Genomic DNA, 57,218 nt, shown 5'->3' with positions numbered 1-57,218 from the left:
GCCGGACCGCCCGTCCGGGCCAACCGGGAGGGGGCGGCCCGCCCGCCGCCCCCGCCCGGGCCGCCTCCGGCCGGCGGCCGTCACCCCGCCACCCGCAGCAGCAGCACCGTCCGCGCCGGCACCGTGATCGCCGTGCCCGCCGGGTGCTCCACGCCCGGCGCCCCGGCCTGCTCCTCCCGGCCGGTGTCGACGACCACCTCGTACCGCTCCGCCCACGGCGGTCCCGGCAGCACGAACTCCACCGGCCGCTCCCCGGCGTGCAGCACGGCCAGGAAGCTGTCATCGACGATCGCCTCGCCGCGCTCGTCCCGGCCCGGGATGTCCCGCCCGGACAGGTACATGCCGAGTGTGGCGGCGGGCGCGTACCAGTCCCCCTGCGTCATCTCCGTGCCCCGGGAGGTGAACCAGGCCAGGTCGCGCAGGCCGTCCGCGGAGTGCGCCCGGCCGGAGAAGAAGGCGCGGCGGCGCAGCACCGGGTGCCGGTGGCGCAGCCCGATCAGCCGGGAGGTCAGGTCGAACAGGGCCCGCCAGCCGGGGTCGTCCAGCAGGCTCCAGTCCACCCAGCCGATCTCGTTGTCCTGGCAGTAGGCGTTGTTGTTGCCGCGCTGGGTCCGCCCCAGCTCGTCGCCCGCGACCAGCATCGGCACGCCCGTCGACAGCAGCAGCGTGGTCAGCAGGTTCCGCAGCTGCCGCCGCCGGAGCGCGCGTATCCCCTCGTCGTCCGTCTCCCCCTCGGCGCCGCAGTTGAAGGCGCGGTTGTCGTCGCTGCCGTCCCGGTTGCCCTCGCCGTTGGCCTCGTTGTGCTTGCGCTCGTAGCTGACCAGGTCCCGCAGGGTGAACCCGTCGTGCGCGGTGACGAAGTTGACCGAGGCGTACGGGCGCCGCCCGCCCCAGGCGTACAGGTCGCTGGAGCCCGACAGCCGGTAGCCCATCTCCCGCACGTCCGGCAGCGCGTGCCGCCAGAAGTCCCGCACGGTGTTGCGGTAGCGGTCGTTCCACTCCGTCCACAGCGGCGGGAACGCGCCCACCTGGTAGCCGCCCGACCCCACGTCCCACGGCTCGGCGATCAGTTTCGCCCGCCGCAGCACCGGGTCCTGGGCGATCACCGCGAGGAACGGGGAGAGCATGTCGACGTCGTGCATCGAGCGGGCCAGCGCCGCCGCCAGGTCGAAGCGGAAGCCGTCCACGCCCATCTCCGTCACCCAGTAGCGCAGCGAGTCGGTGATCAGGCGCAGCACGTGCGGCTGGACCACGTGCAGGGTGTTGCCGCAGCCGGTGTAGTCGGCGTACCGGCGGGCGTCGGGCTGGAGGCGGTAGTAGCGGCGGTTGTCGATGCCCTTCAGGGACAGGGTGGGGCCGTACTCGCCGGCCTCCGCGGTGTGGTTGTAGACCACGTCGAGGATGACCTCGATGCCCGCCGCGTGCAGCGCGCGCACCATCCGCTTGAACTCGCCGACCTGCTGGCCGGCGGTGCCGGACGCCGCGTAGGCGGCGTGCGGGGCGAAGTAGCCGATGGAGTTGTAGCCCCAGTAGTTGCGCAGGCCCCGCCGCAGCAGGTGGTCCTCGTGCGCGAACTGGTGCACCGGCAGCAGCTCCACCGCCGTCACGCCCAGCTTCACCAGGTGCTCGACCGCCGCCGGGTGCGCCAGGCCCGCGTAGGTGCCGCGCAGCTCCTCGGGGACGCCGGGGTGCAGCCGGGTGAAGCCCTTGACGTGCAGCTCGTAGATGACCGAGTCCGCCCACGGCGTCCTGGGGCGGCGGTCGTCCGACCAGTCGTCGTCGTCGTGGACGACGACGCCCTTGGGCACGTACGGCGCCGAGTCCCGGTCGTCGCGCACGGTGTCCGCGACGTGCTGCTCCGGCCAGTCCCGCACGTGCCCGTACAGCTCCGGCGCCAGCCCGGACGGGGCGTAGTCGCCGTCCACCGCGCGCGCGTACGGGTCGAGCAGCAGCTTCGCCGGGTTCCAGCGGGCGCCGGTCCACGGGTCCCAGCGGCCGTGCACCCGGTAGCCGTAGCGCTGGCCCGGCAGCGCGCCCGGCACGAAGCCGTGCCAGATCTCGTGCGTCAGCTCGGTCAGCCGCACCCGGCTCTCCACCCCGCGGGCGTCGAACAGGCACAGGTCGACCGCCTCCGCCCCGCCCGCCCACAACGCGAAGTTGGTCCCCGCCACGCCGTCCGGGCCGGTCCGGAACCGGGCGCCCAGCGGCGTCGGCGCCCCCGGCCACACAGGCACGTCCGGCGCCCTGCGCGGCGTGCCGTTCACGACGGCGGCGGGACGCGGGTCCCCGGCGGGGCCCCGGCCGGCCACCGCCTCCTGCTCGGCTGCGCTGGACACCTGTCAGCCTCCCACGGCTCATGGGACGACGTGGGAAGGATGCCGTACGGCGTCCGTCCGCGGCACCCCCTCGCGCCGTCCTCCCCCCTGTTCTGCCCAGAGCTTGCCTCGCACTCACGTTTCCCCGGGGCGGGCCCGATCGTTGGGGTGGACGTGAGGCACGTACAAGGGCGCGCGCGGCGCGCGGGGGCCGCGCTGGCCGCCGTACTGACATGGGCAGGACTGCTGGCGGGGACCGCCGGCTGCACTTCGGAACGCGTGGACGGGCGCGGCGCGCCCCCGGCGCCCGAGGAGGTCATCCGCATCACGCCGGACGACGGCAGCAGGGGGGTGGGGCGGGACGAACGGCTCTCGGTGCGGGTGTCCGGCGGGCGGCTGGAGTCGGTGAGGGTCGTCAGGTCCCAGGACGCCCAGGAGACGCCGGTCCCCGGACGGATCACCGCCGACGGCCGGCGCTGGGAGCCCGCCGACGGGCGGCTGGCGCCGGCCGCCGCGTACACGGTCGACGCGGTGGCCGTGGACCGGCACGGCCACCGCTCCGCCCGGCACGCCACCTTCACCACCCAGGTCCCCCGGGAGCGCTTCATTGGGTACGTCACCCCCGAGAACCGCGCCACGGTCGGCACCGGAATGATCGTCTCCGTGGAGTTCAACCGGAGGATCACCCGCCGCGCCGCCGTCGAGCGCGCCGTCCGCGTGACGGCGGACCCGGCCGTCGAGATCCGCCCCCACTGGTTCGGCGACGACCGCCTCGACTTCCGCCCCGAGAAGTACTGGAAGCCCGGCACCAGGGTCACCGTCCGCCTGCGCCTCCGCGACGTCGAGGGGGCGCCCGGGGTGTACGGGCTGCAGTACCGGACGTACTCCTTCACCGTCGGCCGCAGCCAGGTCTCCGTGGTCGACGCGGCCGAGCACACCATGCGGGTCCACCGGGACGGCGAGCTGCTCGCCACGGTGCCGATCACCGCCGGCGCCCCGGGGACCGCGACCTACAACGGCAAGATGGTGGTCACCGAGATGCTCGAACTGACCCGGATGAACGGCGCCACGGTCGGCTTCAAGAAGGCCGACGGCAAGGGCGAGTACGACATCCCGGACGTCCCGCACGCCATGCGCCTGACCACCTCCGGCACCTTCCTGCACGGCAACTACTGGGCGCCCGCCGACGTCTTCGGCCGGTCCAACGTCAGCCACGGCTGCGTGGGCCTGCGCGATGTGAAGGGCGGCGGCTCGGACACCCCGGCGGGCTGGTTCTTCGACCGCAGCCTCGTCGGGGACGTCGTCGAGGTCGTCCGCAGCAAGGACGGGAAGGTCGCTCCCGACAACGGGCTCGGAGGCTGGAACATGAGCTGGAAGGCGTGGAAGGCGGGCAGCGCGGTGAAGTGACCCGCCCGGGGGGCGGGACGGCCCGCCCCCCGGCGCAGCCGGTACGGAACGGTGACAGTCGTGGACCGCCGACCCTCCTGATCTTGTGGTTACTATGCGCCGGGGCGCGCGGGACGCGCCGGGGCGCGGGCCCGGTCAGGGCCGGGGAGGGGAGACGACTTGAAGGTGCGACCGATATCGGGGACGTCGGCCGGTACGCGGGGGCGGGGCCGCACGGGACCGCTGGCGCTGGTGCTCGGCGTCCTGCTGCTGGCCGGCACCGCCTGCGGCGGGGGGAACCCGGAGCCCGGTCCGGGATCCGGCGCCGGCAGGGACAGGGACCCGGGCGCGGTGCGGAGCAAGCAGTCCGAGGCCGTCGTCAGCATCGCCCCGAAGGACGGCGCCCGTTCCGTCGACACCAGCGGCGCCCTTGAGGTCGGCGCCGCCAGGGGCAGGCTGACCGAGGTGGAGGTCAGGGACGGCGAGGGCCGCGAGGTCGCCGGGAGGATATCCGGCGACGGCGCCACCTGGACGCCGTCCACCCACCTGGCCGCCTCCACCACGTACACGGTGCACGCGGTCGCCGAGGACTCCGAGGGCCGTAAGGCCGCCGAGGACTCCCGTTTCACGACGCTCACCCCGAAGAACACCTTCGTCGGCACCTTCACCCCCGAGGACGGCTCCACCGTCGGGGTGGGCATGCCGTTCTCCCTCCGCTTCAGCCGGGGCATCACCCGCCCCGAGGAGGTCGAGAAGGCCATCACCGTCAGGACCGAGCCGGCCGTCGAGGTCGAGGGCCACTGGTTCGGCAACGACCGCCTCGACTTCCGCCCCGAGAAGTACTGGAAGCCCGGCACCAAGGTCACCGTCGACCTCGCCCTCGACGGCGTCGAGGGCCGCGACGGCGTCTACGGCAAGCAGTCGAAGACCGTCTCCTTCACCGTCGGCCGCAGCCAGGTCTCCGTGGTCGACGCCGAGAAGCTCACGATGAAGGTCACGCGGAACGGCAAGGTGATCAGGACCGTCCCCGTCACCACCGGCAAGCCCGGCATGGAGACCTGGAACGGCCAGATGGTCATCAGCGAGAAGCTCGCGGTGACCCGGATGAACGGCGAGACGGTCGGCTACGGCGGCGAGTACGACATCAAGGACGTCCCGCACGCCATGCGCCTGACCACCTCCGGCACCTTCCTGCACGGCAACTACTGGGGCGGCGGCGCCTTCGGCAACTACAACGCCAGCCACGGCTGCATCGGACTGCGCGACGTGCGCGGCGGCTACGACGAGAGCGCGCCGGGCGCCTGGTTCTTCGACAACTCCATGATCGGCGACGTGGTGATCGTCAAGAACTCGAACGACCGGACCGTCGACCCGGACAACGGGCTCAACGGCTGGAACATGTCCTGGGAGAAGTGGAAGGCGTAGGCCGTCCGGCGCGGGCGCGATCCCCCGCGTGACGTACGGGCCCGGTGTGATCCACCACACCGGGCCCGTTGCCGTTAGTGCCCGTTAACCTGCCTGCATGACCGTGAATCTCGAAGTCGCGGACGGCGTCGGCACCCTGCGTCTGGACCGCCCGCCCATGAACGCGCTGGACATCGCCACGCAGGACCGGCTCAAGGAGCTCGCCGAGGAGGCCGCGCGCCGCGCGGACGTGCGCGCCGTGGTGATCTACGGCGGCGAGAAGGTGTTCGCCGCGGGCGCGGACATCAAGGAGATGCAGACCATGGACCACACGGCCATGGTGCTGCGCGCCCGCGCCCTGCAGGACGCGTTCACGGCGGTCGCCCGCATCCCCAAGCCGGTCGCGGCAGCCGTCACCGGCTACGCCCTCGGCGGCGGCTGCGAACTCGCCCTGTGCGCCGACTACCGCATCGCCGCCGACAACGCCAGGCTGGGCCAGCCGGAGATCCTGCTCGGTCTGATCCCGGGCGCGGGCGGCACCCAGCGCCTGGCCCGCCTGATCGGCCCCTCCAAGGCCAAGGACCTGATCTTCACGGGCCGTCAGGTGAAGGCCGACGAGGCGCTGGCGCTGGGCCTGGTGGACCGGGTCGTCCCGGCCGCCGAGGTATACGCCGAGGCGCACGCCTGGGCCGCGAGACTCGCGCGGGGACCGGCGATCGCGCTGCGCGCGGCGAAGGAGGCCGTCGACACCGGGCTGGAGACGGACATCGACACCGGTCTCGCCGTCGAACGGAACTGGTTCGCCGGACTGTTCGCCACGGAGGACCGCGAGCGCGGCATGCGCAGCTTCGTGACGGAGGGGCCGGGGAAGGCCGAATTCCTCTGACCGCCCCGTCCGGTTCCCCCTGATCCCCGCGCGGACTTCCTCCACGGGTCCCGGCGGGTCGCTCGCGGCCGCCGCGGTGTCCGCTCCGGGTCCCTCGAAGGGGCGGTTCGCGGCAGCGTCGAGCGGCCCCGGGCCCGTCTTGCCGAGGGGATCCGCCGGTTGCCGCCGGGCGGGTCGTTCCGGCAGGTGGGGGCAGCGTCCGGCCGGTGCCGCGCCGCCGGCGGGACGCGCCGCCGGCGGCGCGGGAGGAGGCGGCCGCCCCGGAGGTATTCCCCGGGAACGGCCCCGGAGGACGGGCCGGACGGCCATGATGGGGGGCATGGCGGGGCTGGAGGGTAGGGAACAGCCGCGGGGACACGGCCGTGCCACCACGGCGCGCTGGTCGCCGGCGATCGAGGACGAATGCGCCCTGGAAGCGCTGGAGTTGTTCGGCAACCCGACGGAAGGCGAAGTTCCGCTGCCGTCCCGCCCGGAGTCCGCGGCCGTCGCCCGCAGACTGGCCCAGATGGTGGTCCTGCGCCAGTGGGGGCTCGGCCCCAGGATCACGGAGGACGTCGTCCTCCTCGTCTCCGAGCTGGTGGGCAACGCCGTACGCCACACCGGCGCCCGTGTCTTCGGCCTCCGTATGCGCCGCTTCCGCGGCCGGGTCCGGGTCGAGGTCCGCGACCCCTCCCGGGGACTGCCCTGTCTGATGCCGGTGCAGGAGACGGACCTCAGCGGGCGGGGGCTCTTCCTCGTCGACCGGCTGTCCGACCGGTGGGGGGTCGACCTGCTGCCGCGGGGCAAGACCACCTGGTTCGAGATAAAGGTGACGGACCGTTAGGACTCCTCGGACGGATCTCCGGGGCGGCGCGGCGCCCGGCGCGCACGCCCGGCGGCCGGAACCGGCGCCGCACCGCGAGGAGTCCGCCCGGGTGGCCGCCGCATCGGAGCCCTGGGCGGGCAGTTAATCTGACCTGCGTCAGAGCGCAACGCACAGCACGACACGAGGGGCGGACCGGTGGCGGACATCGAGGAAGCACGCAAGCAGTTCGAGCGGATCGACACGGACGGGGACGGATTCGTCACCGCCGCCGAGTTCAAGGCCGCCCTGGCCCAGGGCGGCGACTGGAACGTCACCGAGGCGGTGGCCGAGGCGATCATCGCCAGCCGCGACCTCGACGGCGACAAGCTGCTGTCGTTCGACGAGTTCTGGACGTACCTGAACAAGTGACGTGACTCCGCCTCGCGTGGCTCGGCCACGTGACGCGCGCGGAAGGGGCGCCCGGCCGGCCGGGCGCCCCTTCCGTCACGTCCGGCGCCGGACCCGCACGCTCCAGCGGCCGTCGTGCCGGTCCAGGACCAGCGGGAGGTCGAAGCACTTGCCGACCTGGTCGCTGGTGAGCACGTCGGCCACCGGGCCCTGCGCGAGGGGGAGGCCGTCGCGCAGCAGCAGGGCGTGGGTGGTGCCGGCGGGCAGTTCCTCCAGGTGATGGGTGACCAGGACCGTCGCCAGGTGCGGATGGTCCCGGCACAGCTCCTCCAGCGCGCCGAGCAGCTGTTCCCGGCCCGGCAGATCGAGCCCGGTGGCCGGTTCGTCGAGCAGCAGCAGCCGGGGCTCGGGCATGAGGGCGCGCGCGATCAGGGTCCGGCCGCGCTGGCCCTGGGAGAGCGTGGGCCAGCGCGCCTCGGCCAGCCCGGCGAGCCCCAGGGTGCCGATCAGCCGCTCGGCCCGCTCCCGCTGCCCGGGGGTCGGCCGCCAGCGGGGAAGCGGCTCCACGGAGTTGGTCAGCCCGGTCAGGACGACGTCCCGGACCCGCAGCGGCGAGGCGAGCGGATGGCGGGGGTCGACATGGCCGACGTACGCGCGCAGCTCGCGCAGGTCGACGCGGCCCAGGCGGCGGCCGAGCACCTCCACCGTGCCGCGGGTGGGATGGACCAGGGCGCCGAGCAGGCTGAGCAGCGTGGACTTGCCCGCGCCGTTGGCGCCGAGCAGCGCCCAGTGCTCGCCGGCGCGCACGGTGAGGGAGACCTCCCGCAGGATCGGCCGGCCGTCGCGGACGACGTGCACGTCCTCGGCGCGCAGGACCTCGGTCACCGCCGTGCCGCCGGAAGGGGAGCGTGGGGCATCATGCCCGGTACGCTATCCACCCCTCAGGTCCTCAGACAAGTGAGCTCCTCCCGGCGAGCCCGCAGCAGCCCCCGTCGACAGGTGACCCCATGCCCCTCGGTGCCGTCCGCCCCAGCCCCCTGGTCGAACAGGCCGCCGCCCGGCTGCGCGAGCAGATCACCGGCGGCCACTGGCCGGTCGGCACCCGGCTGCCCGGCGAGACCACCCTGGCCAAGGAGCTCGGAGTGGGCCGCTCCACCGTCCGGGAGGCGCTGCGCGCCCTCGCGGGCGCCGGCCTGGTGCGGGCCCGCCAGGGCGCCGGCGTCTTCGTCGTCGCCACCGAGCCCGCCGAGGACTGGCCCGCCCGGCTGCGGCGGGCCGCGGTGACCGACGTCTACGAGGTCCGCATGGCGGTCGAGGTGCACGCGGGCCGGCTGGCCGCGCTGCGCCGCACCGACGAGGACGTCGCCGCGATACGGGCCGCCCTGGCGGGCCGCCGCGCCGCCGCCGCCCTGGACGACGCGGCCTTCGTCGACGCCGACATCGCCTTCCACACGGCCGTGGTCGCCGCCGCCCACAACCCCGTGCTCGCCGACCTGTTCACCGGGTTCGTCCCCGTGCTGCGCGAGGGCCTGATCGAGCTGCTGGCCCTGACCGGCCTGCGCGCCGCCGACCCCGACGTCGCCGACGCCGCCCACGAGGCCCTGGCCCGGGCCGTCGAGGACGGGGACGCGGAGGCGGCGGCGCAGGTGCTGCGCCGGGAACTGGAGGATCCGTTCGGCGGCCGGGAGGGAAGCCCGCCGGGGTCTTCGGCACCCTCGGCCGCACCCGGGACGCCCCCGCCTGACGGGGGCCGGCCGGCGCGTCCCGCGGGCCCCGAGGGCGCCGTCACCCGTTCGCCGGGCGCCGGAATAGCCCGCCCGGCCCCCGGGTTGGCCCCTGGCAGAGACGGAGCCTCCGGCTCCGCCGTACACCGGACCCGGAAAGGCCAGGTAAGCGGGACATGAGGATCGGCATCATCGGAGCGGGCAACATCGGCGGCAACCTCACCCGGCGGCTCACCGCCCTCGGCCACGACGTCTTCGTCGCCAACTCCCGCGGTCCGCACACGCTCACGGCGCTGGCCGAGGAGACCGGCGCGCGGCCCGTGCCGGTCGAGGAGGCGGCGCGCGGCGCCGAGGTGGTGGTCGTCGCGATCCCCGTGAAGGCGGTCCCGGACCTGCCCGCCGGGCTGCTCGACGAGGCCGCGGACGGCGTCGCCGTCATCGACACCGGCAACTACTACCCCAGGGAGCGGGACGGCAGGATCGCGGAGATCGAGGACGAGGGCCTCACCGAGAGCCGCTGGACCGAACGCCGGATCGGCCACCCCGTGATCAAGGCGTTCAACGGCACCTACGCCCAGGACATCCTGGACCGCCCCCGCCCGGCCGGCGCCCCCGACCGCCTGGCCCTCCCGGTCGCGGGCGACGACGAGGCGGCCAAGGCGAAGGTCCGCGCCCTGATCGACGAGCTCGGCTTCGACACCGTGGACGCGGGCGGCCTGGACGACTCCTGGCGCCAGCAGCCGGGCACCCCGGTCTACGGCCTGCGGGGCGGTGTCGCGGAGGTCGGCAAGGCCCTGACGGAGGCCTCCCCCGAGCGTCCGGCGGACTTCAGGGCGTAGCCCAGTCCCGCAGCGCCGCCTCGCTGGCGAAGTCGGCGACGTTCCGGTCCAGTGGATCGTCGGTGTACTGGTGGAAGCGCCACCTGGCCTTGATCCGGGGCTTGCCGGCGGTGACGTAGTCGGCGATCCACAGGCCGTCGCCGGCGTAGGACGTGGTGTCGACGTTGAGCCAGTAGTTCCGGTTGCAGTACAGGATCACCCGGTTGTCCGGCCGCAGCTCCTTCACCTTGCGGATGAAGCGGTCCTTCTCGGCATTGGTCGCGTGGGTCCCGTCGCCGGTGGTCTCCCAGTCGACGGCGAGGATGTCCCCGGCCCGCTCGGGGGCCCTGCCGACGAAGTACTCGGCCTGGGCCGTCAGGTTGCCCGGCCACAGGAAGTGGTAGAAGCCGACCACGAGTCCGGCCGCGCGGGCCCGCTCGGTCTGGGCGGCGAGCTTGGGATTGACGTACGAACGGCCCTCCGTCGCCTTGATGAAGACGAAGGAGAGGCCGTCCGTGTCGTAGGCGGAGGACTGGTACGAGCTGACATCGATGCCGCGCAGCATGCGGGGCCTCCCTGAAGCGGCTGCGAGGGAACAGGAGTTGTTTATTCCCCGCATCCGGCGAGGCGATTCGGCGCCGGCTCAGCACTCGATGATGTTGACGGCCAGTCCGCCCCGCGCGGTCTCCTTGTACTTCACCGACATGTCGGCGCCGGTGTCCTTCATCGTCTTGATGACCTTGTCCAGGGACACCTTGTGCGAGCCGTCGCCGCGCATGGCCATGCGGGCGGCGGTGACCGCCTTGACCGCGGCCATGCCGTTGCGCTCGATGCACGGGATCTGGACGAGGCCGCCGACCGGGTCGCAGGTCAGGCCGAGGTTGTGCTCCATGCCGATCTCCGCGGCGTTCTCGACCTGCTCGGGCGTGCCGCCCAGCACCTCGGCGAGCGCGCCCGCCGCCATCGAGCAGGCGGAGCCGACCTCGCCCTGGCAGCCGACCTCGGCGCCGGAGATGGAGGCGTTCTCCTTGAAGAGCATGCCGATGGCGCCCGCGGCGAGCAGGAAGCGGACCACGCCGTCCTCGTCGGCGCCGGGCACGAAGTTCATGTAGTAGTGCAGGACGGCCGGGATGATGCCGGCCGCGCCGTTGGTGGGGGCGGTGACGACCCGGCCGCCGGCCGCGTTCTCCTCGTTCACCGCCATCGCGTAGAGCGTGATCCACTCCATCGCGCGGGCCGCCGGGTCGCCCTCCGCGCGCAGCTGGCGGGCGGTGACGGCGGCGCGGCGGCGCACCCGCAGGCCGCCCGGCAGGATGCCCTCGCGGGACATGCCGCGCGCCACGCAGGCCTGCATCACCCGCCAGATCTCCAGCAGGCCCGCGCGGATCTCCTCCTCGGTGCGCCAGGCCCGCTCGTTCTCCAGCATCAGCGAGGAGATGGACAGGCCGGTCTCCTTCGTCAGGCGCAGCAGCTCGTCGCCGGTGCGGAAGGGGTACTTCAGGACCGTGTCGTCGAGCCGGATGCGGTCGGCGCCCACCGCGTCCTCGTCGACGACGAAGCCGCCGCCCACCGAGTAGTACGTCTTCGACAGCAGTTCCGTGCCCGAGGCGTCGTACGCCCCCAGGGTCATGCCGTTCGCGTGGTAGGGGAGGGCCTTGCGGCGGTGCAGCACCAGGTCGGCGTCGAAGTCGAACGCGATCTCGTGTTCGCCGAGGAGCCGCAGACGGCCCCGGGCCTTGATCGCCTCCACCCGCTCGTCCGCCGTCTCCACGTCCACCGTGCGCGGCGAGTCCCCCTCCAGGCCGAGCAGGACGGCCTTGGGGGTGCCGTGGCCGTGGCCGGTCGCGCCGAGGGATCCGTACAGCTCGGACCGCACCGAGGCGACGGAGTCCAGGAGCCCCGCACCCCGCAGCCGGCGGGCGAACATGCGGGCCGCCCGCATCGGGCCCACCGTGTGGGAGCTGGACGGGCCGATGCCGATCGAGAACAGGTCGAAGACCGAGAGGGCCACGGTGAACTCCTGGGGACGGGGGGTGGCGGGGCGCCCGGCCGGAACGCGGGCCGGGCGCCCCGCCGGGGACTTACTTGGACAGGCCGGGGTACAGCGGGTGCCGGTCGGCCAGCGCCTTCACCCGGGCCCCGAGCGCCTCGGCGTCGTAGGACGGCTTCAGCGCCTCGGCGATGACGTCCGCGACCTCGGCGAAGTCCTCGGCGGTGAAGCCGCGGGTCGCCAGGGCGGGCGTGCCGATCCTGAGGCCCGACGTCACCATCGGCGGCCGCGGGTCGTTCGGAACGGCGTTGCGGTTGACGGTGATGCCGACCTCGTGCAGGCGGTCCTCGGCCTGCTGCCCGTCCAGTTCGGAGCGGCGCAGGTCGACCAGGACCAGGTGGACGTCCGTGCCGCCGGACAGGACGGACACGCCGTGCCCGGCGACGTCGTCGCGCACCAGGCGCTCGGCGAGGATGCGCGCGCCCTCCAGGGTACGGCGCTGCCGCTCCTTGAAGTCCTCGCCCGCCGCGACCTTGAAGGCGACCGCCTTGGCGGCGATCACGTGCTCCAGCGGGCCGCCCTGCTGGCCGGGGAAGACCGCGGAGTTGATCTTCTTGGCCAGGTCGGCCGTGGACAGGATCACCCCGCCGCGCGGGCCGCCCAGCGTCTTGTGGGTGGTCGTGGTGACCACATGGGCGTGCGGGACCGGGTTCGGGTGCAGCCCGGCCGCCACCAGGCCCGCGAAGTGCGCCATGTCGACCATGAGGTACGCGCCGACCTCGTCCGCGATCCGGCGGAACGCGGCGAAGTCCAGCCGGCGCGGGTAGGCCGACCAGCCGGCGACGATCAGCTTCGGCTTGTTCTCCTTCGCCAGCCGCTCGACCTCGGCCATGTCGACCAGGCCGTCCTCGCCCACGTGGTAGGCGACGACGTCGTACAGCCTGCCGGAGAAGTTGATCCTCATGCCGTGGGTCAGGTGCCCGCCGTGCGCGAGGTCCAGACCCATGATCGTGTCGCCGGGCTTCAGCAGCGCGAACATCGCGGCCGCGTTGGCCTGGGCGCCCGAGTGCGGCTGGACGTTGGCGTGCTCGGCGCCGAAGAGCTCCTTGACCCGGTCGACGGCGATCTGCTCGACCACGTCGACGTGCTCGCAGCCGCCGTAGTAGCGGCGGCCCGGGTAGCCCTCGGCGTACTTGTTGGTCAGGACCGAGCCCTGCGCCTGCATGACCGCGACCGGGGCGAAGTTCTCCGAGGCGATCATCTCCAGGGTGGACTGCTGGCGGCGCAGCTCGGCGCCGACGGCGGCGGCGACCTCCGGGTCGAGCTCGTGCAGGGGCGTGTCGAGGACAGTCATCGGGGCGGGCTCCTCAGCCGGCGGTGTGGGCGGCGTACTCGTCGGCGGAGAGCAGGTCGGCCGGCTCGTCGGTGACGCGCACCTTGAACAGCCAGCCGCCCTCGAAGGGCGCCGAGTTCACCAGCGACGGGTCGTCGACCACGGCCTCGTTGATCTCGGTGACCTCGCCGGAGACGGGGGAGTACAGGTCGGAGACGGACTTGGTCGACTCCAGCTCGCCGCAGGTCTCGCCCGCGGTCACGGTGTCGCCGACCTCCGGGAGCTGGACGAAGACGACGTCACCGAGCGCGTTGGCCGCGTGCTCCGTGATGCCGACCGTCGCGACGCCGTCCTCGGCGGCCGACAGCCACTCGTGCTCCTTGCTGTAGCGCAGCTGCTGGGGGTTGCTCATGGCCTGAATTCTCCTGTACGCGAGGGAGTGGTGGTGAATGGAGGGCTGCAAAAAGCGCACGTGAACAGGCACGATGTGCCCGACATCACCTCCGGGACGGTGTCCCGGGCGCTTACGGCGGTGTCACCGGCGCGTCACGCGCGCCGCTTGTAGAACGGCAGCGCCACGACCTCGTACGGCTCGTGGGTGCCCCGGATGTCCACGCCGACGCCGGGCGTGCCGGGGACCGCGTGCGCCGCGTCGACGTAGGCCATCGCGATCGGCCTGCCGAGGGTGGGGGAGGGGGCGCCCGAGGTGACCTCGCCGATCACCTCGCCGCCGGCGACCACCGGGTACCCGGCGCGCGGGACGCGGCGGCCCTCGGCGACCAGGCCGACCAGGACGCGCGGGGGGTTCTCCCGGGAGCGGGCGGCGGCCCGCTCCAGCGCCGCCCGCCCCACGAAGTCGCCCTCCTTGCCGAACTTCACCACCCGGCCGAGCCCGGCGTCGAAGGGCGTCAGCGAGGCGGTCAGCTCGTGCCCGTACAGCGGCATGCCCGCCTCCAGGCGCAGGGTGTCCCGGCAGGACAGCCCGCAGGGCACGAGTCCGGCGCCCGCGCCCGCCTCGGTCAGCGCCCGCCACAGCCGCACGGCGTGCTCCGGGCCCACGAACAGCTCGAAGCCGTCCTCGCCGGTGTAGCCGGTGCGCGCGATCAGCGCCGGGACGCCGGCGACGGTGCCCGGCAGGCCGGCGTAGTACTTCAGGCCGTCGAGGTCGGCGTCGGTGAGGGCCTTGAGGATCCCCGGGGACTCGGGGCCCTGCACGGCGATCAGCGCGTAGGCGTCGCGGTCGTCGCGCACCTCGGCGTCGAAGCCGGCCGAACGCTCCGTGAGCGCGTCCAGCACCACCTGGGCGTTGGCGGCGTTGGCGACGACCAGGTACTCCGCCTCGGCCCGCCGGTAGACGATCAGGTCGTCGATGATGCCGCCGTCCTCCTGGCAGATCATGGTGTAGCGGGCGCGGCCGGCCCCGACGCCCCCGAGGTCGCCCACCAGGGCGTAGTCCAGCAGCGCGGCCGCCTGCGGGCCGGTGACGGTGATCTCGCCCATGTGGGACAGGTCGAACAGGCCGGCCCGGGTGCGCACGGCCTGGTGCTCGTCGCGCTCGGAGCCGTAGCGCAGGGGCATGTCCCAGCCGGCGAAGTCGGTCATCGTCGCGCCGAGCTCGCGGTGCACGGCGTCGAGCGCGGTACGGCGGGGGGATTCGGTACTGCTCATCGGACGGTCGTCTCCCAGGGCGATGGGCCCCCGCGCGCGGGCGGCGCCGGGCGCGGGAAAGGGCGAGGAAAGGTCCTCCCCATCTGTCATCGGAACCTGAGAGGTTCGCCCTGACCCCGCGGGGTCCTGGCTTGCACCTTGGGTGGGGCCGCCGCGGCGGCCCGCTTTTCAGATGTGCCTCGCCCGCGCGGTAACGGGGCCTGAGAGATTCAAGGGAGGGACTTGCTCCTTCGGCGCCCCGGCATTCGCGGTGCCGGGAACTCTCCCGCGCGGATTCAAACGGCCGGTATGCAGTTGGCGCGCACATCATTGCACGCATCGGACCGGCACGGCAGGGGGACCTTTCCCAGGGGGCGCGCCGTGTCCGCGGGCGGACACAGCACCCTGTAGCAGGCTTGTTGCGGGAAACGCACGAAAACGCGAGACATCCGGCATTACCTTCTCTTTACACTCGGCGGGGATGGGGACTCCGTACCCGGCCCCAGGGGAGGACGATCACGGTGAACAGGACCACGGCGTACGCCACCATCTCGGGCAGCGTGCGGGCCGGGCGGCACGCCGCCCTGGCCGGGGAGGCGTGCGGCCCGTCGCCGGCACCCGTCGTCCGCGATCTGCGCGACCGCGCCGGCCGCAGCCCGCACGCCCTGCTGTTCGGGCCCCGCGACATCGTCGCGGTCACCGGTCTGCCCGGCAGCGGCAAGTCGACGCTGATGCGGCGCACGGTGCGCGGCCCGCGCGTCGACTCCCAGGACACCCGCGACCGCTGGGAGCGCCGCATGCCCCGCTTCCTGCCGTACGCGGTCTACCGCCCCCTGGTCCGCCTCGCCCACTACGCCGGACTGCGCCGGGCGCTGCGCTCCGGCGAGGGCGTCGTCGTCCACGACTGCGGTACGCAGGCCTGGGTGCGCGGCTGGCTGGCCCGCGCGGCCCGGCGCCGGGGCGGCGCGCTGCACCTGCTGCTGCTCGACGTCACGCCCGAGCAGGCGCTGGCCGGCCAGCGCGACCGCGGCCGCGGCGTGTCGCGGTACGCGTTCCGGCGTCACCGCACGGCCACCGCCCGACTGCTGCGCGCCGCCCAGGAGGGCCGGCTGCCCGCCGGCTGCGCCTCGGCCATTCTCGCCGACCGGGACGCGGCGGACACGCTGCGCCGCATCGGGTTCACGGGCTGAGCCGGCCGCGCGGCCGCACGGGTAGCCTTTTCAGCCCCAGCAGTGGTTCCAGGCAGGCGGTGGCAGATGGACTTCCCGGCGGGCTTCTCCGCGGACTTCCCGGCGCAGGCGCACCCTCACCCGCACGGGGGATGGCCCGGCAACGAGCTGGAGGAGGTGCTGTCGGCCTCCCTCGGCGCCGGCCCGGCGGCGGGCGGCCGGATCATCGAGGTGCTGGGCCGGAGCTTCGTGTGGGTTCCGCTGCCCAACGGCGGCGGCCCGCACAGCGGCCCCCTCGACCTGCCGGCGCTGGAGATCGAGGGCCAGGCGTACGTGCCGGTCTTCAGCTCCGAGGAGCAGTTCCGCCAGGTCGTCGGCGCCCACATGGCGTACACCATCGCCCCGGCCGTGGAGTTCGCCCGCGGCCTGCCCCCGCAGGCCGGCATCGCCGTCAACCCGGACGGCGTCGTCGGCGTGCCGCTGCCGCCGCCCGCCGTGGCGGAGCTGTGCCGGGCCGGCCGCGGCCCGCTGGAGGGCCCGGCGAGCGGTGGCCGGGTCCGGCTGTTCGAGCCCGACTGGCAGGACGACCCGGTGGACTTCCTCTCCGCCGCCTCCGCCGAGTTCGACGGGGCCGGCGTGGTGCTGACCGCCCGCCGCTGCCTGGCCGCGATCGAGACCGCCGATCCGGTGATGTTCGTGGGCGTGGAGCTCTCCGACTGGCAGGGCGACCTGCGGGAGCGCCCCCTGGACGCGCTCGGCCGCGCCCTGGGCCGGGTGCCGGTCCGGTGGCAGGTCAACCTGATCCTCATGGACATCGCCCAGGACCCGGTGGCCGACTGGCTGCGCGAGCGGGTGCGGCCCTTCTACACGCGGGCCCGGTGAGCCGCCAAAGGGGCGCGGGGACCGCACGCCCGGCCACGGCAAGTCCCCGGCTCCCGGCCGGGCTTAAGCTGGACGTCCACAGGCACGTTTCGCGAAGGGGCGGTAAGAGGTGAGCGCGAGCGGCACCGCCGCGACCGGGCAGGTCGAGCACATGCTGCGCCAGGTCACGCCCGGGCGCTACGACGCCTACGAGGCGCTCCTGCGCGCCCTCGCGACCCCGTCCTCCGGCCAGGTGTGGATGCTGCTGTGGCACGGCCAGGCCGGCTCCCCGGACGCCCAGTACGGGACGATGGAGGTCGACGGCCACGGCTACGCCCCCTGCGTCACCTCCGCCCAGGAACTCTCGGCCAGCGGCTGGAACCGGTCGTACGAGGTGGTCGACGGCCTGGAGGTGGCCCGCGCCCTGTACCCCGACCACTACGGACTCTGGCTCAACCCGCACGCCCCCGGCGGCGGCGTCGGCATCCCCTGGCTCGACCTGCGGCGCATCGCCACCGGCCTCGACCGCCAGCCCGCGGGGCCGCTCCGGCTGTCCGAACCGGCCATCGAGATCCCGCAGTTCTACGCCCTGCTCACGCAGAACGCCCACCGCACGCCGGCCGTCCGCTCCCTGCGCCGCGCCTGGGTGCAGCCCGCGCTCGGGGCGCCGTACCTCGCCATCGGCCTCGACGTGTACGACACCTCCCCGCCCGCCGTCGACTCGGTGCGCGCGATGATGCAGCAGTCCGTCGGCGCGGTCCCGGACGGCCTGCCGGTGTCGACCGTGGCGATGTCCGACGAGCACGACCCGGTCGCCATGTGGCTGCGCGCCAACGCCCGCCCCTTCTACGACCGCGAGGCCCACGCCGCCCCCGCCCAGGCTCCCGGGGCCGGGTACGGCTTCCCTCCGGCGGCGTCCGGCCGGTATTGACGGCGTCTCAGGGATCCGTCGTCCGCCGTCCGTCCGGGCGGTTCTTCGCGCGTAGAGAGGGCCGGATGGTCCTGATGCGCCCTCAATGCCCCAACTCGCCTGCGTCCGGACCCTGTTACCCGCTGTCCGGATAACGGATCTCCCCAGACAGCATCACGTTTACGCATCCTTTCTCCATGAAGTCTGGCAACAGATCGCCGAAGCGTTGAAGACTCCCGCAGCAGGGGTGGTTCGCCCCTGTGTACGACGGACGGATCACGCCGCCACAGCGGCAAGTGCGGGCCGGCGACCGCCGGTTGAGAGGGGTCTCTGCCAGATGACGGCACCATTGCACGAGCCGACCGCGGAGACGGCCCCCAGTGCGGCCGAGGAAGCGGCGGTCATCGGAGCCGAGGCGAAGGCCGTCCAGGGCCGTTCCCTGGGGCGCATCGCCTGGGAGCGCCTGAAACGGGACAAGCTCGCCCTGGCGGGCGGTGTCGTGGTGCTCTTCCTCATCCTGGTCGCGGTGCTCGCACCGGTGATCACGAAGCTGTACGGGCAGGACCCCAACGCCTACCACGAGGACCTGATCGACCCGCTGTTCGGCACGCCCACGGGCTCCCTGGGCGGCGTGAGCGGCGAGCACTGGCTGGGCGTGGAACCGGTCAACGGCCGCGACATCTTCGCCCGCATCGTCTACGGCGCCCAGATCTCCCTGCTGGTCGGTTTCCTCTCCGCGGTGGTCGCCGTCGTCCTCGGGACCGTCCTGGGCATCCTGGCCGGCTTCTTCGGCGGCTGGGTCGACTCCGTCATCAGCCGCGTCATGGACGGCCTGCTGGCCTTCCCGCAGCTGCTGTTCACCATCGCGCTGGTCTCCGTCATGCCGAACCAGCTGCTGGGGCTGACCGGCACGGGCGTGCGCGTGTTCGTGATGATCCTGGTCATCGGCTTCTTCGGCTGGCCCTACATCGGACGCGTGGTACGCGGCCAGACGCTCTCACTGCGCGAGCGGGAGTACGTCGAGGCGGCGCGCTCGCTCGGTGCCGGGCGGTTCTACATCCTCTTCAAGGAACTGCTGCCCAACCTGGTCGCGCCGATCATCGTCTACACGACGATGATGATCCCCACCAACATCCTCACCGAGGCGGCACTCAGCTTCCTGGGCGTGGGCGTCAAGCCGCCCACGGCCTCCTGGGGGCAGATGCTCTCGAACGCGATCGACTACTACGAGTCGGACCCCATGTACATGGTCGTCCCGGGTCTGGCGATCTTCATCACCGTTCTTGCCTTCAACCTCTTCGGCGACGGCGTGCGCGACGCGCTGGACCCGAAGGGCTCCCGCTGACCTGCCGTACCGCACAAGCGTCCCGTGGCACCTGCACGGGGTCTCTCATCTAATCCGGAGGATCCGAAAATCGTGACTACCCAACGCACCTCAGGGCGGCGCAAGCAGGCTTTGGCCGCTGCCGCCGTGGTCGCCGCGCTGCTGACCACGGCGGCGTGCGGCGGCGGCGACGGCGGCGGCGACGAGGGCTCGAAGAACGGCGCGGCCGGTTTCGACGCGGCGAACAACAAGGTCGCCCAGGCCTCGCTGGCCAAGAAGGGCGGCACGCTGAAGTTCGCCGGCACCCAGGACGCCGACTCGTGGGACACCACGCGCGGCTACTACGGCTTCATGTGGAACTTCTCGCGCTACTACAGCCGCCAGCTCGTCACGAACAAGACGGAGCCGGGCAAGATCGGCGCCGAGGTGACGCCGGACCTCGCCACCGGGCTCGCCAAGGTCTCCGACGACGGCAAGACCTACACGTACACCCTGCGGGACGGCATCACCTGGGAGGACGGCAAGCCGATCACCTCCAAGGACATCAAGTACGGCATCGAGCGCGTCTGGGCGCAGGACGTGCTGTCCGGCGGCCCGGTCTACCTCAAGGACGTGCTCGACCCCAAGGGCGAGTACCCGGGCCCGTACAAGGACAAGTCCAAGGACAAGCTGGGCCTGAAGGCGATCGAGACGCCGGACGACAAGACCATCGTCTTCAAGCTGCCGAAGCCCAACTCGGACTTCGAGTCGATGCTGGCGCTCACCTCGGCCTCCCCGGTCCGCCAGGACAAGGACACCAAGGCCAAGTACGGTCTGCGGCCGTTCTCCTCCGGGCCGTACAAGTTCCAGTCGTACGAGCCGGGCAAGTCCCTGACGCTGGTGCGCAACACGGAGTGGAAGCAGTCCTCCGACCCGGTCCGCAAGGCGTACCCGGACAAGATCACGATCAACTTCTTCTCCAACGCCAACGACATGGACGCCCGTCTGATCGCGGGCGACTACGACCTGGACATCAACCAGACCGGCATGTCGCCGCAGGGCCGCACCACCGCCCTGAAGCAGCACAAGAACAACCTGGACAACCCGGTCTCCGGCTACATCCGCTACGCGGTCTTCCCGCAGAGCGTGAAGCCGTTCGACAACATCCACTGCCGCAAGGCCGTGATCTACGGCGCCGACCACGTCTCGCTGCAGACCGCGCGCGGCGGCCCCATCGCCGGCGGCGACATCGGCACCAACATGCTGCCGCCGTCCGTCCCGGGCGCCGAGGGCCAGAAGTACGACCCCTACGAGCTCGCCGGCGCCAACAAGAAGGGCAACGTCGCCAAGGCCAAGGAAGAGCTGAAGGCCTGCGGCCAGCCGAACGGCTTCAAGACCACCATCGCCGTCCGCAACAACAAGCCGGCCGAGGTGGCCACCGCCCAGTCCCTGCAGGCCTCGCTGAAGAAGGTCGGCATCACCGCCGAGATCGACCAGTACGACGGCTCGCAGACCACCGGCATCATCGGCAGCCCCTCGAACGTGAAGAAGAAGGGCTACGGCATCATCATCATGGGCTGGGGCCCGGACTTCGCGTCCGTCCAGGGCTACGGCATGCCGCTGTGGGACAGCAACTACATCCTCGAGAGCGGCAACAACAACTACGCCCTGATCAAGGACAAGGAGATCGACGGCCTCTTCGACGAGTACGTCACCACCCTCGACGACTCCAAGAAGACCGAGCTCTCCACGCAGATCAACCACAAGGTCATGGAGGGCGCGTACTACCTGCCCTTCGTCTTCGAGAAGTTCGTCAACTGGCGTTCCAGCCGACTGGCGAACGTCTACACCACGGACGCGTACAACGGCATGTACGACTTCGTCAACCTCGGCCTGAAGTCCTCGAAGTAAACCCGGCACACCCGCCGTACGGCACGAAAGGCAGGTGAAGGCCGGCGCGGCGTGACCGCGGGCCACCGTGGGGGCGCCCCCCACGCCCTTGGGGCAGTGGGGGAGACCTCCGGTGGCCCGCGGTACCGCGGCGGGCCGTAGCTGTGCTCGCTTACCTCATCAGGCGGCTGTTCGCCGCCGCAGTGATGCTCGTGGTCATCGTCATGGTGGTCTTCAGCATCTTCTTCCTCGTCCCGAAGTGGGCGGGCGTCGACATCGCCGCGAGTTTCGTCGGCAAGCAGGCGGACCCCGCCGCCGTTGAGGGCGTGCGGCAGAAGCTGGGGCTGGGCGACCCGATCTACGCCCAGGTCTGGGAGTTCTTCAAGGGACTCTTCGCGGGCCGTACGTACGTGGGCGGGGGCGACGTCACCCATTGCTCCGCCCCGTGCTTCGGGTACTCCTTCCGCAGCGAACAGGCCATCTGGCCGGTGCTCACCGACCGGTTCCCGGTCACCCTGAGCCTCGCGCTGGGCGCCGCGCTGCTGTGGCTGCTGTTCGGTGTCGCCGCCGGCGTGCTCTCCGCGCTCAAGCGGGGCACCCTGTGGGACCGCGGTGCGATGCTCGTCGCCCTCGCCGGTGTCTCCCTGCCCATCTACTTCACCGGCCTGCTCAGCCTCGCGATCTTCTCCTACGGACTGGGCTGGCTCGACGCGCAGTACGTGCCCGTGGGGGACAGCTTCGCCGGCTGGCTCGGCGGCATGATCCTGCCGTGGATCACCCTCGCCTTCCTCTACGCGGCGATGTACGCCCGGATCACCCGCGCCACCATGCTGGAGATCCTCGGCGAGGACTACATCCGCACCGCCCGCGCCAAGGGCCTGCGCGAGCGGACCGTCATCGGCAAGCACGCCATGCGCTCCACGATGACGCCCATCCTCACCATGCTCGGCATGGACCTCGGCGCCCTGATCGGCGGCGCGATCCTCACCGAGTCGACGTTCAACCTGCCCGGCCTCGGCCGCGAGGTGCTCAACGCCATCAAGACCCAGGACCTGCCCGTCATCCTCGGCGTCACCCTGATCACCTCCATCGCCGTGCTCGTCGCCAACCTCGTGGTGGACGTCCTGTACGCCGTGATCGACCCCCGAGTGAGGCTCGCATGACCGAAGTCAGCAAGAGCGACGCGGCCGTGGGGGAGCCCACCTCCGCCTCGCCCGCGTCGCCCGCCCCGACCGCCTTCCTGGAAGTGCGCGACCTGAAGGTGCACTTCCCGACCGACGACGGCCTGGTCAAGTCCGTCGACGGGCTCACCTTCCAGCTGGAGAAGGGCAAGACCCTCGGCATCGTGGGCGAGTCCGGCTCCGGCAAGTCGGTGACCTCGCTCGGCATCATGGGCCTGCACACCGCCGGGCAGTACGGCAAGCGCAAGGCGCAGATCTCCGGCGAGATCTGGCTGGACGGCACCGAGCTGCTGTCCGCCGATCCCGACCACGTGCGCAGGCTGCGCGGCCGGAAGATGGCGATGATCTTCCAGGACCCGCTGTCCGCGCTGCACCCGTACTACACGATCGGCCAGCAGATCGTGGAGGCGTACCGCACCCACCACGACGTCGACAAGAAGACCGCCCGCCGGCGGGCGGTCGAGATGCTCGACCGGGTGGGCATCCCGCAGCCGGACAAGCGGGTCGACAACTACCCGCACGAGTTCTCCGGCGGTATGCGCCAGCGCGCGATGATCGCGATGGCGCTGGTCAACAACCCCGAACTGCTCATCGCGGACGAGCCGACGACCGCCCTGGACGTGACCGTCCAGGCGCAGATCCTCGACCTGATCCGGGACCTGCAGAAGGAGTTCGGCTCGGCGGTCATCATCATCACCCACGACCTGGGCGTGGTCGCCGAGCTCGCCGACGACCTCCTGGTGATGTACGGCGGCCGCTGCGTGGAGCGCGGCCCGGCGGATGAGGTGTTCTACGAGCCCCGCCACCCCTACACCTGGGGTCTGCTCGGCTCGATGCCCCGCCTGGACCGTGAGCAGCAGGACCGCCTCATCCCGGTCAAGGGCTCCCCGCCCTCCCTGATCAACCTCCCGTCCGGCTGCGCCTTCAACCCGCGCTGCCCGTACGCCGATGTGCCCAAGGACAACGTCACCCGCACGGTCCGCCCCGAGCTGACCGAGGTCGGCAGCCGGCACTGGGCCGCCTGCCACATGACGCAGGAACAGCGGGAGCGGATCTGGGCCGAAGAGATTGCGCCGAAGCTGTGAGCGAGGAAAAAGCGGTGAACGTCCCTGCGCAGAGCGCCGGCGCCACCCTCACCGAGGACGCCGCCCCCGGTGAGGTCCTGCTGAAGGTGACCGGGCTGCAGAAGCACTTCCCGATCAAGAAGGGCCTGTTCCAGCGGCAGGTCGGCGCGGTGCGCGCGGTCGACGGCCTCGACTTCGAGGTCCGCTCCGGCGAGACCCTGGGCGTGGTGGGCGAGTCCGGCTGCGGCAAGTCGACGATGGGCCGGCTGATCACCCGGCTGCTCGAACCGACCGCGGGCAAGGTCGAGTTCGAGGGCAAGGACATCACGCACCTCGGCGTGAGCGGGATGCGCCCGCTGCGCCGCGACGTGCAGATGATCTTCCAGGACCCGTACTCGTCGCTGAACCCGCGCCACACCATCGGCACGATCATCGGGGCCCCCTTCCGGCTCCAGGGCGTCGAGCCCGAGGGCGGCGTCAAGAAGGAGGTCCAGCGGCTGCTGTCGGTGGTCGGGCTCAACCCCGAGCACTACAACCGCTACCCGCACGAGTTCTCCGGCGGCCAGCGCCAGCGCATCGGCATCGCCCGCGCGCTCGCGCTGAACCCCAAGCTGGTGGTGGCCGACGAGCCGGTCTCCGCGCTGGACGTGTCGATCCAGGCGCAGGTGGTCAACCTGCTGGACGACCTCCAGGCGGAGCTGGGCCTGACCTACGTGATCATCGCGCACGACCTCTCGGTCGTCCGGCACGTCTCGGACCGGATCGCGGTGATGTACCTCGGCAAGATCGTGGAGCTGGCCGACCGCGACCAGCTCTACCGGACGCCGATGCACCCGTACACCAAGGCGCTGATGTCGGCGGTGCCGATCCCGGACCCCGGTCGCCGTACGGCCAAGAGCGAGCGGATCCTGCTCAAGGGCGACGTGCCCTCGCCGATCTCCCCGCCGAGCGGGTGCCGGTTCCACACCCGGTGCTGGAAGGCGACCGAGATCTGCCGGACCACGGAGCCGCCGCTGGCGGAGCTGCGGCCCGGCCAGCGGGTCGCCTGCCACCACCCGGAGAACTTCGAGGACCAGCAGCCGCAGGACACGGTGCTGCTGTCCGCCGCCAAGGAGGCGGCGGAGCTGGTGGCCGACGAGGTCCTCGCGGAGTCGGCGGAGACGTCGACGGCGGTGGCGGCGGAGATCGTCAAGGACTCCGCGGAGGCCGCCGGGGCTCCCGGGAGCCCGGAGGTCTCCAAGACGTCCGGAGCCTCCAAGACGTCGGGAGTCTCCAAAGAGTCCGAGGCGGCCTCCGAGGACTCCACCGGCTCCACCGACAAGTAGCACCTGAAGACCGGATCGAGCCCCTGCCTTCCAACGGAAGGCGGGGGCTCGTCGCTGCGTAAGAATGTAAGGGTGCTCCAGCAACTCTTCAGCCCCTCCGTCCAGCACACGCTCGACCTGGTCGGGATCTTCGTCTTCGCGATCTCCGGCGCCCTGCTGGCCGTCCGCAAGAACTTCGACGTCTTCGGCATCGCCGTCCTCGCCGAGGTCACCGCGCTGGGCGGAGGACTGATCCGGGACCTGATCATCGGGGCCGTGCCGCCCGCGGCCTTCACGGACCTGGGCTACTTCGTCACCCCGCTGCTCGCCGCCCTCCTGGTCTTCTTCCTCCACCCCCAGGTGGAGCGCATCCAGACCGGCGTCAACGTCTTCGACGCGGCCGGCCTCGGCCTGTTCTGCGTCACCGGGACGACGAAGGCGTACGAGTACGGGCTCGGCCTGACCGCCTCCGCCTGCCTCGGCCTGGCGACCGCGGTGGGCGGCGGTGTGCTGCGGGACGTGCTCGCCAACGAGGTGCCGTCGCTGCTGCGCTGGGACCGCGACCTGTACGCGGTCCCGGCGACGGTCGGCGCCGCCATGGTCGCCCTGTGCATCCGCTGGGACGCCCTCACCCCGCTCACCAGCGGCCTGGCGGTCGTCACGGCCTTCGTGCTGCGCCTGCTCGCGATGCGGTTCCACTGGCGGGCCCCGCGGGCGTGGAACCGGCGGTCGACGGTGCGCGAGGAGGAGCACCTCCCGGTGTGAGCCCCGCCCGCCCCGCCCGCCCGCAACTGCAAGCTACCGCTTAGTAGTTTCCTGTTGTACTGTGCGGTCCATGGCACAAGCAGCTACCGCCCGGGCCACGGTCGGCGACAGCGAGTTCGACCGGGACACCGCGGTCACCCGGCGCGAACCCGGCGTCTACGACATCGACCTCTCCGCCGGCTGGACCGTCTTCGGCGCGGTCAACGGCGGCTACCTGCTGGCCGTCCTGGGCCGCGCCCTCGCGGACGCCCTGCCGCACCCCGACCCGTTCACCCTCTCGGCGCACTACCTGACCGCCTCCCGCCCGGGCCCGGCGGTCGTCCGCACCGAGCTCGTGCGCACCGGACGCACCCTCTCCACCGGCCAGGCCTCCCTCCTCCAGTACGACGAGGAGGGCCGCGAGGTCGAACGCCTCCGCGTCCTCGCCTCCTACGGCGACCTGGACGCCCTGCCGGACGACGTCCGCACGACCGCCGAACCCCCCGCCATCCCGCCGCCGGACCAGTGCTTCGGGGCGGACGACGCGCCCGCCCCCGGCTCCGTCAGCTCGCCCATCACCGACCGGCTGATGCTCAAGCTCGACCCGGCGACCCTGGGCTGGGCGCTGGGCGAGCCGTCGGGCAGGGGCGAGATGCGGGCCTGGTTCGGCTTCGCCGACGGCCGGGACGCCGACCCGCTCGCCCTGCTCCTCGCGGTGGACGCGCTGCCCCCGACCGCCTTCGAGCTGGGGCTGACCGGCTGGGTGCCGACGGTCGAGCTCACCGTGCACGTACGGTGCCGTCCGGCGCCGGGCCCGCTGCGGGTGTCGGTCACCACGCGCAACCTGGCCGGCGGCTTCCTGGAGGAGGACGCCGAGGTCTGGGACGGCGCCGGCCGGCTGGTGGCCCAGTCCCGTCAGCTCGCGCGGGCCCGGCTCGGCTGAGCGGCCCGGGCGCCGCCCGGTTCGCGGCCGCGGCCGGGGCGGCGCGTCCGGCGCCCGGCGCGCCGCCCCCGCGCGCGGCCGGGCGGTCAGTCGAGCCAGTGGCGGCGGCCGAGGGTGATCAGCCGCATCCGGCGGGTCGCGAGCCGGGTGATCCGCCGCCGTTCCTCCTCCGGGGCGTCCAGCGTCTCCAGGAACTGGGAGGCCGTGACCAGCATCTGGTCGACGTAGAGGCCCGCGAGCATCAGCAGGTCGTCGTCGTTCCAGCCCTCGGCCTGCGGGTCCTTGGCCAGCTCGGTCCGCACCTCCGCGACGAACCGGTCCAGCTGGGCCCGTATGGCCTCCCGGACCGGCTGGACCCCGCCGTGCTGCTCGCGGGCGATGAACCGGACGTGCGCGGGGTAGGCGTCCACGTGACGGGCGATCAGCTCGACGGTGCGCGCGACGCGTTCGTCGCTGTCGCCCTCCGCGGACACCGTCGTCCGGATCATCGGGTGCAGGCTGCCCAGGGCCTCCTCGACCAGCGCCACGCCGAGGTCGGCCGTGGAGCGGAAGTGCCGGTAGAAGGCGGTCGGCGCGACGCCGACGGCGCGCGTGACCTCACGCAGGCCCAGGCTGCTCAGGCTCTGCTCCTCCAGCAGCCCCAACGCGGCGTCCAGGAGCGCCTGCCGGGTCTTCTGCTTCTGGGCCTGCCGGATACCGAGGGTGTGACTCATACCGTGCAGTCAACAGCCGTCCGCCGGAATGGGAAAGCCGTGCGGCGCGTTAGACTGGAAATTCAGTGAACAACTGTAACTACAAGCGTTCACCGAAATGTTGGGGGATCCCGCCATGCTGTTCCTCGTCGCCGCGCTTCTGCTGCTGGGCGTCCTGCTCGGCACCGTGGCCCACGCCCCGCTCGGCCTCTCCGCCGCCCTCGGCCTCGTCATCGCCGTCTGGCTCGGCGTCTTCGCGCTCCGCGAGCGCCGCGGCCGCCGCCGCGGCACGCCCGCGCACTGACCCCCGTACGCCAGAGCGACCCCGACCGCCGGGAGCTGATCAGCATGCGCCTCACCGCGCCGGCCGCCCACCGCACCGGCATCCGCGACACCGACGGCATGGCCGTCGCGTCCTTCGTCCTCGGCCTCGTCGGCCTGCTCGTGTTCAACGTCTTCCTCGGCCCCGCCGCCATCGCGCTGGCGGCCGTGGCCCTGCGGCGCGGCACCGCCCGCCGCGGCCGCGCCCGCCTGGGCCTCGCCCTCGGCGTGGCCGACCTGCTGGTCCTGCTGGCGCTCGTCCAGGCGGACCACACGGTGTCGTGGAGCTTCTGAGCCGGCGTGCGAACCCGCGGACGCGCACCCGGCACGGTGCCCGTGCGGCTCCCCGGGCCGCACGGCACGCGCCCGGCACCGGCCGACCGCCCCGGCGCCGGCGGGGGAGCCGGCCGGCGGCGCCGACGGGGCGCCCCGGCCCGGGCCCGCCCCGGCCCCGTAGAATCGGCGTCACCATGGCTTACCTCGACCACGCCGCGACCACCCCGATGCTTCCCGAGGCAGTCGAGGCACTCACCGCGCACCTGAGCGTCACCGGCAACGCCTCCTCCCTCCACGCGTCCGGCCGCCGCGCCCGCCGTGCCGTCGAGGAGGCCCGCGAGACCCTCGCCGAAGCCCTCGGCGCCCGCCCCAGCGAGGTCGTCTTCACCTCCGGCGGCACCGAGGCGGACAACCTCGCCGTCAAAGGGCTGTACTGGGCCCGCCGCGACGCCGACCCGGCCCGCACCCGCGTCCTGGCCAGCCCCGTCGAGCACCACGCCGTCCTCGACGCCGTCCACTGGCTCGGCGAGCACGAGGGCGCCACCGTCGAGTACCTCCCGGTCGACTCCCACGGCCGCGTCCGCCCCGAGGCGCTGCGCGAGGCCATCGCCCGCAACCCCGACGACGTGGCCCTGGCCACGGTGATGTGGGCGAACAACGAGATCGGCACGGTCCTGCCGGTCCGCGAACTCGCCGAGACCGCAGCCGAGTTCGGCATCCCGCTGCACTCCGACGCGGTCCAGGCCTTCGGCCAGGTCCCCGTCGACTTCGCCGCCTCGGGCCTGGCCGCGATGACGGTGTCCGGCCACAAGGTCGGCGGCCCGTACGGCATCGGCGCGCTGGTCCTCGGCCGCGAGCACGCCCCCGTGCCCGTCCTGCACGGCGGCGGTCAGGAGCGGCACGTCCGCTCCGGCACCCTCGACGTCCCCGCGATCGCCTCCTTCGCGGTCGCCGGCCGGCTCGCCGCCGAGCGGCGCGAGTGGTTCGCCCGGGAGATCGGCGCCCTGCGCGACGCCCTCGTCGAGGCGGTCCGCGCGGCGGTGCCCGACGCGGTCCTGGGCGGCGACCCGGTGGACCGCCTTCCGGCCAACGCCCACTTCGCCTTCCCCGGCTGCGAGGGCGACTCGCTGCTGCTGCTGCTCGACGCGCAGGGCATCGAGTGCTCCACCGGCTCCGCCTGCACCGCGGGCGTCGCCCAGCCCAGCCACGTCCTGCTGGCCACCGGCACCGACCCCGACCTGGCCCGCGGCACCCTGCGCTTCTCCCTCGGCCACACCTCCACGCGGGCCGACGTCGAAGCGGTCGCGAAGGCCATCGGCCCGGCGGTGGAGCGGGCCCGGGCGGCGGGCCTGACGTAGGCGGCGCGGCTCACCCGGAGGAGGGGCGGGACGCGTCCTCTCCGGCCCTCCGCGTCCGTGCCGCGCCGGCCCTGCGGACCAGCTCCATGTACCGGTCCCAGTCCCAGTGCGGCCCCGGATCGGTGTGGTCCGTCCCCGGCACCTCCACGTGGCCGATGATGTGCTCGCGGTCGACGGGTATGCCGTACCGCGCGCAGATCCCCGCCGTCAGGCGGGCGGAGGCGGCGTACATCGCGTCCGTGAAGTCCTCGGGCCGGTCCACGAAGCCCTCGTGCTCGATGCCGACGCTGCGCTCGTTGTAGGCGCGGTTGCCCGCGTGGTACGCCACGTCCAGCTCGCGGATCATCTGCGTGACGTGCCCGTCCTTGCGGACGACGTAGTGCGAGGCCGCTCCGTGCCCCGGGTCCTGGAACACCCGCACCGCGCTGTCGAAGCTGCCCTGGGTGACATGGACGACCACCATGTCTATGCCGTAGTCGTCGGGCCGGTCCGCGCGCCGCCAGTTCGCCTCCGAGGCCGCGACCCACCGGGCGCCCCGGTAGTCGACCTCGCCCGCCTTGCGCGGCTTGTCGACGCCGGGCGTCCGCCACCACAGGCGGCTCAGCTCGTCGCGGGCCAGCACGGCGGCGCCCGCGGCGGCCGCCGCCCCGCCGACGATCAGGGCCCGCCGCCCGATGCGCCGGTCCGCGGCCCGGGCGCGCCCGGCGGCTCGGGTGTCCTCGGTCTTCTCGGATGCTCGTCTCGCCCCCACGTGATCGTCAACGGATACGCACGGGCTCCGGTTCCCGCCTCCCCGTACCCTGGAGGAGTTATGACTGACACCCCGCAGCGCACCCGCCCCCTCCGCGTCCTCGCCGCCATGTCGGGCGGCGTCGACTCCGCCGTCGCCGCCGCCCGGGCGGCCGAGGCGGGCCACGACGTCACCGGCGTCCACCTGGCGCTCTCCGCGAACCCGCAGTCCTTCCGCACGGGCGCGCGGGGCTGTTGCACCATCGAGGACTCCCGCGACGCCCGCCGCGCCGCGGACGTCATCGGCATCCCGTTCTACGTGTGGGACCTCGCCGACCGCTTCCGCGAGGACGTGGTGGAGGACTTCGTCGCCGAGTACGAGGCCGGCCGCACCCCGAACCCCTGCCTGCGCTGCAACGAGAAGATCAAGTTCGCCGCCCTGCTGGACAAGGCGCTCGCCCTCGGCTTCGACGCCGTCTGCACGGGCCACTACGCGAAGATCGTGACCCTCCCCGACGGCTCCCGCGAACTGCACCGCGCCTCCGACCTGGCCAAGGACCAGTCGTACGTGCTCGGCGTGCTGGACGCGAAGCAGCTCGCCCACGCGATGTTCCCGCTCGGCGACACGGTCACCACCAAGGAGGAGATCCGCGCGGAGGCCGAGCGCCGGGGCCTGGCGGTGGCCAAGAAGCCGGACTCCCACGACATCTGCTTCATCGCCGACGGCGACACCCAGGGATTCCTGGCCCGGCGGCTCGGCCGGGCCGAGGGCGACATCGTCGACGAGTCCGGCACCAAGCTGGGCACCCACGAGGGGGCCTACGGCTTCACCATCGGCCAGCGCAAGGGCCTGCGGATCGGCACCCCGGCGCCCGACGGCAAGCCGCGCTACGTCCTCGACATCTCCCCGGTGACCAACACGGTGACGGTCGGCCCGGCGTCCTCCCTGGACGTCGGCGCCCTGACGGCGATCAGGCCCCGCTGGTGCGGCACCGCCCCCGCCGGCCCCGGCACCTACACGGCCCAGCTGCGCGCCCACGGCGGCGAGACCGAGGTGCGGGCCGAACTCGTCGACGGCGAGCTGAAGGTCACCTTCACCGAGCCGGTCCGCGGGGTCGCGCCCGGCCAGGCGATCGTGCTGTACGACGGCACGCGCGTGGTGGGCTCGGCGACGATCGCCGCCACGACGCGCACGACGGCGAGCGTGGCCTGACCGCCGCACGCGCGCGTGCCCGCCGTCCGCCGCACGCGCGCGTGCCCGGCGCCCCGGTCAGTCCGCGAGGAACTCCGCCAGCACCGGCGCCAGCACCCCCGGCTCCACCGCGTGGGACTGGCCCTCCAGGACCCGGTAGGCGCCCTGCGGGACGGTCCGCGCGACCGTCCGGGCCGCCTCGCGGAACCAGCCGGGGCTCGCGCCGCCCGCCAGGGACAGGACGGGGACGCGGACCGAGGACAGCAGCGCGCGGGGGACCCGGGCGTCGCCCATGACGGCGGCGTCGTGCGCCAGGCTCGGCGCGAGCGCCTCCAGGCCGGCCCACAGGGGGGACCGGCGGGCCCCCTGGATCATCTCCTCGCCCAGGCCGGTGAGGCGCAGGAACAGCTCCACCGCGTCCCCGCGCCGGTCCCCCGCGAGCGCCTCGGTCAGCCGCTCGGCGTACTCGGCCCAGGCCCGCGCGGCGCTCTCGTCCAGGGCGTAGGGCACCTCGTACACGGCGGCCCGGCGCACCGGCAGCCCGCTCGCCGCCGCCCGCAGCACCAGCGCGCCGCCCGACGAGACGCCGTACAGCGACGCCTCGCCGCCCACCGCCTCGATCAGCGCCGCCAGGTCCTCCACCTCGCGCTCCACCGCGTAGGGCGCCGTGTCGCCGCTCTGGCCGCGGCCCCGGCGGTCGTAGACGACGACCCGGAAGCGCTCCGACAGCGGCTGGGCCAGCGGCGCCACCGTGCCGCCCGTCGACATCGCGCCGCTGACGAGGACGACCGCCGGGCCCCGCCCGGTGCTCTGGTACGCGAGGGGGGTCCCGTCGCGCGAAAGGGTCTGCTTGTCCATGGCTGAGCAGACTGCCCTACGGCACGGGATTAGTCGCTCACGACACTTCCACGTCGTAGAAGCAGAGGTGGTCCTTGATCTGCGCCACGTCCGGCTCCGGGTCCGGGTACGCCCAGACGAGGTCCGCCGCGTCCGGCAGGGACCAGTAGGACGCCGTCCCCTTGAAGGGGCAGTGCGTCCGCGTCCCGGAGGGCGTCAGCAGGTCCAGCCGCACGTCCTCGGCGGGGAGGTAGTACCGGTCGGGACAGCCCGTCTCGCGCAGGAGCAGCGGCCGGTCGCTCTCGGCCAGGACCTGCCCGCCGTGCACCACGCGCACGTGCCGGCTGCTCCGCTCGATGGTGATGTGGTGCCCTGTGGTCACGATCGACCCTCCTTGGGTAGCCGCGTCCCCGGATACAGCGCACGCTGAAGCGGAGTTCTTCCTTCCCCGCCAGGAGGGCCCCCATGGGAGCCGCACAGCCCGCCAGGAACCGCAGCAGCCTCGCCCACCGGGTCCGGTACGCCCTGCGCCACCCGGAGCGCGTCCCCGCCCACGCGCGGCGGGCGGCGCGGGACGCCTGGCTGCGGCTGCGCCACCGCGACCACATCGCGTACTACCGGGCCGTGATGGCCTCCGACACGGCCCGCAGCGCCGAGGCGGCCGTGGGCCACAGCCCGTCGCGGGAGCAGTGGGAGCGGATCGGCCGGATGCAGTTCGACTACCTGATGCGGCACGGGCTGAAGCCGCAGGACCGGATGCTGGAGATCGGCTGCGGCAACCTGCGCGCCGGGCGGCTGTTCATCGCGTACCTCAACCCCGGCAACTACTACGGCATCGACATCTCCCCGCACATCCTGCTCGCCGCGCAGGACACCCTGGTGCGCGAGGGCCTGCAGTCCAGGCTGCCCCACCTGGTGCTCGCCGACGACCTCGGCCTCGCCTTCCTGCCCGAGGGATACTTCGACGTCGTCCACGCGCACAGCGTCTTCTCGCACTCGCCGCTCCACGTCATCGAGGAGTGCTTCGCCCACGTCGGCCGGGTGCTCGCGCCCGGCGGTTTCTTCGACTTCACCTTCGGCCGCACCGAGGGCGAGGAGCACCAGGTGCTGCACGAGGACTTCTACTACCGGACCGAGACCCTGGTCCGGCTGGCCGCGCGGCACGGCCTGTCGGCCCGGCTCATGGACGACTGGGAGGAGCTTCCGCACCGGCAGTCCAAGATGCGGGTGACCGCGGTGTCACCGGCGGCCCGTACGGTGGGCCCATGAACATCTGCGTCTTTCTCTCCGCCGCCGACCTCGACGAACGCTACACCCGCCCGGCCCGTGAGTTCGCCGAGCTGCTGGGCAAGGGCGGGCACACGCTCGTGTGGGGCGGCTCGGACGTCGGGCTGATGAAGGTGGTCGCCGACGGGGTGCAGGAGGCGGGCGGGCGGCTGGTGGGCGTCTCGGTGGAGTTCCTGTCGGACCGGGCGCGCCCGGGCGTCGACGAGATGGTGGTCGCCCGTGACCTGGCCGAGCGCAAGAGGCTGCTGCTGGAGAAGGCCGACGCGGTGGTGATCATGGTGGGCGGCACCGGCACCCTCGACGAGGCCACCGAGATCCTGGAGCTGAAGAAGCACGGCCACACCGACAAGCCGGTGGTGCTGCTGAACACCGCGGGCTTCTACGACGGCCTCAAGGAGCAGTTCCGGCGCATGGAGGACGAGGGCTTCCTGCCCCGCCCGCTGGCCGAGCTGGTGTTCTTCGCGGAGGAGCCGGTGGGGGCACTGGCCTACCTGGAGGAGAGCCGGGGCGTGGTGTGAGCCGGCGTGGTGCGAGCATGGCGGGCATGGCTACACATGTGATCACCGGAGCCGGCTCCGGCATCGGCGCCGCCGTGGCCCGCCGTCTGCACGCGCGCGGGGACGACCTCGTCCTGCACGCGCGCGACGCGGCCCGCGCGAAGGAGCTGGCGGCCGCGTTCCCCGGCGCGAAGACGCTGGTGGGCGACCTGGCGGACCCCGACAGGCTCTCCTGGGCGTTCTCGCACCAGTCGCTTCCGGACCGGGTGGACTCGCTGCTGCACATCGCCGGGGTGGTCGACCTCGGCCCGGTCGGCGAGCTGACCCCGAAGACCTGGCGCCGCCAGCTCGACGTCAACCTGATCGCCCCCGCCGAGCTGACCCGCCTGCTCCTGCCCCAGCTGCGGGTCAGCCAGGGCCACGTGGTGTTCGTCAACTCCGGCGCGGGCCTGAACGCCCACGCCGACTGGTCCGCGTACGCCGCCTCCAAGCACGGCCTGAAGGCCCTGGCCGACTCCCTGCGCCACGAGGAGCACGCGAACGGCGTCCGCGTCACCTCCGTCTACCCCGGCCGCACCGCCAGCCCCATGCAGGCCAAGGTCCACCAGCAGGAGGGCAGGGAGTACGACCCGTCCCGGTGGATCGACCCCGAGTCGGTGGCCACGGCCATCCTCATGGCCCTGGACCTGCCGAGGGACGCGGAGGTCAACGACCTGACGGTACGGCCGGGACGCTAGGGGACCCCGGGGAGCGAGGGGCGCGGACCCGTCCGGGGCCGCCCTCTGCGCCGGGGACGGGAGGACCCCGCGGACGAGGCCGCCCGGGCCGGGACGGGGACCCGGGGAGGCGGCCCCGGGGACGGCCGCCCCGGCGCCCGGCGCCTCGCGGCGGACGCGCCCCCCCGGCCACCCCGCCCCTGCCCGTACGCTTCCTTCCGTGAGCGAAAACAGCCAGTTCAGGTTCGGTGCCGCCACCGGCGTCGGGTCGATGCCGGGCGGCGACGCCCGTGAGGCCGTCAAGACCGTCACCGGCACCTTCGAGGACTTCCCGTTCCTGCCCGAGCTGCCCGCCCGCGGGCCCGGCGCCGACATGATCGGGCGGACCGCCGGGATGCTCGTCGAGCTGTACGCGCGCGTGGAGCCCAGCGGCTGGCGGATCGGCGACCGGCCCGGCCGGGACACCCGGCGGGCCCGCTCGTGGCTGGTGGAGGACCTCGACGCCCTGGAGGAGTTCACCCAGGACTACGCGGGCCCGCTGAAGGTGCAGGCGGTCGGCCCCTGGACGCTCGCCGCCGCCCTGGAGCTGAGGAACGGCGAGGCCGCCCTCTCCGACCCCGGCGCCTGCCGCGACCTCGCCGCCTCGCTCGCCGAGGGGCTGCGCCTGCACCTGGCCGAGATCCGGCGCCGGGTGCCCGGCGCCCGGCTCGTCCTCCAGCTCGACGAGCCCTTCCTCACCGCCGTGCTGCGCGGCCGGGTGCGGACCGCCAGCGGCTACCGCACCCACCGCGCCGTGGACCGGCAGACCGTCGAGGCCACGCTCCGGGACGTCGTCGGGGTGCACGCAAACGGCCCGGTCGTGGTCCACTCGTGCGCGCCGGACGTCCCGTTCGCCCTGCTGCGCCGGGCGGGCGCGGCGGCGGTCTCCTTCGACCTCTCCCTCCTCACCGAACGTGACGACGAGGCGATCGGCGAGGCGGTGGAGGGCGGCACCCGGCTGTTCGCCGGCGTCGTACCGGGCACGGACGGCCCGTTGTCGGACCCTGCCGGTAGCGTCATGGGTGTCAGGACGCTGTGGCGCAGGCTGGGGCTGCCACCGGGGCTTCTCGCGGAGGCGGTCACGCTCACTCCGGCGTGCGGACTCGCGGGCGCTTCCCCGGGGTACGCGCGCAGAGCGCTCGCCCACTGCGTCCGGGCGGCGAGATCACTCGCGGACAACCCAGAGTAACGGGAGGACGACACGGTGGCCGGCGACAAGCAAGCGGAGACGACGAACGTGCCCGCCGAGGCGCGGGAGCAGCACCGGCAGCTCGCCGAACAGGTCGAGGAGCACCGCTTCCGGTACTACGTGAAGGACGCTCCCGTCATCAGCGACGCCGAGTTCGACCAGCTCCTGCGCTCCCTGGAGGCGCTGGAGGAGGAGCATCCGGAACTGCGCACGCCGGACTCGCCGACGCAGAAGGTGGCGGGCTCCTACGCGACGGAGTTCACCGCCGTCGAGCACCGGCAGCGGATGCTGTCGCTCGACAACACCTTCAACGACGACGAACTCGCCGCCTGGGCCGAACGCGTCCACCGGGAGCTGGGCGACCAGGACTACCACTTCCTGTGCGAGCTCAAGGTCGACGGCCTCGCCGTCAACCTCACCTACGAACACGGCCGCCTCACGCGCGCGGCGACCCGCGGCGACGGCCGCACCGGCGAGGACATCACCCCCAACGTCCGGACGATCGCGGAGATCCCGGACCGCCTGAAGGGCGACCGCGTCCCCGACCTCGTGGAGATCCGCGGCGAGGTCTACTTCCCGATGGAGAAGTTCGAGGAGCTCAACCGCCGCCTGGTCGAGGCCGGCGACAAGCCCTTCGCCAACCCGCGCAACGCGGCCGCCGGTTCCCTGCGCCAGAAGGACCCGCGGGTCACCGCCACCCGTCCGCTGCACATGGTGGTCCACGGCATCGGCGCCCTGGAGGGCTTCCGGGGCCTCACCCGCCTCTCCCAGGCGTACGACCTGCTGGGGACGTGGGGCCTGCCCACCTCCCGGCACAACAAGGTGGTCGACGGCCTCGACGGCGTGCGCGAGTTCATCGCGTACTACGGCGAGAACCGCCACTCCGTGGAGCACGAGATCGACGGCGTGGTCGTCAAGCTCGACGAGATCCCGCTCCAGGGCCGGCTGGGCTCCACCTCCCGCGCCCCGCGCTGGGCGATCGCGTACAAGTACGCGCCGGAGGAGGTCAACACCAAGCTCGTCAACATCCGCGTGGGCGTCGGCCGTACGGGCCGGGTCACGCCGTTCGCCCAGGTCGAGCCGGTCACGGTGGCGGGCTCGGAGGTCGAGTTCGCCACGCTGCACAACCAGGACGTGGTCAAGGCCAAGGGCGTGCTCATCGGCGACACGGTCGTGCTGCGCAAGGCGGGTGACGTCATCCCGGAGATCCTCGGCCCGGTCGTCGACCTGCGCGACGGCAGCGAGCGGGAGTTCGTGATGCCGTCGGAGTGCCCCGAGTGCGGTACGCCGCTCAGGCCGATGAAGGAGGGCGACGTCGACCTGCGCTGCCCCAACGCCCGCACCTGCCCCGCCCAGTTGCGGGAACGCCTGTTCTACCTCGCGGGCCGCAAGGCGCTGGACATCGAGCACTTCGGCTACGTCGCCGCCACCGCCCTCACCAAGCCGCTGGAGCCCGGCGAGCCGCCGCTGAAGGACGAGGGCGACCTGTTCGACCTCACCGTCGAGCAGTTGCTGCCCATCAAGGCGTACGTCCTCGACCAGGACAGCGGCCTGCCCAAGCGGGATCCGAAGACCGGTCGGGAGAAGGTGGTCACGGTCTTCGCCAACCAGGAGGGCAAGCCCAAGAAGAACGCCCTCGCCATGCTGGAGAACATCCAGGCCGCCAAGCAGCGCCCGCTCGCCCGCGTCCTCACCGGCCTGTCGATCCGTCACGTCGGCCCGGTCGCCGCCGAGGCGCTGGCCCGCGAGTTCCGCTCGGTCGAACGCATCGAACAGGCTTCCGAGGAGGAACTGGCGAACACCGACGGCGTCGGACCGATCATCGCCGCCTCGCTCAAGGAGTGGTTCGCCGAGGAGTGGCACCAGGAGATCCTCCGCAAGTGGCGGGCGGCCGGCGTCCGCATGGAGGAGGAGAGCACCGGGGAGGACGAGGGGCCGCGTCCCCTCGAGGGCCTCACCGTCGTCGTCACCGGCACCCTCGAGCACTTCACCCGCGACGGCGCCAAGGAGGCGCTGCAGAGCCGGGGCGCCAAGGTGACCGGTTCGGTGTCGAAGAAGACGTCGTTCGTCGTTGTGGGTGACAACCCCGGATCTAAATACGACAAGGCGATGCAGCTGAAGGTTCCGGTACTGAACGAGGAAGGTTTCGGCGTTCTGCTCGAACAAGGGCCCGAAGCCGCGGCCGACATCGCACTTTCGGCCGAGGAATAGCGGTTGAAGACCACCTGATCGGCGCATATCAGATGCATATGGGTGGCTGGGGCGCATTCGGGCAACCGTCGGCGACCGCTGCCCCTGGAGGCCTTCTGCGGCCTAGTGTTGAGATGTGCGCCTGCCGTGCCCAGCTGCGGTCGGGGCATCCCCGCGCTCTCCTGGAGCGGGGGGAAGGGTTTTCCAACGCGGTGCCGTTGACGGCAGTCGGGCATCGGGCCGCGGGGCGTGGGCACCGCCGGCTGTGAGAGGGACGGGAATGGAACCGACCGAGAGCGCCGCCCCGGACTCACGGCTGCGCCTGCGCCGTATGGCCGGCGTGTGGCGCGCGAGCCGGTGGGCCGGGCGGTCTTCGGAGCAGGACGGCGCGCGGGGGCGCGCCGGGGCGCGGCGCACCCCCGCGGACGGCCGCGGCCCCGCACGGCCGGGTGCCGAGCGCGGCCCCGGACTGCCGCCGGGCGCCGATCCGGAGCGCCACCTGTCGTGGCCCGCGCCGCCCGCGGCGATCGTCGCGGCGGGCGGGTTCGTCCTGGGCGCCGGTTTCTACCGGGCGTTCACCGGCGGCCACGCCCTCTTCCCGTCCGGCGCGGTCGGCTGGTCCCTGGCCGTGCTGAGCGGCATCATCGTCGGCCACCTGGTCATGCTCGGCCGCTCCCGCTGGTGGGGCGGCACCGGCTCGGGCGCCGCCCTGACCCTCGCCGTCCTGCTGCTGTACGGCTGGGTTCCGGCCGGCATGGTCAGCCTCACCGTCGTCGTCCTGGTCGGCGTCGCCCGCCGGGGCCGCTGGCGGCAGGGCGTGCTGCACGGCGCGGTGGACATCCTCGGCATCGGCGCCGGGGCGCTGGTGCTGGCCGCCTTCGGCTCCGTGCCGTCCGTCGAGCGGCCGTCGCACCCGGACACCTGGACGGTCTACACCGCGCCCGAGGTGGTGCTGGTGGCCGTCGGCTACCTCGCGGTCACCCGCACCCTGCTGTGGTACCTGCACGCGCCGCGCGGCGGCCTGCCCACCGTCGCCCGCACCGCCCTGGTCAGGCAGGGCCTGGTCGCGGTTGCGCTGCTCGGCATCGCCCCGCTGGTCTGCGTCGTCGCCGACGCGCAGCCCGTGCTGCTGCCGCTGTTCGCCATCCCGCTGATCGCCCTGGACTCCACCCTGTGGATAGCCCGCGCCCGGGCGGAGGAGCAGTTGCGCGACCCGCTGACCGGACTCCCCAACCGCCAGTGGCTGCTGGAGCGCATCTGGATCGCGCTGGACGACGCCGAACGCATCAACGCCCGCGCCGCCCTCATGCTGATCGACCTCGATCGTTTCCGGTCGGTCAACGACACCCTCGGTCATCTGGCCGGCGACCGGCTGCTGCTGCAGATAGCCGACCGGCTGCGGCTGGCGCTGCCGCGCGGAGCGGAGGCCGCCCGGCTGGGGGGCGACGAGTTCGCCGTCTTACTCCCGGTCGCCGACTCCACCACGTCCGCGACCCGCATCGCCCGCAGCCTCGTCTCGGCCCTCAGCTCCCCCCTCGACCTCGACGGCCTCACCCTCGTCCTGGAGGCCAGCGCCGGCGTCGCCGTCTTCCCCGACCACGCCCTGGACGCCGAGGGACTGCTCAGGCGGGCGGACGTGGCGATGTACCAGGCCAAGCGCGACCGCACGGGCGTGGAGGTCTACGAGTCCAAGCGGGACTCCAACACACCGGACCGGCTCGGCCTGCTGGGCGACCTGCGCCGGGCGCTCGACGCCCACGAGGTGCAGCTGCACTACCAGCCCAAGGTCCGCTTCGACGGACAGGTCGCCGGCCTGGAGGCCCTGGTGCGGTGGGTGCACCCGGAGCGCGGCAAGGTGCCGCCGGACGAGTTCATAGCGATCGCCGAGTCCTCCGGGCTGATGCCCCATCTGACGGAGTACGTGCTGGAGACGGCGCTCGGGCAGGTCGCCCGGTGGCGCGCCCAGGGCCTGTTCGTGCCGGTCGCCGTCAACGTCTCCCCGCGCGACGTGCACACCCCCGGCTTCGCCGGCTCGGTGGCCGCGCGGCTGGCCCGCCACGGGGTGCCCGCGGGAGCGCTGCAGCTGGAGATCACGGAACACGTCCTCCTGGAGGACCCGCAGCGCGCCGCCGACACCCTGGCCGGGCTCACGGGGCACGGCGTGAAGATGTCGCTGGACGACTTCGGCACCGGCTACTCCTCGCTGGTGCACCTGCGGCGGCTGCCCGTCAGCGAGCTCAAGATCGACCGCTCGTTCGTGGCCCGGCTGGCCGTCGACACCGAGGACGCCGAGATCGTGCGCTGCACGGTCGACCTCGCGCACTCCCTCGGCCTGCTCGTCGTCGCCGAGGGCGTCGAGGACGACGAGACCTGGGAGCGGCTGCGGGACCTCGGCTGCGACGCCGTCCAGGGCTGGCTGGTCGCGGCGGCGATGCCGCCCGAGGAGACCACGGCGTGGCTGCGGGCCCGCGGCTCACGCGGCTGGCAGCGCCCCGCCGCCGCGCTCCCGGCGGCGGCCGCCGACGAGTGACCGCCCCGCACGCCCGTCCCGGACGCCCCGCCCGTCCGCCCGGACGCGCCGCGGCGCCCCCGGCCGCCGGACCCCGTGAACCGCCGGGGCCGGCCCGCCGGGGACGCGCCCCGCAGCCGGGGCGCGCGGCGGTCCCGGCGAACCGTTTCACGGGCACGCGGCCCCGCCCCCTAGGATTGGGCCCAAACCGCACACACTCACCCCAGAGGATCGCTGCATGCCTGGCATCACGCGCGAGGAGGTCGCCCACCTCGCCCGGCTGGCGCGTCTGGAGCTGAAGCCCGAAGAGCTTGATCACTTCGCCGGCCAGCTGGACGACATCATCGGCGCGGTGGCCCGCGTCAGCGAGGTCGCCGACCGAGACGTACCGCCGACCTCGCACCCGCTCCCGCTGACGAACGTCATGCGCCCGGACGAGGTCCGCCCGTCGCTCACCCCCGAGCAGGCGCTCTCCGGCGCCCCGGCCCAGGAGCAGCAGCGTTTCAAGGTGCCGCAGATCCTGGGGGAGGAGTAACCGCCATGACGGACAGCCCCATCATCAAGCTCACGGCCGCCGAGATCGCCGAGAAGATCGCCGCCGGTGAGCTCACGGCCGTCGAGGTCACCGAGGCCCACCTCGCCCGGATCGAGGCCGTCGACGAGAAGGTGCACGCCTTCCTGCACGTCGACCGCGAGGGCGCCCTCGCCCAGGCCCGCGCCGTCGACGACAAGCGGGCCCGTGGGGAGAAGCTCGGCCCGCTGGCCGGCGTCCCCCTCGCGCTCAAGGACATCTTCACCACCGAGGGCGTGCCCACCACGGTCGGCTCGAAGATCCTCGAAGGCTGGATCCCGCCGTACGACGCGACGGTCACCCGGAAGCTGAAGGCCGCCGACGTCGTCATCCTCGGCAAGACCAACATGGACGAGTTCGCCATGGGGTCCTCCACCGAGAACAGCGCCTTCGGGCCGACCGGCAACCCCTGGGACCTCACCCGGATCCCCGGCGGCTCCGGCGGCGGCTCCTCCGCGGCCCTGGCCGCCTTCGAGGCCCCGCTCGCCATCGGCACCGACACCGGCGGCTCCATCCGCCAGCCCGCGGCCGTCACCGGCACGGTCGGCGTGAAGCCGACGTACGGCGGCGTCTCCCGCTACGGCATGGTGGCGTTCTCGTCCTCCCTCGACCAGGGCGGCCCCTGCGCCCGCACGGTCCTGGACGCGGCCCTGCTGCACGAGGTGATCGCCGGGCACGACCCGCTCGACTCCACCTCCATCGACGCCCCGGTCCCGCCGGTCGTCGAGGCCGCCCGCAACGGCTCGGTCGCCGGCATGCGCGTCGGCGTGGTCAGGCAGTTCCGCGGCGAGGGCTACCAGGCCGGCGTCATCCAGCGGTTCGACGAGTCCGTCGCGCTGCTCAAGGAGCTGGGCGCCGAGATCGTCGAGCTGGACTGCCCGTCCTTCGACCTGGCCCTGTCGGCGTACTACCTGATCGCGCCCTCCGAGTGCTCGTCCAACCTGGCCCGCTTCGACGGCCTGCGCTACGGCCTGCGGGTCGGCGACGACGGCAGCCGCTCGGCCGAGGAGGTCACCTCCCTCACCCGCGAGGCCGGCTTCGGCCCCGAGGTCAAGCGACGCATCATGCTCGGCACGTACGCCCTGTCTAGCGGCTACTACGACGCCTACTACGGCAGCGCCCAGAAGGTCCGCACCCTCATCAAGCAGGAGTTCGAGCAGGCCTTCGAGCAGGTCGACGTGATCGTCTCCCCGACGACCCCGACCACCGCCTTCCCGATCGGCGAGCGCGCCGACGACCCGATGGCGATGTACCTCGCCGACCTGTGCACCATCCCGACCAACCTGGCGGGCAACGCGGCCATGTCGCTGCCCTGCGGCCTGGCGCCGGAGGACAACCTCCCGGTCGGCCTGCAGATCATCGCCCCCGCGATGCAGGACGACCGGCTGTACAAGGTGGGCGCCGCCGTCGAGGCCGCCTTCGTGGAAAAGTGGGGACACCCGCTGCTGGAGGAGGCACCGTCGCTGTGAGCGCACTGTCCAAGGCCAAGGGCTTCAAGAAGTCCAGGTCCGGTCTCTACGTCTCGATGGCCACCTCGGCCTTCGGCGTGATCGGCGTGGTCAAGCAGATCAAGAAGGCCCGCACCGAGAACGACACCCTGCGGCTGATCGACGCCGTCGTGACCGGCGCCGCGGTCGTCACCAACCTCGCCATCCTCTACCGCGAGCTGAAGAGCTTCGGCGACGACGACGTCCTGCTGGGCTGAGAGGGAAGTTTCACCGTGACCACCACGACCGACCTGGTGTCGTACGAGGACGCACTCGCGTCGTACGACCCCGTCATGGGCCTCGAGGTCCATGTCGAACTCGGCACCAAGACCAAGATGTTCTGCGGCTGCTCGACCGCGCTGGGCGCCGGGCCGAACACCCAGACCTGCCCCGTCTGCCTCGGCCTGCCCGGCTCGCTCCCGGTCGTCAACGCGACCGGCGTCGAGTCCGCCATCAAGATCGGTCTCGCGCTGAACTGCGAGATCGCCGAGTGGTGCCGCTTCGCCCGGAAGAACTACTTCTATCCGGACATGCCGAAGAACTTCCAGACCTCCCAGTACGACGAGCCGATCGCCTTCGACGGCTGGCTCGACGTGCAGCTGGAGGACGGCGAGATCTTCCGCGTGGAGATCGAGCGCGCCCACATGGAGGAGGACACCGGCAAGTCGACCCACGTCGGCGGCGCCACCGGCCGCATCCACGGCGCGTCGCACTCCCTGCTGGACTACAACCGCGCCGGCATCCCGCTCATCGAGATCGTCACCAAGCCGATCACCGGGGCCGGCGAGCGCGCCCCCGAGGTGGCGAAGGCGTACGTCCGCGAGCTGCGCGAGCTCATCCGGGCGCTCGGCGTGTCCGAGGCCCGCATGGAGATGGGCCAGATGCGCTGCGACGTGAACCTGTCGCTGATGCCGAAGGGCTCCGAGAAGTTCGGCACCCGCTCCGAGACCAAGAACGTCAACTCGCTGCGGTCCGTCGAGCGCGCCTGCCGCTACGAGATCCAGCGCCACGCCGCCGTGCTGAGCGGCGGCGGGACGATCGTCCAGGAGACCCGCCACTTCCACGAGGACACCGGCACCACCACCTCCGGCCGGGTGAAGGAGGAGGCCGAGGACTACCGGTACTTCCCGGAGCCCGACCTCGTCCCGGTCGCCCCCTCGCGCGAGTGGGTCGAGGAGATCCGCGCGGCCCTGCCCGAGCTGCCGCTGGTGCGCCGCAACCGGCTCCGCGAGGAGTGGGGCGTGACCGCCACCGACATGCAGGCGATCCTCAACGCCGGCGCGCTGGACCTGATCGTCGCCACGATCGACGCCGGCGCCGACGCGGCCAGCGCCCGCAAGTGGTGGATGGGCGAGCTGGCCCGGCAGGCCAACGAGTCCGGCAAGGCCCTGGACGAGCTGGCCATCACGCCGCGGCAGGTCGCCCGCGTCACCGAGCTGGTGGCCTCCGGCGACCTGAACGACAAGCTGGCCCGCCAGGTCATCGAGGGCGTTCTCGCGGGCGAGGGCACCCCGGACGAGGTGGTCGACCGGCGCGGCCTGAAGGTCGTCTCCGACGAGGGCGCGCTGACCGCCGCCGTCGACGAGGCCATCGCCGGCAACCCGGCCATCGCGGACAAGATCCGCGGCGGCAAGGTGGCCGCGGCCGGCGCCCTGGTCGGCGCGGTCATGAAGGCCACCCGGGGCCAGGCCGACGCGGCCCGCGTGAAGGAACTGATCCTGCAGAAGCTGGGCGTCGACGAGGGCTGAGCCCCGTTCGCGCACACCCCGGGGGGACGCACCGCGGCCGGTGCGTCCCCCCGGGCGCGTACGGCCACGGGCGGCGCCCCACCAGCCGTACGAAGCCGAGGCTGCGGCCCGCGTCGGCGCGCAGCAGCTCCACCGACCGGCGGGCCATGTCCGCCATGACGGGGTCCGGGCTGTGCTCGGCGCAGACCCCGCTCCACAGCAGCCAGTCCCGCCAGCCGGTTCGGCGGAGGGCGGCGAACGTCCGGGGGGCCGAGGAGTTCCCGCGGCCGGCACCCGATTCCGTGAGCGGCGCCACTCGGACCCGGCGGCTCACCTGATCGGGGTGTGAGCTGCCTCCCACTCTTGTGAACAGCGCCGTGAAAGCCTCAAACGATCACTTTCGCCTGCAACAGTGGCATGCGCATCACCTCGCCTTGCATTGCTCATGCGTTCTTTGCGGGTCGTTCCCTCCGTGGACAACCGTTCCCGGCCGAGGATCCGCCGTAGTCACCCCTCCGGGAGCTCGTTCGTGGCAGCCCTTGCACGCTGGTGTGTCCGACGCCGCCTGATCGCCGTCCTGTTCTGGCTCCTCACCCTCGCCGGGGCCGCCGCCGCCGCATCCGTCGCCGGGACCGCGTACTCGAACGACTACGAGGTCCCGGGCACCGAGTCCGACCGTGCCGCCCAGCTGCTCGAGCGCGGGTTTTCGGACCTCGGCGGCGACAGCGGCACCGTCGTCTGGCACACCGCCGCCGGCACCGTCCGCGCGGCCGACGTCGAACAGACGATGACCCGCACCCTGGACCGGATCGGGGACCTGCCCGGCGTGGCCTCCGTCACCGGCCCGTACGACGGCCGGGGCGCGGGCCGGATCAGCGAGGACGGACGCACGGCGTACGCCACGGTCACCTTCGCCGACCGGGTCGAGGACATCACCGAGTCCGAGGCGCGGGCCCTGGCCGACACCGCCGAGGCCGCCGAGACCGACGGGCTCCGGGTGGAACTGGGCGGCAGCGCCGCCGGACCCGCCGGGTCGGCGGGCGGACACCTCGCCGAGGCCGTCGGCGTGGCGGTCGCCGCCGTCGTGCTCTTCCTGGCCTTCGGCTCCCTCGCCGCCTCGCTGCTGCCCATCGCCACCGCTCTGGTCGGCGCCGGCACCGCGTACGCCGGGATCGCGCTGCTCGGGCACGCGATGACCGTCGCCGACTTCGCGCCCATGCTCGGCATGCTGATCGGGCTCGGCGTCGGCATCGACTACGCGCTGTTCATCGTCACCCGGCACCGGCGCGGCCTGAAGCGCGGCCTCGGCGTCACCGAGGCGGCCGCGGAGGCCGTCGCCACCACCGGGCGGGCGGTCGTCTTCGCGGGTGCGACCGTCTGCATCGCCCTGCTGGGCATGCTGATCCTGCGCCTGAACTTCCTCAACGGCGTCGCCGTCGCGGCCGCGCTGACCGTCGTCCTGACGGTCGCCGCCTCCGTGACCCTGCTGCCCGCCCTGCTGTCCTTCATCGGCATGCGCGCCCTGAGCCGCCGCGAGCGGCACCGGCTGGCGCAGCACGGGCCCGAACCCGAGCTGCCGACCGGGCTCGCCGCCCGCTGGTCGGCGCTGGTCGAGCGCCACCCCAAGGCGCTCGGCGCCCTCGCCCTGACCGTCGTCACCGTCCTCGCGCTGCCCACCCTCGGGCTGCGTCTGGGCACCTCCGACCAGGGCAACGACCCGCGGACCTCCACCACGCGCCAGGCCTACGACCTGCTCGCCGACGGCTTCGGACCCGGCGTGAACGGCCCGCTCACCCTGGTCACCGAGGTCGGCGGCGCCGAGGACCGGCTCGTGCTGGACAACCTCGACCGCACCCTGCGCGCCACCGAGGGCGTCGCGTCGGTGACGCCGGTGACGTACAGCTCCGGCGGCGACACCGCCCACCTCACCCTCGTCCCCGAGTCGGCCCCGCAGGCGCAGGCCACCAGCGACCTCGTCGACCGGCTGCGCACCGAGGTGCTGCCCCGCGCCGAGGCGGGCACCTCGCTCGACGTGCAGGTCGGCGGTGTCACGGCGGGCTACGACGACTTCGCCGACGTGATCGTCGGCAAACTGCCGGCGTTCGTCGGCGTCGTCGTCGGCCTGGGCTGTCTGCTGCTCCTGCTGGCCTTCCGGTCCGTCGGCATCCCGCTGAAGGCCGCCGCGATGAACGTGGCCGCCGTCGCCGCCGCCTTCGGCGTCGTCGTCGCGATCTTCCAGTGGGGCTGGGGCAGCGAACCGCTCGGCCTGGGCAGCGCCGGCCCGATCGAGCCCTTCCTGCCGGTGATCATGGTGTCGGTCCTCTTCGGGCTCTCCATGGACTACCAGGTCTTCCTGGTCAGCCGGATGTACGAGGAGTGGCTGGAGACCGGCGACAACCGGCGGGCCGTCCGCGTCGGCCTCGCCGAGACCAGCCGGGTGATCAACTCCGCCGCGGTCATCATGATCTCGGTCTTCCTCGCCTTCGTGCTCAGCGGCGACCGGGTGATCGCCATGTTCGGCATCGCGCTCGCCGCCGCGGTCGCCCTGGACGCCTTCGTCCTGCGCACCCTGCTCGTCCCCGCCCTGATGCACCTGCTCGGCGGCGCCAACTGGTGGCTGCCGCGCCGGCTGGACCGGTGCCTGCCGCGGATCAGCATCGAGGCGCCCGAGTGCCGCGCCGCCCATGAGAGGCTGGCCGCGAAGACGGACGCCGGGGTGGCGGACGTCCTGGCGAAGGAGGGCCGACAGCGGGATGTACGCGATAGCACTGGGTGACGACGGAGCCGAACTGCGCCCCCTGGAGCCCTGGCACGCCGAGGAGTTCCTCGCCCACCTGGACCGGGGCCGGGAGTTCATCAACCGGTACGTCCCCTTCGGCTCCCGCGCCACCGACGTGCCCTCCGCGCGGCAGCTGCTCCAGGACTACGCCGACCGGCGCGCCGCCGACACCGCCTCCCTGCACGGCCTGTGGCTGGCGGGAAAGCTCGTGGGCGGCGTGCTCACGCTGAACTGCGACGCCCGGGGCGGCAACTGCGAGGTCGGCTGCTGGCTGGAGCCCGCGGGCACCGGGCGGGGCCTGGTCACGCGCGCGATGCGGGTGCTCATCGACTGGCTGGTCGAGCAGCGCGGCATCCACCGCGTCGAATGGGTCGCCGCCGCCGACAACCGGCCCAGCCTGAACGTCGCCCGCCGCCTGGGGATGACCCGCGACGGCGTGCGGCGCGAGGCCTACCTCCATCACGGCGTACGGCAGGACCTGGAGGTCTGGTCCGTGCTGGCCCCCGAATGGCGGGCGGCACGGGCGGGTGCCGTCCGCCACGATCATTAAGGGACCTCTCAGAGAGCGTCCGTACGGTGCGAGACATGGGAACGAAGACAGTGGACGAGACCGGGACCGAGAAGAAGGCCGCCGCGGACGCGGCGGACGTCACCAGGACCGACACGGCGGACGGGGTGACGGGGACGGCGGAGGCCGCGGAGGACTCCGCGCAGAGCACGGCGGACCCGGCGGACGGCACGGCGCAGGGCCCGTCCGGCGTCGGCCAGGGCGCGGGCGCCGTCGTCTCCGCCGCGCTCGGCCTGGTCTCGCTCACCGGCGGCTGGATCGGCACCGTCGCCGCCGCCCGCGAGACCCTCGTCGGCCAGCTGGAGACCTCCTCCGGCGCGAGCGTCGCGAAGCAGGTCGAGGAGGTCTACGGCGACGCCTGGCGGACCACCGCGCTGTGGGCCGGCCTGTTCGCGCTGACCGCGCTGATCGTCGGTGTCGTGGTGCTCGCCCGGCCCGCCTTCGGCGCGCCCGGCAGGCCGCAGGCCCCGTGGATCAAGTCGGTCGCCTGGGCGGGCGTCGCGCTCGGCGTCATCGGCCTGCTCCTGGCCGTCCTGAAGTACACCGGCATCCTGCTCGGACTGCCGTCCACGGGCTGAACCGCCGCGCCCTGAGGGGCCCGGAGCCTGCCGCGGGACGCCCGCGGCAGGCTCCGGGCCCCTCTCGCGCGTCCGGCCCCGGGGCGCCGGAGGACGCGGAACCCGCCCGATGCGGCGGGCCGCCCGCCGATCACGGAGGCGTTCCGCCGCCGAGCCCGGCCGTGCCGGTGGCGGGATCCGGCGGGGCGGGACGAGCGGCGCGGCGCCCGGCGGGCTGCCGGAACCGGACGCGCGTTCGGCCGGAAACCGCGCCCCGTCGCACGGAGGCGGGTTTACGCTGCAGGGGACGTCGGCCGTGGGAGGCAGCGTGTTCAACGTGTTCGAGGAACTGTTCGCGCCCGGCCGCACGCACACCCGGGACGAGCGGAACCGCCTGGAGCTGACCCGGCAGGACGTGGGGGACGGCGACCCCGGACGCGGACCCGTGGACCTCGCGTCCGGGACGGTCGTCGTACGGCTGCCGGAGCCGGCCGAGGGGCAGGCCGCCGACGACGGGCCGGCCGAGGACGAGGACTGATCGCCGCGCCGCGGGCCGGCCGCCCGCCGCGGCCCTCCCGGCGTCGGCCGGTCACCTCACCCGCACCTCCAGGATCCGGTCGTCCCCGTCCTTCGGGGCGCCCCGGCCGTCCGTGTTGCTGGTGACCAGCCACAGCCTGTCGCCGCCCGCCGGGACCACCGTGCGCAGCCGGCCGTACTCGCCCTCCAGGAAGGCCTGCGGGGCGGCCGCGGCCCGGGTGCCCTCCAGGGGGATGCGCCACAGGCGCTGGCCGCGCAGGCCCGCCATCCAGATCGAGCCCTCGGCGTAGGCTATGCCGCTGGGGGAGGCCTCGTCCGTGCTCCACTGGGCGACCGGGTCGTGGAAGCCGGAGTCGTCCGACCTGCCCTCCGCCTCCGGCCAGCCGTAGTTGTCACCCGGCTTGATCGCGTTCAGCTCGTCCCAGGTCTCCTGGCCGAACTCCGAGGCGAACAGGCGCTGCCCGGAGTCCCAGGCCAGGCCCTGCACGTTGCGGTGGCCGTAGGAGTGGACCGGGGAATCGGCGAAGGGGTTGCCCGGGGCCGGCTCGCCCTCCGGGGTCAGCCGGAGGATCTTGCCGCCCAGCGACTCCCGGTCCTGGGACAGGCCCGTGTCCCCGCTCTCGCCCGTGCCCACGTACAGCATCCGGTCGGGGCCGAAGGCGATCCGGCCACCGTTGTGGATCACTCCCTTGGGGATGCCCTTGAAGATCGTGTCGGGGGCGCCCAGCTGCTCGCCGGACGGCTTGTCCTCGTCGTACAGCATGCGGACGACGCGGTTGTCCGAGGCCGAGGTGAAGTACGCGTAGACCATGTGGTCCGAGGCGTAGTCGGGGGAGAGCGCCAGGCCGAGCAGACCGCCCTCGCCGGCCGGCGACACCCCCGGCACCTCGCCCAGCTCGGTCTTCCGGCCCGTGCCGGTGTCGACCCGGGTGATCGTGCCCTCGTCCCGGGAGGAGACCAGCAGGTCCCCGTCCGGCAGCGGGGCGAGGCCCCAGGGGCTGTCCAGGCCCGTGGCGACCGTGCGGACCACCTCGGCGGAGCCCTTGGCCGGGGGCGTCTCCCCGGTGGCCCGCCCGGAGGGCGACGACTGCCCGGTCGTACGGCTCGGGGAGGCGGCGCTCCCGGCTCCGTCCGGCGGCCCTCCGTCGTCGGCGGAGCAGCCGGCCGTCAGCAGGAGCGCGGCGGCGGCCAGCACGGCCGTCACGGCTCGATGATGCACGATCTTGGTCCCTTCGACGCGGCGGGTTCTCCCTGTCATACACCGTCGGCGCCCCACAGGTTCCCGGTCACCGCGTCCCGAACCGCCGGGCCCGCGCCCGCCCGTACGCCCCCGCGCCCGGCCGCCTCAGTCCCACGACCCCCGCGCCGGCGGCAGCAGCGCCACCTCCGCCAGGTCCTGCGGGGTCAGCCGCAGTCCGGCGGCCCCGGCGTTCTCCACGACCCAGCGCTCCTGCTTGGCGCCCGGCACCGGGACCACGTGGCGGCCCTGGGCCAGGACCCACGCCAGGGCCACCTGCGCGGGCGTGACCCGCTCGCCGTGCCGGGCCGCGATGCGGCGCAGGCCGACCACGATCGGCTGGTTCGCGGCCATCATCTCGGCCGTGAAACGCGGGTGCCGGGCGCGCACGTCGTCCGGTTCGAAGCCCTCGCCGGGCGTCAGCGTGCCGGTGAGGAAACCGTTGCCGAGGGGCATCGCGGCGAGGAAGCCGACGCCGCGCGCCTCGCACCACGGCAGCAGCGTCCGCAGCGCCTCCGGCGACCACACCGACAGCTCCGCCTCCACCGCGCTCACCGGGAAGACCTGCTGCACCCGCTCCAGCTGCCGGATCGTCACGTCGTGCAGCCCGGTCCCCGGCCGCCGCGCCGACCGCGCGCCCACCGCGCACAACCCCAGCGCCCGCACCTTTCCGGCCCGGACGAGCTCCGCCATCGCCCCCCAGGTCTCCTCGACCGGGACCTCCGGGTCCGCCCGGTGCAGCTGGTACAGGTCGATGACGTCCGTCTGCAGGCGCCGGAGCGACGCGTCGCAGGCCCGCTTCACGTATCCCGGGCGGCCGTTGGCCACGATGTGCTGCTCGCCCACCAGCAGGCCGACCTTGGTCGAGACGAAGGCGTCGGCCCGGCGCTCCTTGAGCACCCGCCCCACCAGCAGCTCGTTGGTGAACGGGCCGTACATGTCGGCGGTGTCCAGCAGCGTCGAGCCCAGGTCGAGCGCCCGGTGCACCGCCCTGAGCGACTCCTCGCCGCGCTGCCGCGAGGTGCTGTAGGCCCAGCTCATCGGCATGCACCCGAGTCCGACGGCCCCCACCGCGAGCGCCGTCGCGCCGATCGTCCTGCGCTCCACCTGGTCGTGACCCTCCCTCTCCTGGCCACCCCAACCTAACCTCTGCGCCGGCGCGCGCCTGACATAGCCTCCGGACCATGACTGCAGACGTGTGGCTGCCCATACCGCCGGACGAGATCGAGGGGCTCCCCGAGGGACCGGAGTACCGCTTCTGGGACGGGGCGGAGGATTTCCCCGCGGACCCGGCCGACTGCGCCTTCTACGTCGTCCCCTACATGAAGCCCGCCGAGGTCGGGCAGCGTCCCCTGCCCCGGATGAGCGGTGTCCGGGTCGTCCAGACCCTGTCGGCCGGCACCGACCACATCGAGCCGGGCCTGCGCCACCTGGGGCCGGGCGTTCGCCTGTGCAACGCGCGCGGGGTGCACGAGGCCAGCACCGCGGAGCTCGCGCTCGCGCTGATCCTGGCGTCGCTGCGCGGCCTCCCCGACTTCGTCCGGGCGCAGGACCGGCAGGAGTGGCTCGGCGGGTTCCGGCCCGCGCTGGCCGACCGGAACGTCCTCATCGTGGGCTACGGCTCGATCGGCGCGGCGATCGAGGACCGGCTCGTGCCGTTCGAGGTGGCGCGGGTGGTGCGCGTCGCGCGCTCCGGGCGCACCACGGCGCGCGGCCCGGTGCACCCGCTCACCGAGCTGCCCCGGCTGCTCCCCGAGGCGGACGTCGTCGTCCTGTCCACCCCGCTCACCGAGGCCACCCGCCACCTGGTGGACGCGGACTTCCTCGCCCGCATGAAGGACGGCGCCCTGCTGGTCAACGTCGCCCGCGGGCCGGTCGTCGACACCAAGGCGCTGCTCGCCGAGACGCAGAGCGGCCGGATCGCCGCCGCCCTCGACGTCACCGATCCCGAACCGCTGCCTTTCGGCCATCCCCTGTGGCGGGCGCCGGGCGTGCTGATCAGCCCGCACGCCGGCGGCCCGACGTCCGCGTTCCTGCCGCGCGCCCAACGGCTGCTGGCGGACCAGTTGACGCGCTTCGTGAACCGGGAGCCGCTGCGCAACGTGATCCTTACGACGGGCCCGGCCGACGTGTGAACCGCGCGGCGGGCACATCCGTCGCACCAACCGCGTCATCCACTTCGGGCACCCTCCGCGATCCTCCGGATGCGGTGGGTACCCGCATATCCGCTGGCAGTCACGGAGCGTAGAGAAGCTATGTCCCTGAGTGACGAGACTGGTGTATCGTCCCGACAGGGGCTGCGCCGCGCACCGTTCGGCGCCGGGGACGAACACTTCAGAACTGTGAGGGGGGCGACGGGCGATGCACGGCCTATGGACGAACGATCCCACGCGGCGGGTCCGCCGACGGCGACCCTGGCGCACGGTCACGCGCAGGCGCGGCCGGCACGGCGACCACCACATCCACCACGGCCATCACCACCACGGCCATCACCACCGCGGGCACGGCAGCCGCGGCAGGCAGGTCCACCCCACGCGCCGGGACCTTCGGGGCCCGGGAGCGGCGACCACCAGGAGGGCCCGGTGAACGCAGCCCCGCCCCCCACCCTCGACCGAGCGCCGCGGACCCGGCCTTCGCCGAGGACGCCGCTGCCCCGCCCGCCGGCCCCCGACAGCGGGCCGGGGCCGGTCCCCCAGCTCGCCCTGGCCCTGGTCTGCGCGGCCTACGCCGTCGGCTCCGCGTTCGGCTGGGGTTCGGACCGACTGGCACTGATCATGGGCGACTTCGGACTGAGCGCCGCGGCCGGCGCCGCGGCCGTGTCCTGCCTGCTCCACGCCCGCAGCCGCCGCGTCCGCTTCCGGGCCGCCTGGCTGCTGTTCGCCCTCTCCTCGGCGATGGCGGCCCTCGGCAACGCGGTCTGGGGGTGGTACGAGGTCGTCCTCGGGCGTCCCGTGCCCGCGCCCTCGTACGCCGACCTGTTCTTCCTGTGCTTCGCGCCGCCCGCCATCGTGGGTCTGCTGGTCCTGGCCAAGCGGCCGGCGTCCAGGGCGGGCTGGGTCCGCCTCGCCCTGGACGCCTGGCTGATCGGCGGCTCCCTGCTGACGCTGTCCTGGAGCCTCGCGCTCGCGCAGGCCGCGAAGGCCGACGGGACCAGCGTGGCGCACACGGCGCTGTCGCTGGCCTACCCACTGCTCGACATCGTCCTGATCAGCATGGTGCTCGTGCTGCACTTCCGGCGCTCGACGGTGTACCGGCCCGCGGTCAACACCGCGATCGGCGCGCTGGCGCTGACCGTGATGTGCGACGCCCTGTTCACCTCGCCGCTGCTGCACGACAGCTACCGCTCCGGCCAGCTGCTCGACGCGGGCTGGTTCGCCGGCTCCCTGCTGCTGGCGTACGCCCCCTGGGCCGCGTCCCGGCACGGGCAGCCGCCGCAGGACGAGGGGCACACGCGCGTGGTCCACGAGCACGTGCCCGGACAGCGCGGCGCCGGCCCCCGCCCCGCACCCGCGCAGGACGGTGAGCCCGGCCGCCGTCCGGCTCCCCGGCCCATCGCCGGGTCGCTGGCCGCGCTCACGCCCTACCTCGCCGCCGCGGTCTGCACGCTGGGGATCCTCTACAACGTGCTCAACGGCCGCAGCGTCGACCGCGTGGTGCTGATCACCGGCGGCACGGTCGTCCTCGCCCTCGTGGTGCGCCAGGGCATCATGCTGCTCGAGAACATCATCCTCACCCAGGAACTGGCGCAGAAGGAGAACCACTTCCGCTCCCTGGTGCAGGGCTCCAGCGACGTCATCATGATCGCCGCGCCCGACGGCGTCCTCCGGTACGTCTCCCCGGCCGCCGCCGGTGTGTACGGCTGCCCCGCGGAGGAGCTCGTGGGCACGGAGCTGGCAGGCCTCATCCACCCGGACGACCTCGGCTGCGTCGTGCACGAGGTGCGCCGCTTCCTCGCCGCCGACCCGGTCCGGGAACCCACCACCCGCATCGAGTGCCGCTTCCGCTCCGGCGGTGGCGGCTGGCTGAACGTCGAGTCGACCGTCAACCGCCACCACGGCGGCCTCATCTTCAACAGCCGGGACGTGACCGAGAGAGTGCGCCTGCAGGCACAGCTCCAGCACAGCGCCGAGCACGACCCGCTCACCGACCTGCCCAACCGCGCCCTGTTCACCAGGCGCGTCCAGCAGGCCCTGTCCGGCCGCCGCGCCTCCGACCGGGGCGTCGCCCTGCGCAACACGGCCGTGCTCTTCATCGACCTGGACGGTTTCAAGGCCGTCAACGACACGATCGGGCACCAGGCCGGGGACGAACTGCTCGTCCAGGCCGCCCGCAGACTCCAGGACGCGGTCCGGCAGGGCGACACCGCCGCCCGGCTGGGCGGCGACGAGTTCGCGGCCCTGATCGTCGGGGACGGCACCCGCGACCGGGCCGCCCGGGAACGGCACATCCTGGAGCTCGCCGACCGCCTCAGGGTGACGCTGTCGCAGCCGTACCTCATCGACGGCAACGACGTCCGGGTCAACGCCTCCATCGGCGTGGCCTTCGCCGAACCCGGCCTCGGCGCGGGCGAGCTGCTGCGCAACGCCGACCTCGCCATGTACCGCGCCAAGGCGGGCGGCAAGGGCCGCGTCGAGCTGTACAAGCCGCAGATGCAGCAGGACGTGGTACGCAAGGCCGAGCTGGCCACGCGGCTGCGCGCCGCGCTGCACGACGGCGAGTTCACCCTGCTGCACCAGCCGGTGGTGTGCCTGGAGAACGGCCGGATCGCGTCGGTCTGCGCCCAGGCGCGCTGGCGCTCCTCCCAGGGGGTGCTGTTCACCCCGGCCGAGTTCCTGCGCGTGGCCGAGGACAGCGACAAGGCCGCCGAGCTGGGCCGCTGGGTGCTCCAGAAAGCCGTCGAGCAGGCGGCCGAGCGGGCCGCGGCCGGTCTGTCCGTGCCCGTCGCCGTCCGCATGAGCGCCCGCCGGCTGCTGGACCGCTCGATGCCGTTCGGCTCCGTCGAGGCATTGCTGACCCGGCACGGACTGCCGCCCGGGACGCTGCTGATCGAGCTGGCCGACATCGATCCCCGGGTCGACCTGGACGACCTGGAGCGCCGGCTGAACGCCCTCAGGCGGGTCGGCGTCCGGATCGCGCTCGACGGCTTCGGCAGCGGCTACGCGTCGCTCACGGCCCTCCGGCGGCTCCCCGTCGACGTGCTGAAACTCGACCGCGGCCTGGTCGAGGGCGTCGTCGAGTCCGCGCGGCTGCACAAGATCACCAGTGGGCTGCTCCGCATCGCCACCGACCTCGGGCTGCAGTCCGTGGCCGACGGCGTGGATCTGCCGGAGCAGGCCGTCGCCCTGCGCGCGATGGGCTGCACCCACGGGCAGGGCATGGCCTTCTCCGGGGCGCTGGACGAGTACCGGCTGCGCCGGGTGCTCGGCGCCGGCCGGTATCCGGTGCCGGCGGGGCCGGCCGAGCCGGCGTTCGCGGGCGGCGGCGCGGGGGTGTACTCCGGCGGGATGGCCGGTGGCGTCGCCACGGGGGTCCCGGCGGTCCTCGGCGGCGGCACGGCCCTTCGCTCACATAATGAGACTCCCGTCCCACCCACTTGACAGTGGGCGCGCGCCGGGGGGAGGGTCGATGCCATGCGCACCCGAATTCTCGTACTTGGACAGCGCGTCGGCTGAAGCTGGGACCCACCGGTACCACCCGGAATCCCCAGCGACCCCCACCGGCGCGCTCCCCTCGCTTGCCTGACGGCACGAGGGGTTTTTTGTTGCACGGGCGCGAGCAGCTCTCGGCCCGAGCACCAGCCGAATGCCGTACAAACTTCGCACAAGCCCTCAGCACCGAGAAGAGATTGCCGATGACCGAGCAGGCCTCCGGGGCTCACCATCCGCAGCCGCGGCCCCGTCCCTCTGGACAGCAGTCCGCCTCCGTCGAGCACGTCACGGGCGCGCAGTCCCTCATCCGCTCGCTCGAGGAGGTCGGCGCCGACACGGTATTCGGCATTCCCGGCGGTGCGATCCTTCCGGCGTACGACCCGCTGATGGACTCCGGCCGGGTGCGCCACGTCCTGGTCCGCCACGAGCAGGGCGCAGGGCACGCGGCCGAGGGCTACGCCCTGGCCACCGGCAAGGTCGGCGTCTGCATGGCGACGTCCGGCCCCGGCGCGACGAACCTCGTCACCCCGATCGCCAACGCCCACATGGACTCCGTGCCGCTGGTCGCGATCACCGGCCAGGTCGCCTCGTCGTCGATCGGCACGGACGCCTTCCAGGAGGCGGACATCGTCGGCATCACCATGCCGATCACCAAGCACAACTTCCTGGTCACCAAGGCCGAGGACATCCCGCGGGTGATCGCCCAGGCGTTCCACATCGCCTCCACCGGCCGTCCCGGCCCGGTCCTGGTCGACATCGCCAAGGACGCCCTCCAGGCGAAGACCACCTTCTCCTGGCCGCCCGTCATGGACCTGCCCGGCTACCGCCCGGTGACCAAGCCGCACGCCAAGCAGATCCGCGAGGCGGCCAAACTGATCACCGCCGCCCGGCGGCCCGTGCTGTACGTCGGCGGCGGTGTCCTCAAGGCCGGCGCCACCGCCGAGCTGAAGGTCCTCGCCGAACTCACCGGCGCGCCCGTCACCACCACCCTGATGGCGCTCGGCGCGTTCCCCGACAACCACCCGCTGCACCTGGGGATGCCCGGCATGCACGGCAGCGTCGCCGCCGTCACCGCGCTGCAGAAGTCGGACCTGATCGTCGCCCTCGGCGCCCGCTTCGACGACCGCGTCACCGGCAGGCTGGACAGCTTCGCCCCGCACGCCAAGATCGTGCACGCCGACATCGACCCGGCGGAGATCGGCAAGAACCGCGCCGCCGACGTGCCGATCGTCGGCGACGCCCGCGAGGTCATCGCCGACCTGATCCAGGCCGTCCAGAAGGAGCACGCCGACGGCCACCGGGGCGACTACGCCGCCTGGTGGAACGACCTGAACCGCTGGCGCGAGACCTACCCGCTCGGCTACGACCAGCCCGGCGACGGCTCGCTCTCCCCGCAGCAGGTCATCCAGCGCATCGGGCAGCTCGCCCCCGAGGGCACGATCTTCTCGGCGGGCGTCGGCCAGCACCAGATGTGGGCCGCGCACTTCATCGAGTACGACCGGCCGCGCACCTGGCTGAACTCCGGCGGCGCCGGAACCATGGGCTACGCCGTCCCGGCCGCCATGGGCGCCAAGGCCGGCGCGCCCGACCGGACCGTCTGGGCGATCGACGGCGACGGCTGCTTCCAGATGACCAACCAGGAGCTCACCACCTGCGCCCTGAACAACATCCCGATCAAGGTCGCCGTCATCAACAACGGGGCCCTCGGGATGGTCCGCCAGTGGCAGACCCTCTTCTACAACCAGCGGTACTCCAACACGGTGCTGCACTCCGGGCCCGACGACATCAACCCGCAGGCCAGGGGCACCCGCGTCCCGGACTTTGTGAAGCTGGCGGAGGCCATGGGCTGCCACGCCATCCGCTGCGAGGACCCGGCCGACCTCGACAAGGTGATCGAGGAGGCGAACGCCGTCAACGACCGCCCGGTCGTGGTCGACTTCATCGTCCACCAGGACGCGATGGTGTGGCCGATGGTCGCCGCCGGCACCTCCAACGACGAGATCATGGCCGCCCGGGACGTCCGCCCCGACTTCGGCGACAACGAAGACGACTGAGCGAGGAAGAGCGAAGAGGAACCACAGACATGTCCAAGCACACGCTCTCCGTCCTGGTGGAGAACACGCCGGGCATCCTCGCCCGGATCGCCGCCCTGTTCTCCCGCCGCGGCTTCAACATCGACTCGCTCGCCGTCGGCGTCACCGAGCACCCCGA

Annotated in this window: 51 protein-coding genes, 1 pseudogene and 1 riboswitch (1 of these 53 only partly in view); of the genes and pseudogenes, 39 read left to right on the top strand and 13 right to left on the bottom strand. The window is 73.1% G+C overall.

The annotated features are described in order from the left end of the window. Nucleotides 1–80 precede the first annotated feature (80 nt). Nucleotides 81–2,336 carry a glycogen debranching protein GlgX gene (gene glgX / locus ACIBAI_RS25335; protein WP_399037665.1) on the bottom strand — a complete coding sequence of 752 codons (2,256 nt, stop codon included), beginning with the start codon at nt 2,334–2,336 and terminating at the stop codon, nt 81–83. Between the two features lie 153 nt (nt 2,337–2,489). Between glgX and ACIBAI_RS25330 the strand changes: the two genes are divergently transcribed. The 5 genes from ACIBAI_RS25330 (at nt 2,490) to ACIBAI_RS25310 (ending at nt 7,204) form a co-directional block, all read left to right on the top strand. Further along, nucleotides 2,490–3,722, top strand: coding sequence for an Ig-like domain-containing protein (locus ACIBAI_RS25330; RefSeq protein ID WP_399037663.1), 1,233 nt, complete (start codon nt 2,490–2,492; stop codon nt 3,720–3,722). 159 nt (nt 3,723–3,881) lie between these two features. Next, complete coding sequence (locus ACIBAI_RS25325) at nt 3,882–5,126, top strand: Ig-like domain-containing protein (RefSeq protein ID WP_399037662.1); 1,245 nt, start codon at nt 3,882–3,884, stop codon at nt 5,124–5,126. A gap of 97 nt (nt 5,127–5,223) precedes the next feature. Next, nucleotides 5,224–5,991 (top strand): enoyl-CoA hydratase/isomerase family protein, encoded by a 768-nt coding sequence (locus ACIBAI_RS25320; RefSeq protein ID WP_399037660.1) that lies wholly within the window; start codon nt 5,224–5,226, stop codon nt 5,989–5,991. Between the two features lie 319 nt (nt 5,992–6,310). Next, nucleotides 6,311–6,814, top strand: coding sequence for an ATP-binding protein (locus tag ACIBAI_RS25315; RefSeq protein ID WP_399037658.1), 504 nt, complete (start codon nt 6,311–6,313; stop codon nt 6,812–6,814). 177 nt (nt 6,815–6,991) lie between these two features. Further along, nucleotides 6,992–7,204 carry an EF-hand domain-containing protein gene (locus tag ACIBAI_RS25310; RefSeq protein ID WP_399037656.1) on the top strand — a complete coding sequence of 71 codons (213 nt, stop codon included), beginning with the start codon at nt 6,992–6,994 and terminating at the stop codon, nt 7,202–7,204. A 75-nt stretch (nt 7,205–7,279) separates the two neighbouring features. Here ACIBAI_RS25310 and ACIBAI_RS25305 read toward each other — a convergent pair whose 3' ends face one another. Continuing rightward, entirely contained in the window at nt 7,280–8,068 is a 789-nt protein-coding gene (locus tag ACIBAI_RS25305; RefSeq protein WP_399037654.1) for an ABC transporter ATP-binding protein, read from the bottom strand. A 122-nt stretch (nt 8,069–8,190) separates the two neighbouring features. On the opposite strand from ACIBAI_RS25305, the pseudogene ACIBAI_RS25300 reads away from it, so the two are divergent. Together ACIBAI_RS25300 and ACIBAI_RS25295 are read left to right on the top strand one after the other, a co-directional pair. Next, a pseudogene (locus ACIBAI_RS25300) lies at nt 8,191–8,851 on the top strand (FadR/GntR family transcriptional regulator); the annotation flags it as partial. Nucleotides 8,852–9,083: 232 nt separating this feature from the next. After that, a complete protein-coding gene (locus ACIBAI_RS25295; protein ID WP_399037652.1) occupies nt 9,084–9,746 on the top strand; it encodes an NADPH-dependent F420 reductase in 663 nt (220 codons plus the stop codon). Here ACIBAI_RS25295 and ACIBAI_RS25290 read toward each other — a convergent pair. The 5 genes from ACIBAI_RS25290 to gcvT all read right to left on the bottom strand — a co-directional run bounded on the left by ACIBAI_RS25290 (nt 9,736) and on the right by gcvT (nt 14,716). Next, a complete protein-coding gene (locus ACIBAI_RS25290; RefSeq protein WP_399037650.1) occupies nt 9,736–10,290 on the bottom strand; it encodes a glycoside hydrolase family 25 protein in 555 nt (184 codons plus the stop codon). The two genes, ACIBAI_RS25295 and ACIBAI_RS25290, sit on opposite strands and share 11 nt — an antisense overlap. Nucleotides 10,291–10,368: 78 nt before the next feature. After that, nucleotides 10,369–11,736, bottom strand: a complete 1,368-nt coding sequence (locus ACIBAI_RS25285; protein ID WP_399037648.1) for an L-serine ammonia-lyase — start codon at nt 11,734–11,736, stop codon at nt 10,369–10,371. A gap of 70 nt (nt 11,737–11,806) precedes the next feature. Further along, nucleotides 11,807–13,069, bottom strand: a complete 1,263-nt coding sequence (gene glyA / locus ACIBAI_RS25280) for a serine hydroxymethyltransferase (protein WP_399037646.1) — start codon at nt 13,067–13,069, stop codon at nt 11,807–11,809. 13 nt (nt 13,070–13,082) lie between these two features. Beyond that, nucleotides 13,083–13,460 (bottom strand): glycine cleavage system protein GcvH, encoded by a 378-nt coding sequence (gene gcvH, locus ACIBAI_RS25275; protein WP_344606064.1) that lies wholly within the window; start codon nt 13,458–13,460, stop codon nt 13,083–13,085. A gap of 134 nt (nt 13,461–13,594) precedes the next feature. Continuing rightward, complete coding sequence (gene gcvT, locus ACIBAI_RS25270; RefSeq protein ID WP_399037644.1) at nt 13,595–14,716, bottom strand: glycine cleavage system aminomethyltransferase GcvT; 1,122 nt, start codon at nt 14,714–14,716, stop codon at nt 13,595–13,597. 178 nt (nt 14,717–14,894) lie between these two features. Beyond that, a riboswitch (glycine riboswitch) is annotated at nt 14,895–14,994 on the bottom strand. A gap of 222 nt (nt 14,995–15,216) precedes the next feature. On the opposite strand from gcvT, the gene ACIBAI_RS25265 reads away from it, so the two are divergent. From ACIBAI_RS25265 to ACIBAI_RS25220, 10 genes are all read left to right on the top strand, one after another. Next, nucleotides 15,217–15,885 carry an AAA family ATPase gene (locus ACIBAI_RS25265; protein WP_399037643.1) on the top strand — a complete coding sequence of 223 codons (669 nt, stop codon included), beginning with the start codon at nt 15,217–15,219 and terminating at the stop codon, nt 15,883–15,885. A 66-nt stretch (nt 15,886–15,951) separates the two neighbouring features. Then, the gene (locus tag ACIBAI_RS25260) at nt 15,952–16,746 is read left to right on the top strand and encodes an enhanced serine sensitivity protein SseB (protein ID WP_399037641.1); all 795 of its coding nucleotides are present in this window, start codon (nt 15,952–15,954) and stop codon (nt 16,744–16,746) included. Between the two features lie 109 nt (nt 16,747–16,855). Beyond that, nucleotides 16,856–17,656: an enhanced serine sensitivity protein SseB C-terminal domain-containing protein gene (locus ACIBAI_RS25255; RefSeq protein WP_399037639.1), complete on the top strand. Its 801-nt coding sequence runs from the start codon at nt 16,856–16,858 to the stop codon at nt 17,654–17,656. A gap of 316 nt (nt 17,657–17,972) precedes the next feature. Continuing rightward, nucleotides 17,973–18,980, top strand: a complete 1,008-nt coding sequence (locus tag ACIBAI_RS25250; RefSeq protein ID WP_399037637.1) for an ABC transporter permease — start codon at nt 17,973–17,975, stop codon at nt 18,978–18,980. Nucleotides 18,981–19,052: 72 nt separating this feature from the next. Further along, nucleotides 19,053–20,849: an ABC transporter substrate-binding protein gene (locus ACIBAI_RS25245; RefSeq protein ID WP_399037636.1), complete on the top strand. Its 1,797-nt coding sequence runs from the start codon at nt 19,053–19,055 to the stop codon at nt 20,847–20,849. A gap of 143 nt (nt 20,850–20,992) precedes the next feature. Then, a complete protein-coding gene (locus ACIBAI_RS25240) occupies nt 20,993–21,991 on the top strand; it encodes an ABC transporter permease (protein WP_399037634.1) in 999 nt (332 codons plus the stop codon). Further along, the gene (locus tag ACIBAI_RS25235; protein ID WP_399037632.1) at nt 21,988–23,094 is read left to right on the top strand and encodes an ABC transporter ATP-binding protein; all 1,107 of its coding nucleotides are present in this window, start codon (nt 21,988–21,990) and stop codon (nt 23,092–23,094) included. Before ACIBAI_RS25240 ends, ACIBAI_RS25235 begins: the two co-directional genes overlap by 4 nt. Before the next feature lie 14 nt (nt 23,095–23,108). Then, complete coding sequence (locus ACIBAI_RS25230) at nt 23,109–24,398, top strand: ABC transporter ATP-binding protein (RefSeq protein ID WP_399037631.1); 1,290 nt, start codon at nt 23,109–23,111, stop codon at nt 24,396–24,398. Between the two features lie 72 nt (nt 24,399–24,470). Beyond that, the gene (locus ACIBAI_RS25225; RefSeq protein WP_344606043.1) at nt 24,471–25,142 is read left to right on the top strand and encodes a trimeric intracellular cation channel family protein; all 672 of its coding nucleotides are present in this window, start codon (nt 24,471–24,473) and stop codon (nt 25,140–25,142) included. A 70-nt stretch (nt 25,143–25,212) separates the two neighbouring features. Beyond that, entirely contained in the window at nt 25,213–26,064 is an 852-nt protein-coding gene (locus tag ACIBAI_RS25220; RefSeq protein WP_399037629.1) for a thioesterase family protein, read from the top strand. An 86-nt stretch (nt 26,065–26,150) separates the two neighbouring features. Here the strand turns inward: ACIBAI_RS25220 and ACIBAI_RS25215 are convergent, their stop codons facing one another. Continuing rightward, nucleotides 26,151–26,777, bottom strand: a complete 627-nt coding sequence (locus ACIBAI_RS25215) for a TetR family transcriptional regulator (protein WP_399037628.1) — start codon at nt 26,775–26,777, stop codon at nt 26,151–26,153. A 97-nt stretch (nt 26,778–26,874) separates the two neighbouring features. Between ACIBAI_RS25215 and ACIBAI_RS25210 the strand changes: the two genes are divergently transcribed. From ACIBAI_RS25210 to ACIBAI_RS25200, 3 genes are all read left to right on the top strand, one after another. Next, the gene (locus ACIBAI_RS25210; RefSeq protein WP_399037683.1) at nt 26,875–27,060 is read left to right on the top strand and encodes a hypothetical protein; all 186 of its coding nucleotides are present in this window, start codon (nt 26,875–26,877) and stop codon (nt 27,058–27,060) included. 44 nt (nt 27,061–27,104) lie between these two features. Then, nucleotides 27,105–27,371, top strand: a complete 267-nt coding sequence (locus tag ACIBAI_RS25205; RefSeq protein ID WP_399037626.1) for a DUF4190 domain-containing protein — start codon at nt 27,105–27,107, stop codon at nt 27,369–27,371. Nucleotides 27,372–27,547: 176 nt separating this feature from the next. Then, nucleotides 27,548–28,711: a cysteine desulfurase family protein gene (locus tag ACIBAI_RS25200; protein WP_399037624.1), complete on the top strand. Its 1,164-nt coding sequence runs from the start codon at nt 27,548–27,550 to the stop codon at nt 28,709–28,711. Nucleotides 28,712–28,721: 10 nt separating this feature from the next. Here ACIBAI_RS25200 and ACIBAI_RS25195 read toward each other — a convergent pair whose 3' ends face one another. Next, a complete protein-coding gene (locus tag ACIBAI_RS25195; RefSeq protein ID WP_399037621.1) occupies nt 28,722–29,462 on the bottom strand; it encodes an N-acetylmuramoyl-L-alanine amidase in 741 nt (246 codons plus the stop codon). Nucleotides 29,463–29,522: 60 nt separating this feature from the next. Here ACIBAI_RS25195 and mnmA point away from each other — a divergent pair, with 60 nt between their 5' ends. Then, on the top strand, nt 29,523–30,653 hold the full coding sequence (gene mnmA, locus ACIBAI_RS25190) for a tRNA 2-thiouridine(34) synthase MnmA (protein WP_399037620.1): 1,131 nt from the start codon (nt 29,523–29,525) through the stop codon (nt 30,651–30,653). Nucleotides 30,654–30,710: 57 nt separating this feature from the next. Here the strand turns inward: mnmA and ACIBAI_RS25185 are convergent, their stop codons facing one another. Both ACIBAI_RS25185 and ACIBAI_RS25180 read right to left on the bottom strand, forming a co-directional pair. Next, entirely contained in the window at nt 30,711–31,490 is a 780-nt protein-coding gene (locus ACIBAI_RS25185) for an alpha/beta fold hydrolase (RefSeq protein WP_399037619.1), read from the bottom strand. Between the two features lie 37 nt (nt 31,491–31,527). Further along, on the bottom strand, nt 31,528–31,851 hold the full coding sequence (locus ACIBAI_RS25180; protein WP_344606029.1) for a DUF427 domain-containing protein: 324 nt from the start codon (nt 31,849–31,851) through the stop codon (nt 31,528–31,530). Between the two features lie 83 nt (nt 31,852–31,934). Between ACIBAI_RS25180 and ACIBAI_RS25175 the strand changes: the two genes are divergently transcribed. The 14 genes from ACIBAI_RS25175 (at nt 31,935) to ACIBAI_RS25110 (ending at nt 48,123) form a co-directional block, all read left to right on the top strand. Next, complete coding sequence (locus ACIBAI_RS25175; RefSeq protein WP_399037617.1) at nt 31,935–32,738, top strand: class I SAM-dependent methyltransferase; 804 nt, start codon at nt 31,935–31,937, stop codon at nt 32,736–32,738. Then, on the top strand, nt 32,735–33,274 hold the full coding sequence (locus tag ACIBAI_RS25170) for a TIGR00730 family Rossman fold protein (protein ID WP_399037615.1): 540 nt from the start codon (nt 32,735–32,737) through the stop codon (nt 33,272–33,274). The genes ACIBAI_RS25175 and ACIBAI_RS25170 overlap by 4 nt, the downstream gene beginning before the upstream one ends. Before the next feature lie 26 nt (nt 33,275–33,300). Beyond that, nucleotides 33,301–33,990, top strand: a complete 690-nt coding sequence (locus ACIBAI_RS25165; RefSeq protein ID WP_399037613.1) for an SDR family oxidoreductase — start codon at nt 33,301–33,303, stop codon at nt 33,988–33,990. 199 nt (nt 33,991–34,189) lie between these two features. Then, nucleotides 34,190–35,197 (top strand): methionine synthase, encoded by a 1,008-nt coding sequence (locus tag ACIBAI_RS25160; RefSeq protein WP_399037611.1) that lies wholly within the window; start codon nt 34,190–34,192, stop codon nt 35,195–35,197. 15 nt (nt 35,198–35,212) lie between these two features. Next, on the top strand, nt 35,213–37,408 hold the full coding sequence (gene ligA, locus ACIBAI_RS25155; protein WP_399037609.1) for an NAD-dependent DNA ligase LigA: 2,196 nt from the start codon (nt 35,213–35,215) through the stop codon (nt 37,406–37,408). A gap of 259 nt (nt 37,409–37,667) precedes the next feature. Further along, a complete protein-coding gene (locus tag ACIBAI_RS25150) occupies nt 37,668–39,917 on the top strand; it encodes a putative bifunctional diguanylate cyclase/phosphodiesterase (protein ID WP_399037608.1) in 2,250 nt (749 codons plus the stop codon). 217 nt (nt 39,918–40,134) lie between these two features. Continuing rightward, nucleotides 40,135–40,431: an Asp-tRNA(Asn)/Glu-tRNA(Gln) amidotransferase subunit GatC gene (gatC, locus tag ACIBAI_RS25145; protein WP_289940015.1), complete on the top strand. Its 297-nt coding sequence runs from the start codon at nt 40,135–40,137 to the stop codon at nt 40,429–40,431. 5 nt (nt 40,432–40,436) lie between these two features. Continuing rightward, nucleotides 40,437–41,936 carry an Asp-tRNA(Asn)/Glu-tRNA(Gln) amidotransferase subunit GatA gene (gatA, locus tag ACIBAI_RS25140; RefSeq protein ID WP_399037606.1) on the top strand — a complete coding sequence of 500 codons (1,500 nt, stop codon included), beginning with the start codon at nt 40,437–40,439 and terminating at the stop codon, nt 41,934–41,936. Then, a complete protein-coding gene (locus ACIBAI_RS25135; RefSeq protein ID WP_399037604.1) occupies nt 41,933–42,172 on the top strand; it encodes a hypothetical protein in 240 nt (79 codons plus the stop codon). The genes gatA and ACIBAI_RS25135 overlap by 4 nt, the downstream gene beginning before the upstream one ends. Nucleotides 42,173–42,187: 15 nt before the next feature. Then, nucleotides 42,188–43,702, top strand: a complete 1,515-nt coding sequence (gatB, locus tag ACIBAI_RS25130) for an Asp-tRNA(Asn)/Glu-tRNA(Gln) amidotransferase subunit GatB (protein WP_399037603.1) — start codon at nt 42,188–42,190, stop codon at nt 43,700–43,702. A 508-nt stretch (nt 43,703–44,210) separates the two neighbouring features. Next, nucleotides 44,211–46,457 (top strand): MMPL family transporter, encoded by a 2,247-nt coding sequence (locus tag ACIBAI_RS25125; protein WP_399037601.1) that lies wholly within the window; start codon nt 44,211–44,213, stop codon nt 46,455–46,457. Next, nucleotides 46,435–47,010: a GNAT family N-acetyltransferase gene (locus ACIBAI_RS25120; protein ID WP_399037599.1), complete on the top strand. Its 576-nt coding sequence runs from the start codon at nt 46,435–46,437 to the stop codon at nt 47,008–47,010. Before ACIBAI_RS25125 ends, ACIBAI_RS25120 begins: the two co-directional genes overlap by 23 nt. A gap of 35 nt (nt 47,011–47,045) precedes the next feature. Beyond that, complete coding sequence (locus ACIBAI_RS25115) at nt 47,046–47,606, top strand: hypothetical protein (RefSeq protein WP_399037597.1); 561 nt, start codon at nt 47,046–47,048, stop codon at nt 47,604–47,606. Between the two features lie 307 nt (nt 47,607–47,913). After that, on the top strand, nt 47,914–48,123 hold the full coding sequence (locus ACIBAI_RS25110; protein ID WP_399037681.1) for a DUF6191 domain-containing protein: 210 nt from the start codon (nt 47,914–47,916) through the stop codon (nt 48,121–48,123). A gap of 51 nt (nt 48,124–48,174) precedes the next feature. Here the strand turns inward: ACIBAI_RS25110 and ACIBAI_RS25105 are convergent, their stop codons facing one another. Both ACIBAI_RS25105 and ACIBAI_RS25100 read right to left on the bottom strand, forming a co-directional pair. Continuing rightward, on the bottom strand, nt 48,175–49,380 hold the full coding sequence (locus ACIBAI_RS25105; protein ID WP_399037595.1) for a PQQ-dependent sugar dehydrogenase: 1,206 nt from the start codon (nt 49,378–49,380) through the stop codon (nt 48,175–48,177). 87 nt (nt 49,381–49,467) lie between these two features. Continuing rightward, a complete protein-coding gene (locus ACIBAI_RS25100; protein WP_399037593.1) occupies nt 49,468–50,466 on the bottom strand; it encodes an aldo/keto reductase in 999 nt (332 codons plus the stop codon). 77 nt (nt 50,467–50,543) lie between these two features. On the opposite strand from ACIBAI_RS25100, the gene ACIBAI_RS25095 reads away from it, so the two are divergent. The 4 genes from ACIBAI_RS25095 to ilvN all read left to right on the top strand — a co-directional run. Then, nucleotides 50,544–51,494 (top strand): 2-hydroxyacid dehydrogenase, encoded by a 951-nt coding sequence (locus ACIBAI_RS25095; protein WP_399037591.1) that lies wholly within the window; start codon nt 50,544–50,546, stop codon nt 51,492–51,494. 447 nt (nt 51,495–51,941) lie between these two features. Next, a complete protein-coding gene (locus ACIBAI_RS25090) occupies nt 51,942–54,956 on the top strand; it encodes a putative bifunctional diguanylate cyclase/phosphodiesterase (protein WP_399037589.1) in 3,015 nt (1,004 codons plus the stop codon). Between the two features lie 254 nt (nt 54,957–55,210). Continuing rightward, a complete protein-coding gene (locus ACIBAI_RS25085) occupies nt 55,211–57,061 on the top strand; it encodes an acetolactate synthase large subunit (RefSeq protein WP_399037587.1) in 1,851 nt (616 codons plus the stop codon). 29 nt (nt 57,062–57,090) lie between these two features. Further along, nucleotides 57,091–57,218, top strand: the start of a protein-coding gene (ilvN, locus tag ACIBAI_RS25080; protein WP_344605993.1) for an acetolactate synthase small subunit. The gene runs 397 nt beyond the window's last position; the window shows 128 of its 525 coding nt (coding positions 1–128); it begins with the start codon at nt 57,091–57,093; its stop codon lies off the right edge, out of view.

Origin of the sequence: Streptomyces sp. NPDC051041 (genome assembly GCF_044456065.1) — a bacterium.
Taxonomy (GTDB): Bacteria; Actinomycetota; Actinomycetes; order Streptomycetales; family Streptomycetaceae; genus Streptomyces; species Streptomyces glaucus.
This window is presented reverse-complemented; position numbering and strand designations above follow the sequence as displayed.

What these genes read in the sequence shown, in the direction of transcription:
- ACIBAI_RS25320 (WP_399037660.1), top strand. Translation starts at nt 5,224, where the DNA reads ATGACCGTGAATCTCGAAGTCGCGGACGGCGTCGGCACCCTGCGTCTG.
- ACIBAI_RS25315 (WP_399037658.1), top strand. Translation starts at nt 6,311, where the DNA reads ATGGCGGGGCTGGAGGGTAGGGAACAGCCGCGGGGACACGGCCGTGCC.
- ACIBAI_RS25295 (WP_399037652.1), top strand. Translation starts at nt 9,084, where the DNA reads ATGAGGATCGGCATCATCGGAGCGGGCAACATCGGCGGCAACCTCACC.
- ACIBAI_RS25290 (WP_399037650.1), bottom strand. Translation starts at nt 10,290, where the DNA reads ATGCTGCGCGGCATCGATGTCAGCTCGTACCAGTCCTCCGCCTACGAC.
- glyA (WP_399037646.1), bottom strand. Translation starts at nt 13,069, where the DNA reads ATGACTGTCCTCGACACGCCCCTGCACGAGCTCGACCCGGAGGTCGCC.
- gcvH (WP_344606064.1), bottom strand. Translation starts at nt 13,460, where the DNA reads ATGAGCAACCCCCAGCAGCTGCGCTACAGCAAGGAGCACGAGTGGCTG.
- gcvT (WP_399037644.1), bottom strand. Translation starts at nt 14,716, where the DNA reads ATGAGCAGTACCGAATCCCCCCGCCGTACCGCGCTCGACGCCGTGCAC.
- ACIBAI_RS25260 (WP_399037641.1), top strand. Translation starts at nt 15,952, where the DNA reads ATGGACTTCCCGGCGGGCTTCTCCGCGGACTTCCCGGCGCAGGCGCAC.
- ACIBAI_RS25250 (WP_399037637.1), top strand. Translation starts at nt 17,973, where the DNA reads ATGACGGCACCATTGCACGAGCCGACCGCGGAGACGGCCCCCAGTGCG.
- ACIBAI_RS25235 (WP_399037632.1), top strand. Translation starts at nt 21,988, where the DNA reads ATGACCGAAGTCAGCAAGAGCGACGCGGCCGTGGGGGAGCCCACCTCC.
- ACIBAI_RS25220 (WP_399037629.1), top strand. Translation starts at nt 25,213, where the DNA reads ATGGCACAAGCAGCTACCGCCCGGGCCACGGTCGGCGACAGCGAGTTC.
- ACIBAI_RS25215 (WP_399037628.1), bottom strand. Translation starts at nt 26,777, where the DNA reads ATGAGTCACACCCTCGGTATCCGGCAGGCCCAGAAGCAGAAGACCCGG.
- ACIBAI_RS25210 (WP_399037683.1), top strand. Translation starts at nt 26,875, where the DNA reads ATGTTGGGGGATCCCGCCATGCTGTTCCTCGTCGCCGCGCTTCTGCTG.
- ACIBAI_RS25205 (WP_399037626.1), top strand. Translation starts at nt 27,105, where the DNA reads ATGCGCCTCACCGCGCCGGCCGCCCACCGCACCGGCATCCGCGACACC.
- ACIBAI_RS25200 (WP_399037624.1), top strand. Translation starts at nt 27,548, where the DNA reads ATGGCTTACCTCGACCACGCCGCGACCACCCCGATGCTTCCCGAGGCA.
- mnmA (WP_399037620.1), top strand. Translation starts at nt 29,523, where the DNA reads ATGACTGACACCCCGCAGCGCACCCGCCCCCTCCGCGTCCTCGCCGCC.
- ACIBAI_RS25185 (WP_399037619.1), bottom strand. Translation starts at nt 31,490, where the DNA reads ATGGACAAGCAGACCCTTTCGCGCGACGGGACCCCCCTCGCGTACCAG.
- ACIBAI_RS25175 (WP_399037617.1), top strand. Translation starts at nt 31,935, where the DNA reads ATGGGAGCCGCACAGCCCGCCAGGAACCGCAGCAGCCTCGCCCACCGG.
- ACIBAI_RS25170 (WP_399037615.1), top strand. Translation starts at nt 32,735, where the DNA reads ATGAACATCTGCGTCTTTCTCTCCGCCGCCGACCTCGACGAACGCTAC.
- ACIBAI_RS25165 (WP_399037613.1), top strand. Translation starts at nt 33,301, where the DNA reads ATGGCTACACATGTGATCACCGGAGCCGGCTCCGGCATCGGCGCCGCC.
- ACIBAI_RS25150 (WP_399037608.1), top strand. Translation starts at nt 37,668, where the DNA reads ATGGAACCGACCGAGAGCGCCGCCCCGGACTCACGGCTGCGCCTGCGC.
- gatC (WP_289940015.1), top strand. Translation starts at nt 40,135, where the DNA reads ATGCCTGGCATCACGCGCGAGGAGGTCGCCCACCTCGCCCGGCTGGCG.
- gatA (WP_399037606.1), top strand. Translation starts at nt 40,437, where the DNA reads ATGACGGACAGCCCCATCATCAAGCTCACGGCCGCCGAGATCGCCGAG.
- ACIBAI_RS25120 (WP_399037599.1), top strand. Translation starts at nt 46,435, where the DNA reads ATGTACGCGATAGCACTGGGTGACGACGGAGCCGAACTGCGCCCCCTG.
- ACIBAI_RS25115 (WP_399037597.1), top strand. Translation starts at nt 47,046, where the DNA reads ATGGGAACGAAGACAGTGGACGAGACCGGGACCGAGAAGAAGGCCGCC.
- ACIBAI_RS25105 (WP_399037595.1), bottom strand. Translation starts at nt 49,380, where the DNA reads ATGACAGGGAGAACCCGCCGCGTCGAAGGGACCAAGATCGTGCATCAT.
- ACIBAI_RS25095 (WP_399037591.1), top strand. Translation starts at nt 50,544, where the DNA reads ATGACTGCAGACGTGTGGCTGCCCATACCGCCGGACGAGATCGAGGGG.
- ACIBAI_RS25085 (WP_399037587.1), top strand. Translation starts at nt 55,211, where the DNA reads ATGACCGAGCAGGCCTCCGGGGCTCACCATCCGCAGCCGCGGCCCCGT.